At 64.2% G+C, this 57671-nt stretch carries 48 protein-coding genes and 1 tRNA gene (2 of these 49 running past the window's edge); 17 read left to right on the forward strand and 32 right to left on the reverse strand.

Annotated elements, in window-relative coordinates; all coding sequences use genetic code 11:
* The 5 genes from llg_RS02100 to llg_RS02120 form a co-directional block, all read left to right on the forward strand.
* A protein-coding gene (locus tag llg_RS02100; RefSeq protein ID WP_338287870.1) for an HSP90 family protein crosses the window boundary here: on the forward strand, positions 1-815 show its final stretch. 994 nt of this gene lie to the left of the window's left edge; only the last 815 of its 1809 coding nucleotides appear in the window; its start codon lies beyond the left edge, outside the window; the stop codon is at positions 813-815.
* Positions 816-858: 43 nt separating this feature from the next.
* Positions 859-1902, forward strand: coding sequence for a hypothetical protein (locus llg_RS02105; RefSeq protein ID WP_338287871.1), 1044 nt, complete (start codon positions 859-861; stop codon positions 1900-1902).
* 14 nt (positions 1903-1916) lie between these two features.
* A complete protein-coding gene (locus llg_RS02110; RefSeq protein WP_338287872.1) occupies positions 1917-2744 on the forward strand; it encodes a protein phosphatase 2C domain-containing protein in 828 nt (275 codons plus the stop codon).
* Positions 2745-2860: 116 nt separating this feature from the next.
* Positions 2861-4147 (forward strand): diaminopimelate decarboxylase, encoded by a 1287-nt coding sequence (gene lysA, locus llg_RS02115; protein ID WP_338287874.1) that lies wholly within the window; start codon positions 2861-2863, stop codon positions 4145-4147.
* A 78-nt stretch (positions 4148-4225) separates the two neighbouring features.
* Positions 4226-5137: an EamA family transporter gene (locus tag llg_RS02120; protein WP_338287875.1), complete on the forward strand. Its 912-nt coding sequence runs from the start codon at positions 4226-4228 to the stop codon at positions 5135-5137.
* Positions 5138-5146: 9 nt separating this feature from the next.
* On the opposite strand, the gene llg_RS02125 is transcribed toward llg_RS02120, so the two are convergent.
* The 18 genes from llg_RS02125 to llg_RS02210 all read right to left on the reverse strand — a co-directional run bounded on the left by llg_RS02125 (position 5147) and on the right by llg_RS02210 (position 28924).
* Positions 5147-5974, reverse strand: a complete 828-nt coding sequence (locus llg_RS02125; RefSeq protein ID WP_338287876.1) for a hypothetical protein — start codon at positions 5972-5974, stop codon at positions 5147-5149.
* Entirely contained in the window at positions 5974-9759 is a 3786-nt protein-coding gene (locus tag llg_RS02130; protein ID WP_338287877.1) for a hypothetical protein, read from the reverse strand. Before llg_RS02130 ends, llg_RS02125 begins: the two co-directional genes overlap by 1 nt.
* A gap of 167 nt (positions 9760-9926) precedes the next feature.
* Positions 9927-10625 carry a hypothetical protein gene (locus llg_RS02135; protein ID WP_338287878.1) on the reverse strand — a complete coding sequence of 233 codons (699 nt, stop codon included), beginning with the start codon at positions 10623-10625 and terminating at the stop codon, positions 9927-9929.
* Between the two features lie 70 nt (positions 10626-10695).
* Positions 10696-11211 (reverse strand): type II secretion system protein, encoded by a 516-nt coding sequence (locus llg_RS02140; protein ID WP_338287879.1) that lies wholly within the window; start codon positions 11209-11211, stop codon positions 10696-10698.
* A 30-nt stretch (positions 11212-11241) separates the two neighbouring features.
* Complete coding sequence (locus tag llg_RS02145; protein WP_338287880.1) at positions 11242-12534, reverse strand: type II secretion system F family protein; 1293 nt, start codon at positions 12532-12534, stop codon at positions 11242-11244.
* A gap of 115 nt (positions 12535-12649) precedes the next feature.
* Complete coding sequence (locus llg_RS02150) at positions 12650-14323, reverse strand: ATPase, T2SS/T4P/T4SS family (protein ID WP_338287882.1); 1674 nt, start codon at positions 14321-14323, stop codon at positions 12650-12652.
* 34 nt (positions 14324-14357) lie between these two features.
* Positions 14358-16016, reverse strand: coding sequence for an ATPase, T2SS/T4P/T4SS family (locus tag llg_RS02155; protein WP_338287883.1), 1659 nt, complete (start codon positions 16014-16016; stop codon positions 14358-14360).
* A gap of 193 nt (positions 16017-16209) precedes the next feature.
* A complete protein-coding gene (locus tag llg_RS02160) occupies positions 16210-17352 on the reverse strand; it encodes a putative peptidoglycan glycosyltransferase FtsW (protein ID WP_338287884.1) in 1143 nt (380 codons plus the stop codon).
* A 4-nt stretch (positions 17353-17356) separates the two neighbouring features.
* The gene (locus llg_RS02165) at positions 17357-18250 is read right to left on the reverse strand and encodes a LysM peptidoglycan-binding domain-containing protein (protein WP_338287885.1); all 894 of its coding nucleotides are present in this window, start codon (positions 18248-18250) and stop codon (positions 17357-17359) included.
* Between the two features lie 5 nt (positions 18251-18255).
* Entirely contained in the window at positions 18256-19566 is a 1311-nt protein-coding gene (murD, locus tag llg_RS02170; protein WP_338287886.1) for a UDP-N-acetylmuramoyl-L-alanine--D-glutamate ligase, read from the reverse strand.
* Positions 19563-20786, reverse strand: coding sequence for a phospho-N-acetylmuramoyl-pentapeptide-transferase (gene mraY, locus llg_RS02175; RefSeq protein WP_338287887.1), 1224 nt, complete (start codon positions 20784-20786; stop codon positions 19563-19565). Before mraY ends, murD begins: the two co-directional genes overlap by 4 nt.
* Entirely contained in the window at positions 20786-22150 is a 1365-nt protein-coding gene (murF, locus tag llg_RS02180; protein ID WP_338287888.1) for a UDP-N-acetylmuramoyl-tripeptide--D-alanyl-D-alanine ligase, read from the reverse strand. Before murF ends, mraY begins: the two co-directional genes overlap by 1 nt.
* Positions 22147-23643, reverse strand: coding sequence for a UDP-N-acetylmuramoyl-L-alanyl-D-glutamate--2,6-diaminopimelate ligase (locus tag llg_RS02185; RefSeq protein WP_338287889.1), 1497 nt, complete (start codon positions 23641-23643; stop codon positions 22147-22149). The genes murF and llg_RS02185 overlap by 4 nt, the downstream gene beginning before the upstream one ends.
* Positions 23640-25577 carry a penicillin-binding protein 2 gene (locus llg_RS02190; RefSeq protein ID WP_338287890.1) on the reverse strand — a complete coding sequence of 646 codons (1938 nt, stop codon included), beginning with the start codon at positions 25575-25577 and terminating at the stop codon, positions 23640-23642. The genes llg_RS02185 and llg_RS02190 overlap by 4 nt, the downstream gene beginning before the upstream one ends.
* Position 25578: 1 nt before the next feature.
* A complete protein-coding gene (locus llg_RS02195; protein ID WP_338287891.1) occupies positions 25579-25917 on the reverse strand; it encodes a hypothetical protein in 339 nt (112 codons plus the stop codon).
* Complete coding sequence (gene rsmH / locus llg_RS02200) at positions 25914-26873, reverse strand: 16S rRNA (cytosine(1402)-N(4))-methyltransferase RsmH (RefSeq protein WP_338287892.1); 960 nt, start codon at positions 26871-26873, stop codon at positions 25914-25916. Before rsmH ends, llg_RS02195 begins: the two co-directional genes overlap by 4 nt.
* 556 nt (positions 26874-27429) lie before the next feature.
* The gene (locus tag llg_RS02205) at positions 27430-27882 is read right to left on the reverse strand and encodes a division/cell wall cluster transcriptional repressor MraZ (protein ID WP_338287893.1); all 453 of its coding nucleotides are present in this window, start codon (positions 27880-27882) and stop codon (positions 27430-27432) included.
* Positions 27883-28159: 277 nt separating this feature from the next.
* A complete protein-coding gene (locus tag llg_RS02210; protein ID WP_338287894.1) occupies positions 28160-28924 on the reverse strand; it encodes a glycoside hydrolase family 16 protein in 765 nt (254 codons plus the stop codon).
* A 126-nt stretch (positions 28925-29050) separates the two neighbouring features.
* Here llg_RS02210 and llg_RS02215 point away from each other — a divergent pair, with 126 nt between their 5' ends.
* Positions 29051-29350 (forward strand): hypothetical protein, encoded by a 300-nt coding sequence (locus tag llg_RS02215; RefSeq protein WP_338287895.1) that lies wholly within the window; start codon positions 29051-29053, stop codon positions 29348-29350.
* 96 nt (positions 29351-29446) lie between these two features.
* On the opposite strand, the gene llg_RS02220 is transcribed toward llg_RS02215, so the two are convergent.
* The 7 genes from llg_RS02220 to llg_RS02250 form a co-directional block, all read right to left on the reverse strand.
* Complete coding sequence (locus llg_RS02220; RefSeq protein WP_338287896.1) at positions 29447-30220, reverse strand: hypothetical protein; 774 nt, start codon at positions 30218-30220, stop codon at positions 29447-29449.
* Positions 30221-30281: 61 nt separating this feature from the next.
* On the reverse strand, positions 30282-33743 hold the full coding sequence (locus llg_RS02225) for a hypothetical protein (RefSeq protein WP_338287898.1): 3462 nt from the start codon (positions 33741-33743) through the stop codon (positions 30282-30284).
* 437 nt (positions 33744-34180) lie between these two features.
* The gene (locus llg_RS02230) at positions 34181-34954 is read right to left on the reverse strand and encodes a hypothetical protein (protein WP_338287900.1); all 774 of its coding nucleotides are present in this window, start codon (positions 34952-34954) and stop codon (positions 34181-34183) included.
* Positions 34944-38420 (reverse strand): hypothetical protein, encoded by a 3477-nt coding sequence (locus llg_RS02235; protein WP_338287901.1) that lies wholly within the window; start codon positions 38418-38420, stop codon positions 34944-34946. Before llg_RS02235 ends, llg_RS02230 begins: the two co-directional genes overlap by 11 nt.
* 323 nt (positions 38421-38743) lie before the next feature.
* The gene (locus llg_RS02240; RefSeq protein ID WP_338287902.1) at positions 38744-39910 is read right to left on the reverse strand and encodes a pyridoxal phosphate-dependent aminotransferase; all 1167 of its coding nucleotides are present in this window, start codon (positions 39908-39910) and stop codon (positions 38744-38746) included.
* Positions 39911-40261: 351 nt separating this feature from the next.
* Positions 40262-41134, reverse strand: coding sequence for a 50S ribosomal protein L11 methyltransferase (locus llg_RS02245; RefSeq protein ID WP_338287903.1), 873 nt, complete (start codon positions 41132-41134; stop codon positions 40262-40264).
* Positions 41135-41219: 85 nt separating this feature from the next.
* Positions 41220-41294: transfer RNA gene (locus llg_RS02250), tRNA-Gly, on the reverse strand.
* Positions 41295-41476: 182 nt separating this feature from the next.
* Here llg_RS02250 and trpC point away from each other — a divergent pair.
* The 5 genes from trpC to amrB all read left to right on the forward strand — a co-directional run bounded on the left by trpC (position 41477) and on the right by amrB (position 47452).
* Positions 41477-42265, forward strand: coding sequence for an indole-3-glycerol phosphate synthase TrpC (trpC, locus tag llg_RS02255; protein ID WP_345789214.1), 789 nt, complete (start codon positions 41477-41479; stop codon positions 42263-42265).
* Positions 42266-42304: 39 nt separating this feature from the next.
* Positions 42305-42835, forward strand: a complete 531-nt coding sequence (locus llg_RS02260) for a hypothetical protein (RefSeq protein ID WP_338287905.1) — start codon at positions 42305-42307, stop codon at positions 42833-42835.
* A 23-nt stretch (positions 42836-42858) separates the two neighbouring features.
* Positions 42859-43377: a hypothetical protein gene (locus llg_RS02265; protein WP_338287906.1), complete on the forward strand. Its 519-nt coding sequence runs from the start codon at positions 42859-42861 to the stop codon at positions 43375-43377.
* 80 nt (positions 43378-43457) lie between these two features.
* Positions 43458-45809: a DUF3160 domain-containing protein gene (locus tag llg_RS02270; RefSeq protein ID WP_338287907.1), complete on the forward strand. Its 2352-nt coding sequence runs from the start codon at positions 43458-43460 to the stop codon at positions 45807-45809.
* A gap of 26 nt (positions 45810-45835) precedes the next feature.
* The gene (amrB, locus tag llg_RS02275; protein WP_338287909.1) at positions 45836-47452 is read left to right on the forward strand and encodes an AmmeMemoRadiSam system protein B; all 1617 of its coding nucleotides are present in this window, start codon (positions 45836-45838) and stop codon (positions 47450-47452) included.
* Between the two features lie 6 nt (positions 47453-47458).
* On the opposite strand, the gene llg_RS02280 is transcribed toward amrB, so the two are convergent.
* The 7 genes from llg_RS02280 to llg_RS02310 all read right to left on the reverse strand — a co-directional run bounded on the left by llg_RS02280 (position 47459) and on the right by llg_RS02310 (position 52792).
* Complete coding sequence (locus llg_RS02280; protein WP_338287910.1) at positions 47459-47926, reverse strand: hypothetical protein; 468 nt, start codon at positions 47924-47926, stop codon at positions 47459-47461.
* Entirely contained in the window at positions 47923-48345 is a 423-nt protein-coding gene (locus llg_RS02285) for a biopolymer transporter ExbD (RefSeq protein ID WP_338287911.1), read from the reverse strand. The genes llg_RS02280 and llg_RS02285 overlap by 4 nt, the downstream gene beginning before the upstream one ends.
* Positions 48346-48352: 7 nt before the next feature.
* Positions 48353-49018, reverse strand: coding sequence for a MotA/TolQ/ExbB proton channel family protein (locus llg_RS02290; RefSeq protein WP_338287912.1), 666 nt, complete (start codon positions 49016-49018; stop codon positions 48353-48355).
* A gap of 2 nt (positions 49019-49020) precedes the next feature.
* On the reverse strand, positions 49021-49785 hold the full coding sequence (locus llg_RS02295; RefSeq protein ID WP_338287913.1) for an energy transducer TonB: 765 nt from the start codon (positions 49783-49785) through the stop codon (positions 49021-49023).
* A 119-nt stretch (positions 49786-49904) separates the two neighbouring features.
* On the reverse strand, positions 49905-50675 hold the full coding sequence (locus llg_RS02300) for an RDD family protein (protein WP_338287915.1): 771 nt from the start codon (positions 50673-50675) through the stop codon (positions 49905-49907).
* Positions 50676-50679: 4 nt separating this feature from the next.
* Positions 50680-52299, reverse strand: a complete 1620-nt coding sequence (locus tag llg_RS02305) for an ABC transporter permease (protein WP_338287917.1) — start codon at positions 52297-52299, stop codon at positions 50680-50682.
* A gap of 46 nt (positions 52300-52345) precedes the next feature.
* Positions 52346-52792: a universal stress protein gene (locus llg_RS02310; RefSeq protein ID WP_338287918.1), complete on the reverse strand. Its 447-nt coding sequence runs from the start codon at positions 52790-52792 to the stop codon at positions 52346-52348.
* 127 nt (positions 52793-52919) lie between these two features.
* On the opposite strand from llg_RS02310, the gene llg_RS02315 reads away from it, so the two are divergent.
* The 6 genes from llg_RS02315 to llg_RS02340 form a co-directional block, all read left to right on the forward strand.
* Positions 52920-53297: a VOC family protein gene (locus llg_RS02315; protein WP_338287919.1), complete on the forward strand. Its 378-nt coding sequence runs from the start codon at positions 52920-52922 to the stop codon at positions 53295-53297.
* A gap of 178 nt (positions 53298-53475) precedes the next feature.
* Entirely contained in the window at positions 53476-54636 is a 1161-nt protein-coding gene (locus llg_RS02320) for an ABC transporter permease (protein WP_338287920.1), read from the forward strand.
* Entirely contained in the window at positions 54633-55373 is a 741-nt protein-coding gene (locus tag llg_RS02325) for an ABC transporter ATP-binding protein (RefSeq protein WP_338287921.1), read from the forward strand. Before llg_RS02320 ends, llg_RS02325 begins: the two co-directional genes overlap by 4 nt.
* Positions 55374-55380: 7 nt before the next feature.
* Entirely contained in the window at positions 55381-56337 is a 957-nt protein-coding gene (locus llg_RS02330; RefSeq protein ID WP_338287922.1) for an efflux RND transporter periplasmic adaptor subunit, read from the forward strand.
* Positions 56334-56957, forward strand: coding sequence for an NUDIX hydrolase N-terminal domain-containing protein (locus llg_RS02335; RefSeq protein ID WP_338287923.1), 624 nt, complete (start codon positions 56334-56336; stop codon positions 56955-56957). The genes llg_RS02330 and llg_RS02335 overlap by 4 nt, the downstream gene beginning before the upstream one ends.
* A gap of 115 nt (positions 56958-57072) precedes the next feature.
* Positions 57073-57671, forward strand: partial view of an efflux transporter outer membrane subunit gene (locus tag llg_RS02340; RefSeq protein WP_338287924.1) — the start only. 811 nt of this gene lie beyond the right edge of the window; the window shows 599 of its 1410 coding nt (coding positions 1-599); its start codon is at positions 57073-57075; its stop codon lies off the right edge, out of view.

Consider the following 57671-nt stretch of genomic DNA (forward strand, 5'->3'; position numbering starts at 1 on the left):
TGGCCTACCTCCGCCGCCTCGCCGTCAGTGACGAGGCCAAGCTCGCCGTGATCATCCAGACCCATCATCTGGCGCTCAAGTCGCTCGCGCTTGAGGACAGTGATGTCCTGCACTTCTTCGCGCCCTGGTTTCAGTTCGAAACCTCCCAGGGCCGCATGAGCTTCGAGGAAATCCGGCGGCAGGACAGCCCCCGGTATTGCATCTCGGTGGACCGCTATCGACAGCTTGCACCCGTGGCAGCCGCCGAAAACCGCTGCCTCATCAACGCCGGCTACGTCTTCGATGCCGAGCTCATGAGCGCCTTGGCCGCGGAGCTCCCGGATCTCGGCCTGGAGGAAATCAGCGCCATGAGCTTCACCGACCAGCTCGGCGAGCTCGCCACCGGCAAGGCCCACCTCTTCGAGGACCTCGTCGAGGCTGCCGCAGCGGCACTGCGCCCGCACCAGTGCCGTGTGGAGGCACGTCATTTCCAGCCGGCCACCCTGCCCGTGCTCTATGTTCAAAATGACGCGGCCCATTCGAAACGCGCTCTGGAGCAGTCCCAGGAGGATGCCGACGGCTTTTTCAGTTCGCTGCTCGGTGACATCAGCGCCCGCTTCGCGGAGGATGCTTACCATGTCTGCTATCTGAACGCCGCAAATCCACTCATCCAGCGCCTGACGAACGTCAAAGACCGCCAGCGCCTGCTCGTCATCACCGAAGTCCTTTATCTCCAGGCCCTCCTCCTCGGCCAGTATCCCATCACCTCCAAAGAAACCCGCCTCTTGTCCGACGGGCTGCTCCAGCTCATCGAAATGGGGGTCTCGACCCACTGACACCATGACGGAAATCCGGCCTCTCCTCCACCAAGTCAAACAAATGCCCCATGGCTCCGCCAAGGTCGAGGCGGCCCGCGAGCTGTGGAATCTCGCCAGCCGGGACGAGGATCCCTCGCTGCGCTTTGAGGTGCTCGGGGAAATCCTCCAAGCGGCTCTCTTCGGCGGTGCCACGGATTTCTTCCTCGCGTTGATGCCCCAGATGGCCCGCCTCAAACGGGACCATCCCGAGGCCGTCAATCCGTTCACCTATTTGTGGCGCTTCAAGTGGCTCACCCATAATCTTGAAAACTATCCCGAGGTGCCACTCGATCGCATCCGCCAGGCGGAGGCCGAGTATGAACGGGAATTGCGGAATGCCGGTGGCAGCGAACGCACCGCCATTTATATCCGATGGAAGAATGCGATCGCCATGGGGCGGCTTGATGACACGGACCCGCTCCGCGAGCAGTTCCTGAGCATGCAAAGGGATGAGCACGCGGACTGCCTCGCCTGCGAAGCCGACGAGCTCGTCCGGGATGCCGCTCGCCGTGGCGATCACGCGGAAGCGTGCAAGCGGGCCAAGGCCATTTTGGCGGGCTGGATGCGTTGCGCGGAGGTTCCCCACCTGACCCTCCCTCATCTGGCGATCTCCGCCGAATTGAATGGCGAGCCGGACAACGCCCTCTCCCACCACCGGAAAGGCTACCCGCTCATCCGCTCGAACATCCAGTTTGTTGGCGAGGTGGGCATTCACATGGCCTACCTGGCTGCCAGCGGCCAAATCGAACGCGGGACACGGCTCCTCAAGACGCATATCGGCTGGCTGGAGCAAAACCGGAATCCCAAATCGCACTACCACTTTCTGCTCGGCGCGACCGCCGTGTGCCAGGCACTCGCCGGAAAGCAGCAAGGTGCCGTGAAACTGCCCTTGCCCTCCAAATGGCTCGTGGCCTGGGGCGACAAGCCGCTTTCACCTGCGGACCTCGCTGAACGGTTCGAGCAGGAAGGCAGGACCCTCGCCGCGGCCTTCGACCGCCGGAACGGAAATTCGTGGCACAGCGACCATTTCGACCAGACACTTGCCAGGATACGGGAACGGAATTAGCGCCTTCTTCCTCCATGGACTCCGCTCCAGACACCTTACCACCCGCCATCCTCCGTTGGTCCGGCATGACCCATCCCGGCCGGTTCCGGGCGAACAACGAGGATGCCTTCCTCGCCCTGACCTTCGACGCCCGCGAGTTCCACTACCTCGGCAAAAACGGCCACGGCTCGATGGCGCAATCCGACTACGTGTTCGCCGTGAGCGACGGCATGGGCGGCGCGAAATCCGGCGAGTTCGCGAGCAAGATCGCCGTGGAGAAGATCACCCGCCTGCTCCCGAAAAGCTTCGGCATGGCCGCCCAACACCTCGACGCGGGCTTCGAGGACGTGCTCGGCGAGCTATTCGACAGCATCCACGCCGCGATCGTCGATCTCGGCCGCCACTACGAGGAATGCCACGGCATGGGAGCGACCCTCAGCCTCGGCTGGTTCATGCCCGGCTGGCTGTGTTTCTGCCACATCGGCGACAGCCGGATCTACTACCTGCCGAAGGACGGCGAAATGATCCAGATCACCCACGACCACTCCCACGTCGGCTGGCTGCGCCGCGCTGGCAAGATCAACGAGCGCGAGGCCCGCGGCCATCCGCACCGCCATGCCCTGTCCCAGGCTCTCGGCGGCGGCCAGAAAACCATCGATCCCCATATCGGCCGCGTAGCCTACCAGCCCGGCGACCGTTTCCTGATCTGCTCGGACGGGCTGGTGGACGGCCTCTGGGACCGCCGGATGGCGGAAATCGCCCGCGGCGAGCTGGATGCCTCCCGTCTGGTGCTGGACGCGGTGATGGAATCCGGTCGGGACAACACCACGGCTCTCCTGATCGAAGTCGCCGAGACCGAATGACGGTCCGCCCATAGGTCCTATAAGTCCTATAGGACCTATCCCTCCACCCGGCAGCCTGCCACCGCTCGACTCTTCGCGCTTGGCACCCGCTCCCCGGCGTCTAAAACAGCCGTCCCATGCACGGTTTCGCTTACAAGAACGGCTCCCTTTTCTGTGAGAACGTCGACCTCCAGGCGCTCGCGGAGACCCACGGCACCCCGCTCTACGTCTATTCCGCGAACACGATCCTCGATCACTTCCGCCGCCTCGACCAAGCGCTCGCCGGAATCGACCACGAGGTGGCCTACGCGGTGAAAGCGAACTCCAACCTTTCCGTGCTGCGCCTGCTGGCCAAGGAAGGCGCCGGTTTCGACATCGTCTCCGGCGGTGAACTCTACCGCGTGATCAAGGCCGGCGGCGATCCGGCCCACTGCACCTTCGCCGGTGTCGGCAAGACCCGTGCGGAAATCGAATACGCGCTCCAGCAGGGCATCTACTCCTTCAACGTCGAAAGCGAAGCCGAGCTGCGCTACATCGACCAGGTCGCCGGTGAACTCGGCGTGATCGCCCCTGTCGCCGTCCGCGTGAACCCGAACGTCGACGCGAAGACCCACAAGTACATCTCCACCGGCAAGTCCGAGAACAAGTTCGGCGTGGACTTCGGTTTCATCGAGGAGGTCTACGACCGCGCCTCGAAGGAGCTGAAGAACGTCAAGCTGCGTGGCCTGCAAATGCACATCGGCTCCCAGCTCACCTCCGTCGACCCCTTCGTGGAAGCGGTCAAGAAGGTCGCCCCGCTCGCCACCGCGCTGAAGGAAAAGCACGGCATCGAGTTCTGGTCGATCGGCGGTGGCATCGGCATCGTCTACCGTGAGTCGCTGGAGTCCGGCGCGCAGGATTGGTGGGACCACCAGGCCGACGCGGACCGCCCGCTCACCATCGAGCAATACGGTGCCTCCGTCGTCCCGCTGATCAAGGACCTCGGTCTGAAGATCCTCCTTGAGCCCGGCCGCTACATCGTGGGCAACGCCGGAGTGCTGCTCACCCACTGCCTCTACGAGAAGAAGGGCACCGCGAAGACCTTCAAGATCGTGGACGCCGGCATGAACGACCTGATCCGCCCGGCCCTCTATGAAGGCCACCACGAGATCGTGCCGCTGAAGCAGGCCGGTCCGGAGCGCCTCAAGGTCGACGTCGTCGGCCCGATCTGCGAAAGCGGCGACTTCTTCTGCCAGGACCGCGAGCTGCCGGACTTCCAGCCGGGCGAGACCGTCGCCCTGATGAGCGCCGGTGCCTACGGCTTCGTGATGGCCTCGAACTACAACACCCGCCCGCTGCCGGCCGAGATCCTCGTCGATGGCGGCACGGCCACCGTGGTCCGCAAGCGCCAGACACTCGACGACCTCCTCGTCGGCGAACTCTGAACGGTTGCCAGGTTTCCAAACGCGGTGGTCGGCTTCAGGAAAGCCGCCACCGCGTTTTTTGTTTCAACGCCCCGCGCCATGCCTCCCCTGTTCCAACTCCACCTGCTCGTCGTGCTGCTGGCCGCCACCGCCATCCTCGGCCGGCTGATCTCGCTGCCAGCGCCCGCACTGGTGACATGGCGCACGCTGTTGGCGGCGATCGGAGCCGCGCTCCTCGTGAAAATGGTCCGGCGGCGTCCGCTGTTCGTGCCGCGGCGGCAACTGATGGGCCTGCTCGGCATCGGTGCGATCATCGGCCTGCACTGGACCTGCTTCTTCGGAGCCATCCAGCTTTCGAACATCTCGATCTGCCTGGCGGGCATGGCGACGATCTCGCTGTTCACCGCCTTCACCGAGCCGCTGCTGGAGAAACGTCCGATCCGGCCGCTGGAGGTCGGACTCGGCCTGCTGATCGTCGCCGGACTGGCGATGGTCGCGGGTTTCGAGCGCGGCCGCTGGCTGGGCCTGCTGGTCGCTCTCGGTGCCGCTTTCCTGGCCGCGATCTTCCCGGTGCTCAACCGCCGCGTGGTGAACACCAGCGACCTCGACATCCAGACCATGGTCGCGTGGGAAATGCTCGGCGCATGCGCCACCGTGCTGATCCTCCAGCCGGTCCTCACCGGCCACCTCGCCGATCCCGGCACCGCCTATCGCGGGCTCCTCGCCTTCCACGGCCTCGACTGGCTGTGGCTGCTGATCCTCGCCTGGGTGTGCACCGTGTTCGCGCACGGTTTCCACATCCACCTGCTGCGATCGCTCAGCGCCTACACCAGCAACCTCGCGATCAACTTCGAGCCGGTCTACGGCATCCTCGCCGCCGCGCTGCTCTTCGGCGAACACAAGGACCTGCACGCCGGGTTCTACGCAGGCGCGCTCACCATCGTGATGGCGAATCTCCTCCACGCGCTGATTCCGCGGTGGCGAAAAAAGCGCGTGGACCAGGAATCGTGACAACTGCCCTCAATGGGCGGCCACGGAGTTGACCGCGCCATCCTTCTTGCTCTCCGCCACCGGCTTCACCGGGATCGGGAAGGTCGCGGACACCGGCCGGCCATCGCCGCCCTCATACACCACGACCACGTTCCGGGACACCGGATCGGCCTTCAGACCGGAGAACACGATCGGCAGGATCTCGTTGTTCCGGCCCAGGCAATCGATCTTGTAGTTGAGGGTCGGCGCACCCTTCACCGGCGGCACCACCACCCCCGACTTGAACGCCAGCGGGCGGGCCTGGTTCGTCTGCGGAGTCAACAGCCGCACCGAGCGCTGGGTGAAGTTGATGAAGTAGAAACTGCCCGCCGGAACACTGGTTTCGGACAGATCCAGCGGATGGAACAACGGATGGCTCCAGTCGTCCTTCGGATCGTTCCGCCACATCATCACCATCTGGTAATCGACACCCTTCACCGTGGGGATGGTCAACGTCGCCGACGGAGCCTTCTGCTCCTGCTCGGACTTCGCGGCATCCGCACCGAACAACGCGAGTCCCTCGGCCCCGAACGGCACCGGCATGGACGGAATGTTCAGCGTGAAGGGAAACGGCTCGTACTTGGTCGCGCCGTTGTTCACCACCTTCACCTGCAGGCCGGTCGGCGGCATCGTCTGGCGCTGGCTCATCTCGTATTCGACCTCGCCGCCGGTGCCCCACTTGACGACGCTCTTCGGCAGCGAGCCCAGCGCGACGACGGTCACGCGGGCTGCGGGAGGCGGACCTCCGGCGACCGGATCGGCATGCAGGGCCACCGTGAGGAGCGCCCAGGAAACGGAATGGAGAAACGCGGTTTTCATCAGACTTCGGATGCTTTGAGCCAACGGAAGGAAACGATTTGGTAACGACGGCCGAACTGCTTGTTCAAAGCAGACAGCTTGCCATTCTCGCTAAGGAACGGGCTGTTCACCGTGGACGATGCGGGGATCAACGCGCGGGTGGCGGATTCGTTCGCGGGATCGACGTAGTCGGGCGTGCGCTGCACCACGGCCTCGCACCAGGTGCTGGCCACCACCTTGCCTTCACCATCGCGGGCATCGCCGTAGGCACGGACGAGGAAGGTATCGCCGCGGGCGGTGAGCGTGGGCGCGAGCGAGGACAGCAGGTCGCCCTGCGTCAGGTAACCCGGCAGACCGATGGTCTTGTAGTCCGGCTGGGAACCGTAAGGCACGTAGCCCTTCGCGAGATCGTCCGAAGTCACGACCTGCTCGCAGCCGGCCAGACGCCCCTTGAGCGTCCCGCCGCTACCAGGCGTTTCCAGGCTCTTGTTCAGTCCCGCACGGCGGATGGCGGCATCGAGCGCGCCGTAGCGGCCGGTGGCTTCCAAGGTGGCCCTCTCCGGGTCTTCGGTGAGCGACGAGCTCGCGGATGACGGTGCATCGACCAAGCGGCGGTTCACGAAGTCCGAAAGAGAGACGAACGGCCCGCGGAGCTTCACCTCGGTCACGATCGCCGCGGCCAGTTTCCGGATCTCGTCATCGCTGAGGCCACGGGAACTGCTCCATGCCGCCGGATCGATCCAACTGGAAGGCGCGCCGCTGAAGGCAGGAGCCGTCTGGAACCGGGAGTATGGGGAGTCTGTGCCACCCGAGCCCTGGAGCGTGTTCCGCTTCAGGCCGCGCAGCGCGCTGAGGTGAGCCACCCAGGCATCCTCGGAGGTCGAGTTCACGTTGAACGCGCCATAGTTGCCGAGCAACGCCGCGGACTTGTTGAAGGCGGTTTCCAAATTGCCGAGCTGCGCGCGGGATTCGCTCACGGAATTGCTGAACACCGGACGCAGGCGGCCGTTCGGCAGCGCCGTCTGGAGATTCCAGGTCGAACCCGAGGAGCCGTAGGGAATGGTGGAGAGGTAGTAGTTGTCGAACAGCCGCTGGTTCACCTCGAAGGGCATGTCATACAGCAGGATGCCATCCTTCTGGGTCTTGTCCCGCTGGATCAGGCCCGCGTGCCCGGTCGTCCAGCGGCCCGCCTGCGAGATGTCATCCTGGGTCGACACCGTCGCGCTGCCGGCGCGGCCAGGTCGCACGACAGTGGCACCGCGCTCGCTGAGGGTGCTCTGGAACGACCATCCGACCACATTGCCCGGCTGGTAGTTCTGATAGGAAAGCTCGGCATTCTGGAACTGCGCGAGAGACGCAACCGGCGTGTCCTGGCGCGGGATCTCGTAGAAGACGAAGGACTGCACGCCGCCCAAATCCTGCGCGGTGCCGAACGGCGGCATGGTGAACTGGCCGTTGTCGTTCGGCACGGCCTGCACGCGCGGGTCGTCGTTGGAGATGTGGTTGCGGACGTTGATGTAGTTGCCACCCGGGTTCCATTCCCACGCCTTGCCGACATCGCTGTTGTAATTCACGTTCGGCCCCAGCCAGGCGGTATGGACATGGCCGCCGCGCAGGTTGTACTGCGCCCACGCCGAGACGAACGGAGTCGCCCCCATCACCAGCGCGCCATCGTTGGTGCGCACGGACCACTCGTTCGACTCATCGAAGTAACGCACGCGGACGCCCACGCGCCAGGTGCTCTGCTGGTGGCGCTTTGTCCGCAACCCGTATTCCTCGAAGATCTGGCCCTCGCTGTTGGTGCCATCCTTCAGACCCTCGTAGGTCAGGTAACTGGTGCCCTGCGCGTTCGGCACGACGTACTGGAGGGACTGGTAGTTGACCACGTCCTTGATGGTGACAGCCTTCGCGCCCCGGGGCAGCGGCTTGAACTGGTAGAACATGCCGACATCGTTCGTGTAGCTCCACCGGTAGACCGTGTTGTCCCCGGTCTTCGGCACGCCCGCGAAGCGCGAGGTGATTGGCGCGTCGGCGTAGAAGTTCTCCTGCCCGACCGGCTGGCGGCAGGTCAGGACGTTCATTTCCAGATTGCGCGGATCGTATTTTGCCGCGGTGCCGTTCAGGAGCCCGCCCGCGCCTTTCGAGGAATCCGGCGTGAACACCAGCGCCTGGCCCGGTGGGATCACCGCGGGCTCGGTGGAGAAGACCAGGCAGTTGTTGGTGTAGTTCTCGTCCTGCTCCAACATGGAAAGCAGATACGGATAGGCGTAGTGGGAGGAAGAATTCGTGGCGTAGTACGAGGAGGTCAGCGAAGTGCCACGCATGGTGAAGGAAACGCGCGGATCATAGCGCATGACCGCCAGGTAGGCCGGAGCGTTGATCGCCACGTTGTAGGGATTCCAGAGCACCACCCGCGGATAGAGATGCAGGCGCAGGCCGTCCTTGTCCGCGGCGCGACCGGTCTGCGGCGTGCTGAACGGGCTGAAGTCGAAACCCACGGTGAACTCCGTCATCACCGGATGGATGGCCTGGGCGGCGATGCGGGTGATATCCGGCCCCTTGTAGGGGTGCGTGGTGGTAAAAGGCGGCAGGGTGGCGGCGATCTGCGCGTTCGCGCCGGAGCCGTTCACGGTCTTCGCGAGATCCGCCCAGGCCTTGAGCGCCCCGAAGCGCGGGGCCGTCTCGGTGTGGCGCTCTCCATACACGAGCGGAGTGCCGATCGACAGCCCGGGGGTGCCGATGGAACCATCCGCATTGAAGCCGCTGGACGACGCGCTCAGGGACGTGCTGTCGGTGATGGTTTCCGAGCGGGCCAGGAACGCCGAGAGGTCCTGCTGGTATCCACCGGTCTGGGGATTCGTCAGCAAACCCACGCTCGTGGCCGTGAGGTCGTGGGCGTGCTGCTTGACCATCTCCGGCAAATTGCCCGAACCGCCCGAGAGCGGCAGCAGCGCGCTGGTGTTGAGCGTGCCGACCTTCGACACCGGGGAGCCCTGCTTGCGAGCAAGCGCGCCGTGGCCTTGGAAAGCCGCGTCCACCAGATCCGCCTGCGAGGTCTGCGCGACCGCCAGCGAATTCTGCGAGCCTTCGATCTGGGTGCCATCGACCGCGATGTTCGCCTTCTCACTCTCGTCACTGACCCAATAGGCATAGGCACCGTCCTGGTTCAGAGCATCCTTCACCCGGACCAGGGGCGCGGACACCGCTTTCTTTTTCAAAACCGGATCCGACGAGCGAGCCCACTCCGCGCCGAACAGCACTTTGCTTGTCTCCTCGCTGGCGCTGAAGGTCCGCGGATCGGGCGTGGTCCCCGCGGGGCTCGACACCAGCCAGCCAAGCTGGCCCTTCCCGGAGAAATCATTGCGGGTCGCATCGAAGGTCCCGTCGCCGGAAGCCGGCGTGGAGGCATTCCGCACGTCCATCAGGTAGTTTTCCTTGTCCGCGCCCGAGCCGAACCGGCCGACGAGGAAGCCGGTGTTGGTTCCGGCACTCACCGTGGTGGGCCACACTCCCACCCAGTGGGGCTGGACCACGTCCTGGCTCTTGGCCGCGGAGCCCGCCTTGGCATCCAGCTCCAACTGGGCGGCGGACGCAGTCGCCCGGGTATCCTGGCCCGCCAAGGTCTGCAACTGGCCGATCGCCAGAGCCAGAGCCATCCGGGCATTCGCCCGGGCGGTCGCTTGCGCCGCCCCCTTGGTGGACGTCCTCAGGGAAATCGAGGATAACGATAGCAACCCCAACGCGAGGATGCTGAGAAGGATCATCATCAGCAGCGTGATGACGAGGCTGAAGCCCCGCTCATCCACAGCTCTGGATTTAATTGGGAATTTCTGGAGTCTCGGTCTCATGCAATAAGGAATTGCAAGAAACTTCGCCCCAATATCGTACGAAGTAAATACGACGGCCTCCGGGAAATCTGCCGAAGTGGCGTCGGCAGAACTACCGACGCCTTTCACCCAAACCCATCCGAGCCTTAGCGGCAGCGGCGGCCCTGCTCTTCCAGGAAGATCTCCGCCAGCTTGAAGCTACGGCGGCTGATCTCGCGGGCATCCTGATCTCCGATCAGAGCGAGCCCTTCTTCACCCACCTCATTGAGGAAGATCCGCCAAGCCTTCTTGGCCAGGTCGTCCGGATCGACCTGAATCCGCGGTCCCTGCTGGTGCTGGGGCTGCTGCTGGCCTTGTTGCGGCTGCTGGGCCTGCGGACGGGCCTGCCCCTCGGCCGGAGCCGCCTGCTGCGGACGCGGCTGCTGGCCTTCAATCGGCGGGTGACCGCCTTGCTGGGGTGGCTGGCCGCCTTGGCCGCCCTTCTTCTTGCGGCGGCGCTTGCGCTTGCCGGACGACGAACCCTCGGTGCCACCTTGGATCGTCTCGGGCTCCGGCCAACCGGAGTGGGCGGCCGGGCGCTCGTGCGCGGAAATATCATCGAGCCGCGGATCCCGCGGAATCGGCGTGTGCTCCACCTTCACCAATGGCGCTTCGACCGGTGCCGGAGCAGGCTCGGAACGCGGAGCCTCCACCACGGCGGGAGCCTCCGGGGCGCTTTCCGCCTGTTCGGATGCGCCCTTGGCAGCCGCCTTCTTGGCGGTCTTGCGGGGACGGGGAGTGGAAACCCGGCGGGATTTCTTCGGCGCTTCGGAAGCGGAATCGGAGGACAAAGGCTCTTCGCTCATGGACTGGAAACAAGAAGCCCGCCGGAACGGCGGGCGTCGAGTGGAAACGGTGGTTCCGCAGGGCGGAAACTCAGTTGTTGCGGATGTCGTCCAAGCTGTCCTTCGCCTTCAGGTCATCCTCCTTGGTCTTGCCATCCTTGCCCATCGACCAGACATCGAAGTCCGGGTTCAGGGCCGCCTTGCCGGAACGGAAACGGTACTCATTGCCATACGGGTCGGTGATGGTGGCGGAGTCACCCGTGCCGGTGATCCAGTTCTGGCGGGAGGACTCCTCCAGCTCGGGGAGGTAGATCTTCTTCTTCTCGTCGTTCTTGCCGTCGAGGTAGAGGAGCTGGCGCAGATTCTTCGTCTCGCCTTCGCCGCTGGCGTTGGTCGAGGCCGGGAAGCTGCCGTTGTCCGCCTTGTATTCCTCGATCGCCTTGGAGAGCAGGGCGACCTGGATACGGGCTTTCTCACGGTCCTGCTTGTCCTTCGCGAACTTCATGCCACCGACGACGAGTGCCGCCAGGATGACGATGATCGAAATCACGGCCAGCATTTCGACGAGGGTGAAGCCCCTGCGTCCTGCGGGTTTGGAATATTTCATACTGATTCAGGTTTTACCGCGGGCGCCGTCTCAGGACTGCTGGCCCATGGTGGAGATAATCTTGATCAGCGGTAGGAACAATGCAAATACAACCGCACCCACAACCAGCGCGAGAATCACGATCATGATCGGCTCGAGAATCGAGGTCAGGGCGGTCACGGCGTTGTCGACTTCGTCGTCATACACTTCCGCCACCTTCAGGAGCATCTCGGGGAGCTGACCGGTTTCTTCACCGACGTCCACCATCGAGATCACCATCGCCGGGAAGACGCTGGAGGCGGAGAGCGGGGTCACGATCGATTCACCTTCCTTCACCGCCTCGTAAACCTTCTCGATCGCCTGGGACACGACGACGTTGCCGGCCGTGTCACGGGTGATGTTGAGGGCCTGGAGGATCGGCACACCGGAGGTCACCAGGGTGCCGAGGGTGCGGGAGAAGCGGGCGATGGCGCTCTTGCGCTGGATGTCACCGAAGATCGGCGCCTTGAGCTTGAGGTTATCGATGATGTTGCGGCCGTTCTTGGTGCGGCCCCACATGTTGAAGCCCACGGCGATGGCACCGAAGACGAGGAAGATGAAGACGGCGTTCGGCAGCAGGAACGGACGCGCCAGCATGAACTCGGAGAAACCGAAGACGACCTTCGAGATGGTCGGCAGCTCGGCGTCGCCGACTTCCGCGAACATCTCCTTGAACTTCGGCACGATGAACAACATCAGGAAGACAAGGATCGCCACCGCGATGAACATGACGATCACCGGGTACACCATGGCCGAGACGATCTTGTTCTTCAGCTTGTGGGCCTTTTCCTGGTACTCGGCCAGACGCTGGAGAACGATTTCCAGCACACCGCCGAGCTCACCGGCCTTCACCATGTTCACGTAGAGCTTGTTGAAGATCTTCGGGTGCTGGGCGAGCGACTCGGAGAAGGTGGAACCACCCTGCACCGAATCCGCCAGCGCGTTGACCGTGGCCTTCAGGACCGGATTCGGCTCCTGCTTCGCCAGCACGGTGAGGCCGCGCAGCAGCGGCAGACCCGCGTCGATCAGGGTCGCGAGCTGGCGGGTGAAAATCATCAGCACCTTCGGCTTGATGCGGCCACCGACCTTGCCCTTGGCGGCTTTGGGAGTGGCCTTGCCCTTGGCTTTCGGGGCGGCCTTGCCCTTGGTCTGGGCGATCTTGCCCTTGCCTTCTTCCACCACCTGGGTGGGGTACAGACCCTGCCCGCGCAGGATGGAGATGGCTTCGGCATCGTTCGACGCCTGGATCACGCCGATGGTTTCTTCGCCTTTGGCATCAAGGGCTTTGTATTGGAAGTTGGCCATGGAACGGTGGGATTTTTAGAAAACGGAAATAGGAAAGGTCTTAGTCTATGGAACCGAAACGGGGGGCTGGCGACTCGAAAATGCCGCCAGCCTTGAATCCGTGGATCGGTGTATATCAGGTGTATTTCAGCACTTCTTCGATGGTCGTCGCGCCGGTGTAGATGTTGCGCAGGCCGTCCTCGCGCAACGTGTTCATGCCCAGTTCGACAGCCTTCTGCTTGATCACCACGCTGGGTTTGCGTTCGGTGATGAGCTCGCGGATCGGCTCGGTGACGTCGAGAAGCTCGTAAAGACCGCGGCGGCCCTTGTAACCGGTCTGGCCGCAGACGGGGCAACCACGCCCGGTGAAGAACTCCTTGTCGCCAAGCTCGTGCGGGGAGACGCCGAGCTGGGAAAGAATCGCCTCGCTGGGTTCATACGGGGCCTTGCACTCCTTGCAGATGGTGCGGACGAGACGCTGGGCGAGCACCCCTTCGAGCGAGGCGGCGACCAAGAACGGCTCGCAACCCATGTCCACGAGACGGGTCATGGCACCGGCGGCGTCGTTGGTGTGCAGGGTGGAAAGCACCAAGTGACCGGTCAGGGACGCCTGGATGGCGATCTGGGCGGTATCGAGGTCTCGCATTTCCCCCACCATGATGCGGTCCGGGTCCTGGCGCAGGAAGGCGCGGAGGATGCGCGGGAAGGTCAGGCCGATCGCCTCGTTGACCGGGATCTGGACGATGCCGTCCATGTCGTATTCGACCGGGTCCTCGGCGGTGAGGAGCTTGTGGTCGATGGTGTTGATGCGGCGCAGCGCGGCGTAAAGCGTGGTGGTCTTGCCGGCACCGGTCGGACCGGTGACGATGAAGATGCCGTTCGGCTTCTCGATGGTCTCGCCGATGTAGTCGTAGATGTGTGGCGGAAGACCAAGGTTCTCGAGCGAGAGGTTCACCGAGGAACGGTCGAGGATTCGGAGCACGATCGATTCACCGTGCTGGGTCGGCAGCGAGGACACGCGCATGTCGACCTGCTTGTCCCCCACCTGCTTCACGATGCGGCCGTCCTGCGGCACGCGGCGCTCGGCGATGTTCATGTTCGACATCACCTTCACGCGCGAAAGGATCGGCACGGCGAGGTGCTGGGGCGGCGGCGCCATTTCGTAGAGCGCGCCGTCCACGCGGTAGCGGATCTTGAAGTCCTTCTCGAAGGGCTCGAAGTGGATGTCCGAGGCCTTCTCCTTGATGGCCTGGTAGAGCACCAAGTCCACATAGCGGATGATCGGAGCGGAGTTCGCCTCGGCCTCGAGGTCGGCCTGGCTCATGCCGCCTTCGCCGCCAAGCTTGAGCTGGGCGAGCAGATCGTCCATCGCCTTGCCTTCACCGCCGTAGCACTCGTTGAGTTTCTCTTCGACGAGGTAGTCCGGCGCGATCACCAGCAGGATCTCACGACCGAGGGTGAAGCGCAGGTCCTCGACGGTCTGCGGGTTGAGAGGATCGACGAGGGCGACGTGGAGGCCATTCTGGTCGAAATGGACCGGCAGCGCGCCATGGAGGCGGGCCGTGCCGGCTGGCATCAGCGCCAGCAACTCGGCGGGCGGCGTCCAGTTGCGGAGGTCCACCATTTCTGCCCCGAGTTCGGAGGCGATCACCGGCCAGACATCGTCGCGGTGGTTGATGACCTGGTAGTCGGCGAGGATCTCGGCCGGCTCCTTGCCGCTGGTGTCGATTTCAGCGAGGATGTCCTGGGCGAGCGAGCGATCAATGAGACCGCGCGATTGGAAAAGTTCGATAAGCTGGGAATTGTCCATGGGACGAGGGAAAGTCGGTTGCGAGTTGGGTTGATCAATCGAAGTCGGCCATGGTGGCGTGGATCACCTCCTGGGCGGAGGTCAGACCCGCGAGCACCTTGCGGATGCCGTCTTCGCGGAGGGTTCGCATGCCGAGTTCCCGCGCGCGGCGGCGAAGCTGCATGGTGGTCAGTTCAGCGTTGATCATATGACGGGCCTCGTCATCGATCTGGAAGATTTCGAAGATGCCCATGCGGCCCTTGTGACCGCCGCCACGGCACTTGTCGCAGCCCACCGGTCCAAAGATGGTGGCAGCAGCGGTGCGGGAGGCATCGAGGTTGAGCGCGCGCAGCTCCTTTTCCGTGAGATCGGTGGGAGTTTTGCAGTTCGGGCAGAGCTTGCGGACGAGGCGCTGGGCCATCACCGCGCGGACCGCGGAGGCAATAAGGAAGCGCTTCACGCCGATGTCGGCGAGACGGGCCACCGCGCCGGGGGCGTCGTTGGTGTGGAGGGTGGAGAACACCAAGTGACCGGTGAGGGACGCGTTGATCGCGATGTTCGCGGTCTCGGCGTCACGAATTTCCCCGATCATGACGATGTTCGGCGCCTGGCGGAGCATGGCGCGGAGGGCAGCGGCGAAGGTCATGCCGATGTCCGCCTTCACCATCACCTGGTTGATACCGGCGAGCTCGTATTCGACCGGGTCCTCCACGGTGATGATCTTCTTGTCCGGCTTGTTGATGACGTTCAGGCAGCCGTAGAGCGTGGTGGTCTTGCCGGAACCGGTCGGGCCGGTCACCAGGATGATGCCGTCCGGCAGGCCGATGAGTTTCTCGAAGGTCGCCTGGTCGTCCGAGAAGAACCCGAGCTGCGGCAGGCCGAGCACGAGGGCGGACTTGTCGAGAATACGCATGACGATCGATTCGCCATGGTTCGAGGGCACCGAGGAAACGCGGAGGTCGACCTCCTTGTCGCCCGCCTTGATCTGGATGCGGCCGTCCTGCGGCAGGCGCTTTTCCGCGATGCTCATGGTGCCGCTCATCACCTTCAGACGGGCGATGATGGCGGGCAGAAGCTTCTTGGGATGGTTGTCCACCTCCACCAGCTTGCCGTCCATGCGGTAGCGGATGCGCACCGAAGTCTCCATCGGCTCGATGTGGATGTCGGACACCTTGAGGCGCATGGCCTCGGTGAGGATCTGGTAAACCAGCTTGATGATCGGGGCATCCGCGCTGTTCACCTCGTCGTCCGGCGTGGCCAGGTCACTGGTCGCGGAGGAAGTGTCCACGCCATAGAACTGGCGCAGGCAGTTGGTGATCGCGTGCGGCGTGCCGCAGACAAAGTTAAGTTCGCGTCCCAACACGTGTGGCAAGCTGTCCATCACCTCGAAATTGAGGGGATCGGCCACCGCCAGGGTCAGGTAGTAGCCGTCATCCTGGACCGGAATCACGTTGTAACGGCGGGCCACGTCCTCGGGCATCGATTCGGTGATCGTCGGCTCGAAGGAGAACGATTCCAGGTCCACGTAAGGGAGCCCGGCATTGGATGCCAGCACCTGCGCGACCGTCTCCTGGGTCAGGGTGCCTTGGCTCAACAGCTTCTCGATGAGGGTTTCGCGGCCTGAAAGCGCGAGGCGGGCATTCGCCACATCCTCATCGCTCACCATGCCGGATTCGATCAGCAATTGGGCGAGATATTCTTCGTTGGAAAACACGGGTTTTTGAGATCCAGGGATGGAAAAAGCCTTCCCGCGAATCGTTTCACGGGCTGCTGCTTGTCGCAGATTGGTCAACCCCGCCCGGTGTTGTCAACCAACCACGGCGCGATTTTCCGCATACGCGGATTCCCGTAACAACCCCGTCATTACAAGGCCCGGCGCGCCTCGGAGGCACTTCCCTGGCCCTCTATCAGAGGCGGAGGTCGTGGCCGCGTTGACGATCCAATACCAGCCCGCCCGCATCCTCTTGGATGCCCCGGCGGTGGATTCCCACCAGCATCCCCACCGCCGCGAGGGCGAAAACGATGCTCGATCCCCCGTACGAAATGAACGGCAGCGGCAGGCCGTCGTTCGGCAGGCAACCGGTGGTCACGGCAATGTTCTGCATGGCCGGAACGACGATCATGCAGGTCAGACCGATGGCCGCCAGCCGGGCGAAGACCGTTTTCGCCTGCGCCGCGATCCCGATCCCGCAGACGGCGATCATCACGTAGCAGAGCACCACCCCGAGGGTGGCCGGGAGCCCCAGTTCCTCGCCGATTTCCGGGAAAATGAAGTCGATGTGGGCGAAAGTCAGGTTTCCGAACTTCTCGTTGCCGTTGCCCAGGCCCACGCCGGTCGGTCCGCCATTGCCGAAGGCGATGAGCGCCCGCCATTGTTGCATCCCGTTGTCCTTCTGATGGTTCTCGGGATCGAGCCACGACTCGATGCGCGACCAGCGGACCGGATCGTGGCGGACGTAGGTGTAGGCCGCGGTCATCCCGAGGATGGCGATCGGGATCAGATAGCGGAGGCGGGTGCCGGCGCAGAAAAACACCGTGGCGCAGGCCATGGACATCGAAAGAGCGGAGCCGACGTCCGTTTCGATCGCGATCAGACCGATCGGCAGGCCGATGATCATCCCGGGCAGGATGAACCCGCGCCAGAAGGTGCGGGTCTCCGTCTGCCAGCGGGCAAACCAGCCCGCCAGCGCGATCACGCCCACCACACGGGCCAGCTCGGAGGGCTGGAACGCCCCCATCACCGGCATCTTCACCCAGCGTTTCGATCCGTAGATTTCGATCCCCACCCCGGGGATCAGGCACATCACCAGCAGCACGCAGACCGCCGCCAACGCCCACGGCCACAGCTTCCGCAGCGGGGCATCCGGCACCCGGGCGGCGAAAATGGCGAGCACCGCACCCACGACCACCATCAGGGCCTGTTTCTTGACGAAGGAGTAGGGCTCCCCCCCCTCCAGCACCCAGGCGCTCGTGCTCGCCAGCATCACCAGCCCGAGGCACACCAGGAGGGCCACGGCGATGCACAGGACGATGGCGGCGTAGCGGATCACCGGGTCAGTTGGGAATCGAAAGGGTCATGCCGGGCATCAGCTTGCGGGCATCGCTGATGCCGTTCGCCTTCATGAGCTGGTCCGGGCCGATCTTGTAGCGGCCGGCGATGCGGTAGAGGGTGTCACCGTTCTGCACCACGTAGCTGCGGCCCGAGGCAGCCTTCGGGGTCGAGGCCTCCTTTTCCTTCTCCTTGGTTTTCTCCTTGGTGACCGAGACCACCTTGGTGGAGGTGGCTTCCTTCTCCGAGGCGGTGGACTTGACCGGCTTTTCGGACGCACGGGTGGTGGCGGTGAAATCCGCGGTCGACCGCTTCGATTTCACGACCACGGCGTCCGGCACGACGGTGGCCTTCGGCACCTCGACCTCGTTGCCGCGCATGTCCGGCTGGTTGCCCAGACGGAGCGCCGCCAGCTCCGGCGATTCGGCCGGGGCGATGGTCTTCGGCGGGATCTTCAGAATCCGGCCCGCGCTGAGCGGGGTATTCAGGTTCGCCTCGCGGAGGGCACTTTCGTCGACCTTGTGCTGGGCCGCGATCGCCGCATAGGTCTCGCCGCTCCGCACCGGGTGCAGCTCGTCGGACTTGGAAACGGTCGGCAGCGTGGCGTTCGCCTGGGACGCGAGCGCGAGCGGGGCGGATTTCCCGGACGCGGAATCACCGCCGCGACCTTCCAGGCGCCAGTGGTGGAAAAACACCAGACCCGCGGCCACCACGTGCACGCCCACGATCACGGCGAGGGCCATGCCGATCTTGCGACCTGGCAATTCGGTATCGAAGTCACCCGCCATCGCGGTGGCGGCCACACGCTGCTTGCGGTTCTTCGTGACGGCGTGGAGACGCTTGATGATGCCCTTTTTGACGGGCTCCCGTTTGGTGGGAAGGGTCGGGTGATGTTTCATCGGGTTCAGCGCAGTTGATGGACGATGTCGCGGAAGACATTTCCGCGGTTTTCATAACCGGAGAACTGGTCGAACGACGACGTCCCCGGGGACAACAGGACCGTCGAACCCCGCGGCGCCAGGCGGCGGGCGGTGTGGACGGCTTCTTCGAGCGTGAAAACGGTTTCGACCGGCACGGCGTCCGCCAGCACCTTGCCCAGCGGCACGGCGATCTGGCCGAAGGTGACGGCGGCGAGGCCCTTGCGTTTCAGCAGCGGCACCACCGGGGCGTAATCGAGCCCCTTCTCCTTGCCGCCGGCGATCAGCACCACCGGGCGGGTCTGGGAGCGCAGCGCGCTTTCCAGCGCGTGCAGGTTGGTGGCCTTGGAATCGTTGAGGTACTCCACGCCATCAAGCGTGCGGATCAGCTCGCAGCGGTGCGGCGGCGGCGCGTAGCCATGCAGGGACTCCCGCATGGTGGCGAAGGGAATCCCCAGCGCGTGGCCAGCGGCGAGCGCGGCCATGGCGTTCTCCGCGTTGTGGAGGCCGCGCAGGCTGGTGTCGTGCTGGAGATCCAGCACCACCTCGCCGCGGTGGCGGACGACGAGACCGTCCGAGAACCAATCAGCGGACTCGTCCTCGGTGGAAAAGCGCTCGGTGCGGGCCACCAGCGCGGGCAAGGTCTCCCCGGCCCGGACCACCGCGGTGTCGGCGGTGGTCTGGTTTTCGAAAATCCGCAGCTTGGCGGCGTAGTAGGCCTCCACCGTCGGATAGCGGTCCATGTGGTCCGGCGCGAAATTCAGCCAGATGGCCACCACCGGATGCAGGGTGCGGATGGTTTCCAACTGGAACGAGCTGAGCTCCAGCGAAACCGCCGCGGGCTGTTCCTTCTGCAGGACCACCTCGGCCAGCGGCACGCCGTAGTTGCCGCAGGGTGTGCCACCGAGACCCGCGCCCGCCAAGATGCGGGCCACCAGCTCGGTGGTGGTGGTCTTGCCATTGGTGCCGGTGATGCCGACGATCCGGCCGGTGAAATAGCGCGCGGCAAACTCGGTTTCCCCGATCACCTCGCCCGCCTGTTCGGAGAACGCGGCGACGTAGGGACCGTAGGTGTCGATCCCCGGGCTCACGACCAGCAGGTCCGAGGTCACGGTGCTGCCGATGCCCGCGGTGGCGTGCGGCACGACACCCGCGCCTTCCGGCATGCCCTTGAAGACTTCCGCTCCCGCCGCGTCATACACGGTCACGGCCGCCCCTTCGCGCAGGGCGAGCGCGGCGGCGGCCCGGCCGCTGTGGCCGGCGCCAAGGACGGCGACATGTTTACCAGAAAGCGTCATGCGATTTTCAAAAGGGCGAGACCGAAGAGGGCGAGCATGATGGAGAGCAGCCAGAACCGGATGATCACCTGGTTCTCGTGCCAGCCGAGCAACTCGAAGTGGTGGTGGATGGGCGACATCTTGAAGATGCGCTTCTTCCGCAGCTTGAAGCTGCCGACCTGCAGGATCACCGAAAGCGCCTCCATCACGAACACGCCGCCGATGATGACGAGCAGCAGTTCCTGCTTGGTGCAGATTGCCGCCGTGGCGAGCGCGCCGCCGATGCCGAGCGAACCGGTGTCGCCCATGAAGACCTTCGCCGGATGGCAATTGAACCACAGGAACCCGAAGCCCGCGCCCACCAAGGCCATCAGGAACACCGCCAGTTCACCGACGTAGCGGTTGTGCGGGATCACCAGGTAATCGGTGGCCATGTAAAAATGCCCGGCCAAGTAGGCCAGCAGCGAGTAGGCGAGCGCGGTGGTGATCGTGCAACCGGTGGCCAAGCCATCGAGGCCATCGGTGAGGTTCACCGCGTTCGAGGTGCCGATGATGATCGCTACGAAGAACGGGATCGCCAGCCAGCCGAGATTGATCAGCGGGGCTTTCCACAGTGGGAAGCAAATCGCGCCGATGCCGATCGGCTCCTTGCCGAGCCGGAACCCGGCGACGCCCAGCGCGCGCTCGGCCTCGGTGGCACCGAAGCCGGAGATCTCCTTCTTGTAGTAAATGAAGCAGGCTGCCACCACCGCGATCACCAGTTGCCAGAACAGCTTGGTGCGGGCGCTGACGCCGTCCGACTTCTTTTCCTTCACCTTCTTGAAGTCATCACAGAAGCCCAACAGGCCACAGGCCCCCATGGTGCAGGCGCAGACCGCCACGAAGGGATTGAACACGCGCGCGCAGACCAGCGTCGAAACCAACACCACGCCGAGAATCAGGACGCCGCCCATGGTGGGCGTGCCGATCTTGCCACCATGCAGCTCCGCGAGCTTGTGGACCTCGGCGGCGGTGCGGATCGGCTGACCGACCTTCAACGAGATCAGCTTGCGGATCACCCGCGGCCCGATCAGCAGGCTGAGGATGAAGGACAGCAAGCAAGCCACCGCGGCACGGAAGGTGATGTAGCCGAGGAGGTTGAAAAACGAGTAGGTGTGGGCCCATCCCTCGGGATGGCGCGGGTTGGCGAGGATTTCCGCCTCATAGGCGGCTTTCCAGAAATCGTAGATCGCGGTGAGCATCAGGGACGGGGAAAGGCGGAGTTCATGACACGCTCGATGGCGGCGGAGCGGCTGCCCTTGAAGAGGACGACGTCCCCGGCATGGCAACCGGACGAGAGCCAGCCGGCGGCGGATTCGACATCGGGGAAATGGCGGCCGTTCTCGGCGGCCCCGGCGATTTCCTCGGCTCCATCGCCCACGGCGACCACGGTGATGCCGCGGCGGGCGGCGAGCTCACCAGTGCGGCGGTGGGCGGCGGGGGCGTGCTCGCCCTGCTCGGCCATCCGGCCCAGCACGGCGATGCGGCGGGAACCGGCGGCCACCGGCACATCGGCCAGGGTTTCCAAGGCGGCGGCCATGGATTCCGGGTTCGCGTTGTAGGTGTCGTCGAAAAGGGTGATGCCGTTCCACTCGATGCGGCGCAGGCGACCGCCGGTGAGGACGGTGGCGGAAAGACCGGCGGCGATTTCCTCCGGAGAAAGGCCCAGCTTCCAGGCGGCACCTGCGGCAAGCAGGGCGTTCGTGACCATGTGGCGGCCCGCCACCGGCAGCAGGACATCGGCTGGAGCCTCGCCCTCGATCACCAGCGTGAACCGCGAGAATCCGTCGCCGATTTCCAAGTTCTCCGCGCGCACCAGGCCGCGGCCATTGCCGACCGGCACCACGTGCGCCTTCGTGCGCTGGCGGAAGTATTCGTAGAAATCGCAGCCCGCGGGCAGAAACAGCGTGCCATCGGACGGCAGCGCGCGCGCGAGCATCCCCTTCTCTTCCGCGATGCCCTCGCGGGAGCCGAGATACTCGATGTGGGCGGTGCCGACATTGGTGATGATGCCGAACTTCGGACGCGCGATCTCGCACAGCGGCGCGATCTCGCCGCTGTGGTTCATGCCCATTTCCCACACCGCCGCGCCCGTGTCCTCGTCCGTGCCCAGCACGGTCAGCGGCACGCCGATGTGGTTGTTGAGGTTGCCCTTGGTCGCGCTGACCTTGAACCGGCGGGACAGCACCGAGGCCATGAAGTCCTTGGTGCTGGTCTTGCCGTTCGAACCGGTGATGCCGATCACCGGGATATCGAGCTGGCCGCGCCACCAGAACGCCAGGCGCTGCAGGGCGGCCAGCGTGTCCGGCACGACCACCACACCCGCGTTCTCCGGGGCTTCGCCTTCCCAGCCGACCACCACCAGCGCGGTGGCACCGGAATTCAGCGCCACCTCGGTGAAGCGGTGGCCGTCGAAATTCTCGCCGCGCAGGGCGAAGAACGCCGAGCCCGCGGGCAGCGTCCGGGTGTCCGTGGAAACCCCGGCGGACACACGCGCCTCCCCGGATCCCGCGGCGACCGTGGTGCCGAGGATTTCCGCGAGTTCGTGGACGGTGATGGTTCTCACGGGCGTTCCTCGGTTTCGCTGCGTTCGCGCAGCGCCTTCCAAGCGTGTTTGCGGTCGTCGAAGTCGATGGTCCGGTCGGCGAACTGCTGGTAGGTCTCGTGGCCCTTGCCGGCGATGAGGACGATGTCCCCCGCACGGGCGGCCTTCACCACCGAGGAGATGGCCTCCTCGCGGTCGGCGATGACCTTGTAATTCGCGCTGCCAATGCCTTTTTCGATTTCCTGAATGATCGCCATCGGATCCTCGCTGCGCGGATTGTCCGAGGTGATGATGCAGATGTCGCTGTTCTGGGCGGCGGCGGCCCCCATCAGCGGGCGCTTGGTGCGGTCGCGATCACCCCCGCAGCCGAAGACGGTGATCAGGCGGCGCGGGTTCAGCTCGCGCAAGGTGCGGCAGGCGTTTTCGAGGGCGTCCGGCGTGTGCGCGTAATCCACGAACACGGTGGCGCCACCCGCCTGGCCAATGTTTTCCATGCGGCCCGGGACCTGAGGGGCCTCGGCGATGGCGGCGACGGATTCGCGCGGGCGGATGCCACAGGCGCTGGCCGCGGCGATCGCGCCAAGGAGGTTGTAAACGTTGAAGCGGCCGATGAGCGGCGCGCGGACCAGGAACGATTTACCCTTCGCGGTGAGCTCGAACTCCATACCGCGAGCGCTCTGCTTCAGGTTGTTCGCGCGGAAATCGGTGTGGACGCCGAAACCGAAGCGGTAGACCGGCAGCTTGCCTTCCAGCGACTCGGCGATCTCCAAACCGTGGGCGTCGTCGACGTTGATCACGGCCACCGGCTTCTTGCCGAGCGGATTGTCCGCCAGCTTGTCGAACCACGACTTCTTCGCCTCGAAGTAGCGCTCCATCGTGCCGTGGTAGTCGAGATGGTCCTGCGTGAGATTCGTGAAAATCGCGGCGTCGAAGCCGAGCGAGGCGATCCGCTGCTGATCGATCCCGTGCGAGGACACCTCCATCGAGACACCGCGGCAACCGTGGTCCCGCATGCGGCCGAGCAGGCCCTGGAGCTCCAGCGAACCCGGGGTGGTGGAGGTGGCGGGCACCGCCTTTTCGCCATCGTCCACGGTCACCGTGCCGAGCAAACCGGCTCGGTGCCAAGTGGTCTTCATCAGGTGATGAACCAGGAAGGCGGTGGTGGTCTTGCCATTGGTGCCGGTCACCCCGGCGATGGCCATGTCCTTCCAAGCGTCGCCATTGAAGGCGCTGGCGAATACCGCGAGCACGTAGCGGCTGTCCGGCACATGCAGCCAGGTGACGGCGGTGGAGAAATTCCGCGGCTGGGCGGTTTCCGCCACGATCACGGTCGATCCGGCCTCGATCGCCTTGTCGATGTAGTCATGCCCGTCGGCGGCTTCCCCGCGGACGGCGACAAAGAGAACTCCGGGCCCGGCCTGGCGGGAGTCATCGGTGACGGAGGTGAGTTCCTGATCGAGGGATCCGGCGACCGTCGAGCGGGTGAGTTTGGCAGCAAGGTCGCGGAGGATCATCGGTTGGCAGTCCGGGAAGACGGGGTTTCGACGGGTTCGGTCGGTTGCAAATTCATGGCGTTGGCGATCCGGGCCGCCATTTTGCCAAACACCGGGGCGGCGATGGTGCCGCCGTAGAGGGTCACCTTGGTCGTACGCGGATCGTCGATCACGACCACCGCCACGAACTTGGGATCCTCGGCGGGAAGCATGCCCGCGAAGGACACCGTGTAGTGCCCCTCGAGGTACCCCCGCCCGTTCGGATTGTGCATTTTGGCCGTGCCGGTTTTGCCGGCGACATGGTGGCCCGGGACGGCAGCGAGGGGTGCGGTGCCCTGTTTATCAACCACTTTTTGAAGCGCGGCGCGCATTTTCCGGGCAACCTCGGGTTTCAGCACCTGGGAGACGGTTTCCGGATCGAAACGCTCGACCACGCTGCCGTCGTTGGCGATCAGCCCCTTGACGATGTGGGGCTTCAGCAGCCTGCCATCGTTGGCGATCGCGCAGTAGGCCGTCGCCACCTGCAAGGGCGTGACGTTCAAGGCGTAACCGTAGGACGCACGGGAGAAATCGACCGGATTCCCGGAATTCTTCGCCCGGCCGGAGCTTTCGCCCGCGAGCAGCACCCCGGTCTTCTTGCCGAAGCCGAATTGGTTCACGTAGCGGTAGAAACGGTCGTTGCCGAGCTGGCGGGCCAGCTTGTAGGCACCGATGTTGCTGGATTTCTGGAGGATACCCTCGACCGTCAGCATGCCGTAGCTGCCGTGGTCCGGCACCTTGATCGGGCCTTCCTGATAGAGGCCGTTGTGGCAGAAAATCGAGGTCTGCGGGGTGACCAGTCCCTCGTTCAAGGCCGCTGCGGAGGCCACGATCTTGAAGGTCGAACCGGGCTCGTAGACCGCCTGCATGGCGAAGTTGAACCCGTTCGTGGAGATGTTCTCACGGCGGTTCAGGTCGAAATTCGGGCGGCTGACCATGGCGAGGATGCCACCGGTCTTCGGGTCCATCACGACGACGGCCGCGCGCTTCGACTGATATTCGATCATCGCCGCGTCCAGCTCCTCCTCCACGATCGTCTGGATGCCCATGTCGAGCGTGAGCTGGACATTGAGCCCCGCCTTCGGCGGACACAGGCTGCCCGCATCGCCGGGCATCGGCAGCCCGCGGTTGTTGCTCTTGTATTGGCGCCAGCCGTCGCGGCCGCAGAGATACTCCTCCATCGAGGCCTCGATGCCGGCTTTTCCAACGGTGCGGTACAGGACATCCCCGTCCTCGTCGGTCTCCTCTTTCTCGCCGGTGTAGCCGGTGACGTGCGTGGCGAGGGTCGGCGAGGTGTACCAGCGCTTCAGCGAGTTCACCAGCTTGATGCCGCGCACGCCGCTGTCCTCGAGGGCATCGCGCAGCGGCTCGGCGAGATCACCGGGCAGGTCCTTCGCGATCGGGAAAGTCCCCTTGCCGCCGGTCGAGCGCTTCTCCTCGATCTTGGCGCGCAGCTCCTCCCGGCGCATCCCGAGCGGGCGCGCCAGCACGCCGATGGCGTAGGCGAGGTGTTTCTCGACGATCGCGTCCTCCGTTTCACTGGAAAGGATCTTGCCGCGGATCTGGCTGAGCACCTTGTCCCGGTCCCGGCCATCGAGCGCGCTCCAGTCCGGGCGGGCGTGGGCCTCGGCGTAGGCCAGGCCGTAAGCCGCGATCTTCGGATCGGTGAGGTGCATCAGGTCCACGACCACCGAGGACATCGGCAGGCTCTTCGCCAGCACCTCCTCGTTGCAATCGACGATCATGCCCCGCATCGCGGGCAGTTTCTCCGAGCGCTGGTAGGTCCTGTTCGAGCTCCGGGCGTACCGCTGCCGATCCACGAGCTGGATCTGGATCAGGCGGGCCGAGAGGCCGCTCATCCCGGTCACGAGGACCGCGCAGACGACCAATGACCGGCTCTGGAACGTGCGGAGCATGCTAGGGAACGGCGGAAACCACCGCACGCGGCTGGGCGGGACGCACGTCCTCCACCACCCCGCGCCCGATCGGCTTCAGGGAAGAATGCTGGTGCGCGAGTTCCTCGCGGACCGTGTAGCGGTTGAGCAGCTCACCCACCCGCATCTGCGTGGTGAGAATCTCGAGCTCGTGCTCCTTCGTCTCCACCTCGATGCGGTGCACCTCCCGGCGGGCCTCGACCTGCCGGTTCATGTAGTAGGCATGCGTCACGCCACCGAACGCCGCGACCACCGCCCCGGCGATGACCGAAAGGTAGGTGGTGAAGTGGCTGCGCGGGATATCTGTGCGACGGCGGTTCATGTTGGGGCTAGAAGCTCGGCGACCCGCAGTTTCGCACTGCGGGCCCGAGGGTTCTGGGAGATTTCCTTCGTGGTGGGTGCCACGGCTTTCCGCACCAGGAGGCGGAATTGGTAGTCCGGATTCGGCCGTGGATCGGGCCAGCCGGGTTCGTCCAGCCAAGCGGTGGAGCGGTAGCGCAGGAAGCGCTTCACCATCCGGTCCTCCAGGCTGTGGAAAGTGATGATCAGGAGCCGCCCGCCGGGCTTCAGCACGCGGGTGGAGGCTTCGAGCGCCTTGGCAAGGGATTCGAGTTCCTCGTTCACCGCCATCCGGATCGCCTGGAAGGCGCGGGTGGCGGGGTGGGTCTTGCCGTGGCGGCCGATGGCCTTTTCGATGCAGGTGGCGAGAGCGGTGGTGGTGTCGAACGGGCGGCGGGCGCGGTGCTCGACGATGGCGGCGGCGATGCGGCGGGCCTTCGGCTCCTCGCCGTATTCAAAGAGGAGCTTGGAAATCTCCGCCTCCGGCCAGGTGTTCACGATCTCCGCCGCGGTGCGCGGGCTGGACGGCCCCATGCGCATGTCGAGCGGGCCTTCCCGCATGAAAGAGAACCCGCGCCCTGCGGCGTCGAGTTGATGCGAAGATACCCCGAGGTCCAAGAGCAGGCCATCGGCCTGTTCCCCCCCTCGGACCTCGGGGGTCTCTTCAAAATCGGCGAAATTGCCTTCCCAGGTGGAAAACCGGTCACCGTATTGCGCCAGCCGCTTGCGGGCGTAGGCCAGCGCCTCCGGATCGCGGTCGATCCCGAGCACGCGGGCTCCCGTGGCGAGCAGCGCGCCGCTGTGGCCGCCACCGCCGAGGGTGCCATCGATGATGAACTTGCCCGGGCCGGCTGCCATCCACTCGTTCACCTCGTCCGGCAGGACCGAAAGGTGGTAGTGCGGCAGCTCGCCACCGGCGGCTTGTTCCGGAGCTTCCATGTGGAAAGAAGGGGTCGCCCGCGCCGACAACCAGCCAGAAGCGGCACGGACGACCTTGTTGAGGAGCGAAAGAGGGGCTGTCCCGAGAACCCTCTCACGCCCAGCCAGGAAAGTGTCCGACCGCCGTTCCGGAAACCAGCCAGGAACCGGAACGACAGTCGGCATTTGAGTGGCGGAAAGAAGCGCTGTCCCGAGTGCTTCTGCCCGCCCAGCCAGGAAAATCCGGGACGCCCGCGCCGACAACCAGCCAGAAGCGGAGCGGACGGCCCATTTGAACGGCGAAAGAGGTACTGTCCCGAGAAACCTCCTCCGCCCAGCCAGGAAAATTTCCGGTCCCCGCTCCGCCAACCAGCCAGGAGTGGAGCGGACGACCGGTGCAAGGGATGCCGGAGCCGCTGTCCCGAGCGTGCTCCGCAATCCCGCCATGGAAATCAGTCCCAACCCCGGCGCCTGGGCGTCGGAGACCGGAGTCGCCGCAGGGTGCGTCGCTCCAAGTGCCGAAGTTGGTGGGGTGAACAGCATGTCTGCCGTTGGGTGTGGGTGAGTGTCTGTGAAATCAAAGGACTCCGAGTTCGTCCTCGTCGTCCTGGTTCATCTCGATCTCGAGCACGCGGTCGTGGTTCGCCTTGCTCCAGATCTCGAAATGTTTTCCGCGTCCGGCCAGGACCACTTCGGCTTCCGCCTCGATCCCGGCTTTCTCGCTCAAATCCTTTGGAACGAGCAGCTTTCCCTGGTCGTTCAGCGATGCCTCGCGGCAAAGCATGTACAGGCTGTCCAGCGTCGCCCGCTTTTTGGCGGGAGTCAGGTCGCTGGCCTCCACGACCGCCACCCGCTCGTCAAAGGACTCCTGCGTCAGGACCTTGATGACCGGCATGCCGTGCGTTTTGGAAAACAGCAGCCGAAGCACCTCACCAGGAGCTGGGCGCCAACCGGGCTGAATGGAGACCCGGAACTTGGGGTCCATCTTGTATGGCGAGAAGCCAAAGTAGCGCTGACCGGTGGTGCTCAACTCGGGGGAGAGGTTCGCTTCAGTGCCCCGAAGTACACCAGAGAACACCGAAAGGGTCAACGAGAAACTAGACCTCTCTTAATAAAATTTTAATCCATTCATTATCAATGAATTGAATCGTAAAAATTGATCTTTAAAACACTCGATTCAAGGGGTTTTTATTTCAAAAAAGCCCCTTGAGGCCGATTTTAAGGCTTAAAAATCCCAAAAAGAACCCCATTTTGGGCTTCTGGTGTACCTCGACCCGGAAAAGTGGACCCCGGTGTACGTGAGCGCCTCAATCGCGCTGGTACACCCGCACGTAGTCCACCGTCATCCGCTGCGGGAACACGGTGGCCGAGTCCGGCGGGCCCGGCCACGCCCCGCCCACGGCCACATTCAGCACCAGGTGGAACGGCTGGTCGAAGGGCGCGGGAAACGCGCCGCCAGTGCTGCTCCACTTCGTCTGGGTCTGATAGAGCGCGCCATCCACGTACCAGCGGAACACGCCCTTTTCCCATTCCAGCGCGAAGACGTGGAAATCATCGGCGAAGGCGCCCTTGGCCAAGCTGAACTGCTCTCCGGTGTGGACGTTCTTCGGCCACGAGGCCCCGTGATGGAGGGTGCCGTGGACCTTCGCCGGCTCGTGGCCGACGAGTTCCATGATGTCGATCTCGCCGCTGGCCGCCCAGCCGCCGTAGGCCTCCTTCTCCGGCAGCATCCAGATCGCGGGCCAGATCCCCTTCCCCGTCGGCAGCTTCGCCCGGACCTCGAACTTCCCGTAGGTCCAGCTCGCGTGGCGCTTGGTGCGGACGCGGCCGGAACTGTAGTCCTTCTCCACCCCCGCGGACGCGAAACGCTCCTTCCGCGCCTCCAGCACCAGGCAGCCGTTTTCCAAGCGCACGTTCTCGCTACGATCCACGTAGTACTGGAGCTCGCCGTTGCCACCGCCGTGGCCGTTCTCCTCCACGGACCATTTGGTGAAATCGAGTTCGTTGCCCTCGAACTCATCGGACCACACCAGCTTCCAGCCCGCGGGCTCGGCGGCGTGGAGGGTTCCCATCCAACAAGCCGCGGCGAATCCAATTCGGGAGATCATGTCTGACACGCTCTCCAACCGGAGGGCGGGCCGTCAATCCGCATCGACGGAGCCCTTGCCTCCGGGCCCACTTTCCCCGAAAACGCCTGCATGACCGCCGCCGACCTCGCCCGCTCCGCCGCCACCGACAGCCGCCCGCCGGAAGGCATCGACGACACCGCGCGCTCGCTGTGGCTCGCCAAGGCCGGGAAATGGCACGAGGCCCACGACCTGTGCCAGACCCTCTCCGACGAACGCGCGGGCGCGTGGATCCACGCCTGGCTGCACCGCGAGGAAGGCGACTTCGGCAACGCCGCCTACTGGTACGCCCGCGCCGGGAAACCCGCCCCGGCCAACCGCGCCGACCTCGCCGCGGAGTGGCAGCAGATCGCCACCGCCCTGCTCGGCTGATCGAAGCCCGGAAACCGAAATGCCGCCCCGGTTTCCCGGGACGGCGTGGTTTCTGGGTTATGCAATGAAGAATCGGTCAGAGCTCTTTGTAGCCGCTCACGGCTTGGAAGGCGCGGTCGGAGCCGCGGCAGGAGACGGAGCGGTCAGGTTGGGCTTCTTCCACGGGGGAATGTCCTGATAGAGGCGGATCACCGGCTGGCGGCTGTTCGGATCCATCGAGGTGATCACCCAGTCCCGTTTGCGGTCGACCGCCTTCCACGATTGGTTCGCCACGGCCACCCACGCCTCCTTCACGAAGAAGTCCACGCGGGCGTTGTACATGTTCCATTCGTCCACGGCTTTCACCTGGGGATAGAGCTGGGCTCCCTCCGGTTTGATCGGCGGAAGATCGGCGCCCGCGAGGTTCAGGCGGATGGGAAACGGCGACAGGTTGATCACCCGGGTGCCCCCCATCGGAAACGAATCCCCGCTGTCATCGAAGCAGAGGGCACGGTACGTCATCGGGTCTCCGGCCGGGGCCGGCAACAGGACGATGGCCTGGCGGGCCACCTTCAGCAGCGGGGCTTCCGCCACCACCCTCCGCACCGGTTTTCCAGCGGGGCCATCCTCCTCGGTGAAGAAGAAGGCCTTGTCTCCCGGAAAGGTGGTGTCGATCAGGTCCGAGAAATCGTTGGTATACAGCGGCACCTCGGTTTTGCCCTCCTTGCCTCCCGCCAGCGGGACATACACCTTGGTCATACCCTTGTTGTGGTCGAAGCAAAGGACACGGAAGGAGACGTTGGTGCCCGGGTTCTGGGCGGCGGCGATGAAGGGAAACAAGGCGCAGGCCCAGGCAAGCAACAGCCGGGGCATCGGTACACGGAAAGGCATGATCTTGATAAAGCGGGTTTGAATGAATTGAGCTGCCGGATGGCTTCTTGTCGACTTCCGATCAGACTTCATCAGGTGACAGCCAGCGGAAGCTGATGACCTCGAAACGGCGCCCGAACTTCTGGTTGAGGAGCCCCGAGGATGCGAAGGCCGTCGTGGAAGGCACGGAGGAATCCACGAAGTCGGGGGTGCGCTGCACCACCGCCTCGCACCACGCGCGGCTGACGATCTCCTTGCCGGTGGAGTCCCGGACTTCCCCGTAGGAGCGGATCCGGAAGGTGTCCGACCTCACGGTGATGCGGGAACCGATCGCCGAGAGCACGTCGCCCTGGCTGACCTGCCCCGGGCCGCCGGCGGCGCTGTTGCCGATACCGGCCTCCACGGAAGCATAGCCGTTCAGACCGACCGAGCTGGTGGTGAGTTCGATGCCGTCGGAACTGGAGTTCATGGCGTTGATCGTGGTCTTGTCGATCGCCGCCTGCACGGCCCCCTTGACCGCGGTATCGTCGGCACCGGGGTTGCGGTTGACGAAATCGGCGAGGGAAAGGAACGGACCGCGCTTGCGGACCTCCGCCACGATCTGGGTGGCCAGCGAGCGGATCTCGTCATCCCGCAAGGAGCGGTAACCCTGCCAGCTCAACTGGTGGGATCCCAGCGGGGCACGGTCGATGTTCTTCTCCGAGGGACGGCGCACCCGCGGCATCACCGAGGTGGCATCCATGCCCGAATCCATTCCGGCACTCGTTTCCATCGAGGCCTTGCGGAGGCCGGCGAGCACCGCCACCCAAGCATCCACCGAGGTCGAGTTCACGTTGAAGCCACCATCCAGCGCCAGATAAGCGGCATCCTTCAGGTAACCATCCACGGCGCTGAGGCTGACCGGAACGGTGGTCAAGCCCGGGTTGAAGAGCCCGACCCGCTGGTTCGGCAGCCGGACCTTGCCCGCGAAGAAGTCAGTCATCAGGGTCTTGGCCGTCTTGGTGCTGCCCGAGTACATGGGGCCCATCTGGTCGGCGATGGTGGAGAGGAAGCACGAATCCCACAACGCCTCGTTGGCGAGCCAGGTATGGTCGATCATCGGGGTGCCATCCGTCCAGCCGCGGGTGATGCCGGCGGTGCCGATCGAAGGATGGGCTCTCGATTCACCGACCGTGTAGGTGACGCGGGGCATGAAGCCGGAGCCCGCCAGGTTCGCGTGGCGGAACTGGGCCAGAGACTGGAGCGGAGCGATCGGAATCTCGTAGAAGGTGGCACGGGGAGTCCCGTTCCGGGCACCGTTGCCACCGAAGAAGTAGGCTTCCTCGTTGGTGCGGTTTTCCTCGATCGCCGCATTGCCGTTCCGGATCGGCATCATCACGATCTCCAGCGGCACGGCTCCGATCGGGTCCTTGTTGGCGTTGAGATCGATGTCGGCCACGTTCGCCAGCGGGCTGCTGTCGGCGATGGTGCGGCTCGGCACGAACGATTCCATCGTGGTCTTGGCCGCGATGCTGAAGATCAGGAAGGGCTTCGGGTTGACGTAAGCGCTCACCGCAGTGGTTCCCGCCTCATAGAGGTCGGCACCCTTGATGGGCTTGTCCGCGGGCAGCTTCGGATAGGTCTCCGGGAAGGTGCGGGCAGACGGGAAGCGCAGCGAGGTGCCCGATTGGACGAGCTTGGTGAGCTGGGGAATGTCCCCGTACTTGAGCAGCATCGCACCACACTGCAGGTTGCCGGTCCCTTTCACCAACGAGACGTCGACAGCGAAGGACTTCGTGGAAGTGTTCGGAGCCGTGGGGCCGAACTCGACGCTGAGGCTGTCGGACGGGGCAACTCCGATCAACCCCTCGCTCCAAAGGCGCAGGGCTCCCAAGGTTGCCTCACTGGCAGTATCGCGCTGCGCCTTGGGTGCCAGCCAGTCGACGTCGAATCCCGCGCCCGAGGTCGGGGGGGCCATGAGCTTCGGCCCCATGTTGAAATCCTGGGTGAATTTATTCCGCCAATCGAAAAGGTTGTTGCCGTCCGCGGTGCCGCCTGCCTGCTCGTCATTCCATGTCCAAGAGGAAGGCACCCGCGGAGTGCCGAAGATTTTGGTCTGACCCGGCTCCAGCATCATCGATCCGCCGCCGCTGACGGTTTTCATCAGGGTGAAACTGAAGGTTTTGCTGGCAGACGTGGAGTTCTCGGTGGAAGTGAACATCTGACAAAACGGGACCAAACTCTTGGTCACCGGACTGCCATTGACCCAAAATCTCATGCCTATCGGCAAATCTTTGAACGTAACCTTCAACCCCTCGAACGAAACGGGAACATTGTAAGGATTGTGAAGCGTCACCACTGGCAAATACTGCATGTGGAGGAGCTTGTTGCCTGCTGCACGAGCATTGTCTCGACCGCTGCCCTTACCGCCGCCGTGGATGTCCCGGGTGATCAGCGAGAAGATGATGTCCGCGCGCACGAGGGTCGGCACCAGAACCGGATCCTGTGGAAGCACCGGCGTGACCGCCGTAGCACCGGCGGCCGCCTTCAAATTGTAGCTGGTCGGCACGTCCGCCGCCACGCCCATCCCGGAGAGATCGGATGCCCCCGTTTTGACGTTGGTGAGCTTCTTGTAGAGATTGTGGTAACCGTAGAGCAGCGACCAGTAAGGGTCCGAGGAGTACTGGTTGCTCGTGACATTGGAGCTCTTGTAGAGCGGCGTGGTGCCGAAGGGGTTGGTGGTCTGGCTGAACGCCAGGCTGAGGTCCTTCTTGAAGCCACCGTTGACCGGGTCGGTGAACAGCGAGCGCGAATACACCGTGAGGTCCGGGCTGAATGGAGTCATCGCCTCCTTCGGAACGGTCGTGAGCAATTGCAGGCTCTTCGTCGTCGCCCATTTCACGGACTCGCTTTCCGTGGGCGAGGTCATCTTGTCGAGGCCCTCGATCGCCGCGATCCCGTCGGTGGGAGGGGCTCCGGCCCGCAGGATGTTGTCAGCCACGACGGAGGTGCCGGCTTTCGAGAAGCTGTTCACCTTCGATTTGACGCTTTCGTCCAAGACAGCCCATGCGTAGGAGGCCTTCGTCGTTCCGATGTTCACCGGAGTCGACATCACGGAAATCCGCTGGTCGTCCTTCTTCAACTGCTGGCGCTGTCCCAGGGAACCGTCTCCCAGCAACTGAACCGAATTGTTGGTGCCAGCCTTCACGAGGGGTGGAGCCTTCATCACGGAGGCGGGAAGACCATCCGGCGAAGACAGCAGCCACTCCTTGAACCGCTTGTCCCGCTCCGCGCGGGTGCGCGAGGTGGGAGTCAACACGGTGGTGGTGTCCCACGAACTCCAGACCCCGGTCACACCACTGGGATTGGTCGCGGCGACGATCGATGCCGGAGCGGTGATCGCCTTGTCGGTACCTGCCGTTTTTTGAAGTTCGCCGATCGCCAGCATGAGGGCCAAACGCGCATTCGCACGGGCTTGTTGGCGGGCTTCCGTGCGAGTCGAACTTCGCAGGCTGATCGCGGACATGCTCAACAGACCCAACGCGAGGCCCGCGAGCAACACCATGACCGTTAATGTGATTACAAGCGCGAAGCCGCGTTTGCGAACCGACCGTTTGGGTTGTGACGGAGTTCTCATACCAATTTTCTGAAAATCAAAGCGCAATGAACAAGTACAGGGTAATGCACCTCCAACCTATTCGCCCCGCCGAGCCCCATCGTCAATACATTTGATATTCACCCACTCAAACGGATTGGGTGCCTCACCGTGAATTCCAGTCCACTTGCGGCGGGAGCAAAATGCATCTCACTCATTTCCAAAACTTTTCCAGGAAACTTTGTTTCCCTTTAGGACTCCCCTCCCACCCAAAATAAAAAGAGCGGTTTTTGAATTCTCCATGCCACAACGCTCCCCACCCAACATGGCTATTTTTGCATTCAATAACGCATGCAACAAAAAAGCCGCGTGGAGAACCACGCGGCTCTGGAAAACGGAATCTCTGCCTAGGGAGCCGGCGCTTCCTTTTGGCGACGGAGGACGACCGCTTGCAAGAACCCCGAGCGAGTGCCGTTGGTGCCGGTGAAGTAGCCGGAATCACTCTTGAGAATGATCATCTGGGCCTGCTCGTCGTCTCCCACGCGCAGGATGTTGTTCTCCTGCATCTTCCACTGCCCTTGGTCTTGGTATGCGAGCTCGTAGATCACCTGGTGGTTGTTCGGCGCGGTCACCATCGATTCCCGGCCCTTCAACTCCTTGGGAGGCGCGCCATTGCAGCGCAGGGCGACAGGAACCGGGCTGTAGTTGTGAATGCGCAGCTTGCCGGGAGGCAGTTTCGACGGATCGTCGTCAATCACCACCGCGCGGAAGGTGTGGTCTTGGGCCGGAGCCAGCAGGATCGTCACGCGTTTCGAATCCGCTGGCAACTGGGCCAGGGCGACCAGATCCGGCTTCTCCTTCCGCAATGCGAGCAGTTCGGGCGGGATCGCATCCTTGATCACCGCCTCCTTGCTGTCCGCGGGAACCGTCTGCACCCCCGCCCGCTGGTAGATCTCCAGGACGTTCGATCCGGAGTAGGCGATGTCCTTGGAATACTGGAAGGCGAGCGCGGTGACTTCGTCGTTCTTGCTGCCAGCCTTGATCGAGAGGCCGGGGATGTCATTTCCCCAGGCGACGAGATCGATCTTGAGGGAGACGGTGTTGTTCTGGGCAGAAGCGCGGGAGGCGAGAAGGAATAGCGCCGCCATCATGGTGGCGCGGAAGAGGGATTCAGATTTCATCGGATTTGAGCCAGCGGAAGGAGACGACGGAGAATTGGCGGCCGAACGAGCGGTTCACGGCGGTAAGGGACGGGCCACGGTCGGAAGGGGCATTCGCTCCGTCCACGTAGGATGGCAGGCGCTGGACGATCGCCTCGCACCACGCGCGGGCGGTGGTCGTGCCGGACTGGGCATCCACGGCTTCGCCGTAGGCACGGATCCGGAAGGTGTCCGAGCGGGCGGAGATAGAGGATCCAATCACCTGCAGGACATCCGCCTGGGTCACCCAGCCGGGAATGCCGGTAGAGCGGAAACCCTGTTCGCCCTTCAGGGCTGGATCGGTGAGCAGACCACGGTCCGCAACGATGCTGGCCACGGTGCCGGGATTCAAATCCTGGGAGCTGGTGGACCAATCGTAGGCCGTATTGGGCAACCCGGTCGGCCTGCCGCCCGCCATGTCGGCCCGCGGGGCAGGGCCTTCCGCCTGGAGCGCCAGAGCATCCGTCGACACGGTGCCGACGCCCGAACCGGTCGTGCGGATGTCGCTGAACGCGGAAGCGGATCCGTCCGGCTTGATGTTCGCGCCGCCTTCATCGAGGGCCCGCTGGAGCGCGCCGCTGCGGCCCATGACGTTTTTGTCCGAGGCGATCCCGCCGCTCAGATCAACCAGCGCTCGGTTCACGAACTGGGACACGGAGACGAACGGACCACGCAGGCGCACCTGTTTGACGATCTCCTCTGCGATCGTGTCGATCTGTGCGTCGGTGAGACGGCGGAACCCGGAATAGGAGTCATCGCCCGAACCGGTGGGCGGTGTGACACCCGCGGTGATCTGCTCGAGGCTGCGCGGATAAAGGGCATCCGTGGAACCGCCGCCAGCCGCATGGTTCCGGAACTTGCTGCCCGCAAGCAATGCCTTCCACGCCGCTTTCTCGGTGCAGTTGATGTTGAAGGATCCGCTCACCAGCAGATGTCCGGCGGAGCGGAGGCCGGTGAGGAGTTCCGGCGATTGATCGCTCCCGGCGACCTTCACCAGCGTCTTGTTCAAGGGCTCAGTGCCGCCGGTGCGGGGGATGGTCGAGAAGTAATAGCCATCCCACAGCGCCGTGTTCAGCAGGTAGGAGAGGTCGTAGTAGTTCTGCGTGGTGGTGGAGGTGCTGGTATATCCGTTCGGCACGATCACGTAATCGGTCCGCGACTGGACGGTGGCGGAGCGCTTCACGAATGGCGTGGCGTAGGAATTCCCCACCGCGTTGCCGGGCTGGTGGCCGACGGAGACAAACAGGTCATCCGCGGTCAGGTCCGCGTGCTGGAACTGGGAGAGCGACACGAGCGTCTGCTGCGGGCTGAACAGCACCGTCTTCCGGGACTTGAACGGCGAGCCACCCCATCCGATCGGAGTCACCGCGAGGTTTCGCGCGAAGGCGGTTCCAGCATCGCCACCGGGTGGAGACCAAGGCAGCATGCTCTTTGCATCCGTGCTTTCCATGAAATACGGAGGGGGATTGTAGGAGGTGATCGGCTTGCGGAAACGGGTGGCCTGGACATTGAAGTCGGCGAAGGTCCGCAGGGTGGATCCGCGCAGGCCCAGGTAGTTCGAAGGCAAGAGCGGCAGCACCGATTCGTAATCCGCGCCTGGCTGGCTGAGCTGGAAGCTGTACTGCATCAGCGGGAACGCCTTGGTCATCGCGCTGGTGCCGCCCGGCGCGCGGGTGGCGTCGATCGTACGCTGGTAGGCACTGAAATTGGCGTTATCCAACTCGAAGCGCTCGAGCCGCCGCAGCACCTCCGTGGTGGAACCCGCGGGCCGCAATTCGACGCAGAGCGGCGAGGTGATCGTGCTCTCCCGCACATCCAGGCGGACCCCCGGACCGTTCGAGCTGCCATGCTCGAGTTGGATGGAGTTTTCGAAATTCAAGGGATCACTCGTTTCGAAGGGCCCCATGCCGACGGTGAACGTGCCGGTGCCGGTGGCGCGTGGGGCCGGGGCGGTCATGGTGTAGGCCTTGGCCTCTCCTGGAGCCAATTCACCCGCAGGGATCTGGAACAACGCCCCATTGAACACGGCGGAGTGCCCGGAATTCATCGGGAGGAACGCGGGCTGGCCGGCGGCCTCCCAAATGCAGCTCGGGTGGTAGCTGGTGGAGTAGCCGGCGGGCATCTCGCACTTCAGCTCCACATCCAGCTTGGTGTTCCATTTCAGAGGGAACGGATAGGGATTGGCCAAGGCGATCGCGATCTTGCCGCAGGGGTAGATCTTGAAGTTCGGGGCGGTGATGGGCACCAGCTTCGCACCCATCAGTATCCGCAGGTCGCTGATCACGGGCGCAACGGCGTAGTCAGTGTCTCTGGCGGCGGCCTTACACGCGATGCCGCTGCTGGACGACGCGTAGGCGTCCTTGAAGTCTTTCAGCCGGTCCCACTTCGGCCCCTTGATCGAGGGCGCAATGGACTGGGGAATGATGTTCCGGTTCGCCACCGGGGAATTGGTGACGTTCGCCTCGGCCGCGGAAGGCAGGGAACCGGCGAGGTAGGCGGTGAGATCGAGTTTCAGGCCGCCGCCCACCGTGTTGGAAAGCACGCCGAAGCTGTCACTGGTGGCCGCATGGAACACCTGACCCAACGGTCCGCCCGCGATATTGTTCAGAGTGGGTGCCAGGAGCTCACCCTGGGTGACGGTCACCAGCTTGGTGAGGGACATGTCCGCCCCGCCCGCGGGAACCGGATAGCCGGTCAAGCCCGCGACCTCCCAACCGCGCCGCATCGAACTGAGATTGGCATACGAGGCCACCGCGCTGGCCGCATCTCCCGCTGGCTGGTTGATCCGGACTTTGACACCCTCGTCCCCCACCCACCAGCCGTAACGGCCGTTCGGTTGCGAGATTCCCTTCCCGTCGGTGCTGATCGGCACCAGCGGCGCGCTGACGAAATGGGGCAGGTTGGCGGCATTCGCCTGGCCGACGGTGGCCGCGCCCACCAGTACGACCGCTTTCCGGGCATCGGAAACCGCGCCGCTGCCTCCAACCGCCGCCACGGCGGAGGCCGGAGTGACCATCGAGGCGGGATTAGCGGCCTCGTTGCCACTGACCAGCCACTGCACGAACGAGGGCGACGGGGTCTTGGTGTAGATCTCGACCTCCGGGTTGGTGGTGTTGCTGTTCTTCCAAACGCCGGTCCAGTAACGGGTCCCCTGCTGCACGGAGCTCAATCCCTTGGCTTGGCCGGTCACCGAGGTGTTGTTCTGCGGGCTGGCACCAACTCCGAGGGAGGAACCGTTGGCGGCCCCGGCGATGTCCGCGGTGGCGGTCACCCGCTGATCCGGGCCGACCTGCTTCTGGAGCTCCGCCAGCGCCAGCATCATCGCCAGACGCGCATTCTGGCGGGCGGTGGCCATCGCGGTGGTGGCTCCGCTCTGACGCAGCGTGATGGAGGAAAGCGATAGCAGACCGAGCGCGAGCGTGGCCAGCAGCACCATGATCAGGAGCACGACGATCAGAGCAAATCCACCCGATTTCCCCGATTGAAGCCGCTTGGATTTACTTGGATTTGAACCAAGTCCTTTCTCCACTTTCAGCCACCGAACAACAAATGAACCACTCATAACCACACAAATCCACATAAACGCAGATTAGGTCAATCATTTAGTGGCCAAAGTATTTACATGGATTCTGCAGAGGCTGGACAATCCTTGAAATGCCAAGGATTCACTTGGGTTTTGTCGGCATTACTCCCGACGCAAAAAACGCCACCCTGAAGACCCAGGGTGGCGTTTTTTTCGAGAATCCTTTCCGGGCAAGCCGGAGGAAGAAATCAATGCTCGCGGCAGAACTGCTCGAAGCGGGTCAGACCCTCGTTGAGCACGTCCAGCGTGGTGCAGTAGCTGAGGCGGATGCCATCGTCGTAGCCGAAGGCGATGCCCGGCACGGCGGCGACCTTGTAGCGGGACAGCAGCTTGTCGCAGAGGTTCTGGGACTTCAGGCCGAGGTTGCCGGTGTAGACGAAGAAGTAGAAGGCACCCTTCGGCTCGATCACGCGGATGTTGTTGATCGCCTTGAGGCGGTTGAACATGAACTGGCGGCTCACGTCGTATTCGCCGCGGAGGTCTTCGATGAAGGTCTGGTCGCCGGTGAGGGCCGCCACCGCCGCGTACTGGGCGAAGGAGGTGACGTTGGAAACCGTGTGGTTCTGGATCTTGTCGATCGCGTCGGCGAAGTGCTTCGGCGCGGCGGTGTAGCCGAGGCGCCAGCCGGTCATCGAATAAGCCTTGGAGAAGCCGTTGACGGTGATCGTGAGGTTGTAGAGCTCGTCGCTGAGGGAGGCGATGGAGACGTGCTTGGCCTCGCCGTAGACGAGCTTTTCGTAGATCTCGTCGGACAGAATGACGATGTCCTCGCCGAGGGCGATGTCACCGATGTCGCGGAGTTCCTGCTCGGTGTAAACGGCACCGGTCGGGTTGGAGGGCGAGTTCAGGATCACCATCTTGGTGGCCGGGGTCATCGCGTCCTCGAACTGCTCGGCGGTCATCTTCCAGCCGGTCGATTCCTTGGTCTCGACGAGCACCGGGATACCACCGGCGAGGCGGACCATCTCCGGGTAGGACACCCAGTAGGGGGTCGGGATGATGACTTCGTCACCTTCCTCGACGACGGCGAGGATGGCGAGGTAGCAGGCCATCTTGGCGCCGGCGGTGACGCAGATCTGGTTCGGGGCGTAGGTCAGGCCGTTGTCCTTGAGCAACTTGTCGGACAGCGCCTGGCGCAGTTCCGGGATGCCGGCGGAGGCGGTATACTTGGTCTTGCCGCTCTGAAGGGCCGCGATGGCGGCTTCCTTGATGAAATCCGGAGTGTCGGAGTGGGGCTCGCCACCGGCGAGGCCGTAGACTTCCTCGCCCTTGGCCTGCATGGCCTTGGCCTGATTCGTGACGGCCAGGGTGAGCGACGGTAGAACCTGTGCGATGCGGGATGAAATGCTGTCCATGGAAGCGCGCGGATGAAGGTTGACCGTCCTCCGGGGCGGTCAACGGCGTTGGACAGCCCGGAAGGCGGGGCGCTGTTTTCACCGCTGGCCCCCGGGGGTGGCAAGTGAAATGGGACCCTGCGGGTAGATTCCAGAATCAAGAGTCCAGAATCCAGAGAAGATAGGGAAGATGGCCGGGCCACCAAAACTGGGCCGTCAGGGGCGTGAAGTGGATATCGCCCGCCTGACTCGATGAAATCCGCGAACTGAAGTCCGCGGTCCAATTGGAAGAGACGTTCCCGATCCAGATTTCTTCTCTGGGTTCTGGGTTCTGGGTTCTGGGTTCTGGAGTCTCGCCGCAGGCGCCCGTGACTATTCTTTCACCAAGTCCTCCATCCGGCCGCCGCGGGCGGTGACCCACTTGCCCTTCCGGATGACCTGAGTGAAACCGAGGCCATTGGCGGCGGCGGCGGTGAAGACATCCCACGCCTGGGAGGCGAGGATGCCGGAGACGATCAGGTCGCCGCCGGGAGCGACCGATTTCGCGATCACCGGCCAGGCCTGGATGAGCACGGTGGAGAAAATGTTGGCGAGGACCACGTCGTAGCCCTTCTTGCGGGGCTTCCACTTGAGGATGTCCTGCTCCTTCACGTCCACGCCGTCGACGCCATTTCGCTCCAGGTTCTCGATGGCGACCTTCACGGCGAAGGGGTCGAAGTCACAGGCGTAGGCCTCGCCGGAGCCCAGCTTGCGGGCGGCGATGGCGAGCAGGCCGGTGCCGGTACCGAGGTCGGCCACGGTCCAATCGGCGCCCTTGCGCTCGCGGGCGATGTCCACCAGCAGGCGCAGGCAGGTGGAGGTGGTGGCGTGATCGCCGGTGCCGAAGGCCATTTCCGGCGGGATCGAGATGATTTCGCGGCCGGCGTGCTCCTTGCGGATCTTCGCCAGCTCCTTTGGCTTGCTCTCACCGGTCACGAGGAAGACGTCGCGGACCTTGATCGGGCGTGGCAGCGGGACTTCCTTCTTGTGCCAGTCGCTGGCCAGCGGGCGGACCGAGCCGCCCCATTGCTCGACGATGGCGTCGGCCTCCTTGCGCGTATTGCAATAGACCTGCACGCGCACGGACTTGCCGCCCTTGATGATCTCAATGGCGAGGTTGGGATTGCCGGCGAAGCGTTCTTCCCAAGCATCCATCCACTGCGCGGCGGAGAGTTTCGACCAAACGAACATGCGGGCACGTTGCACGGCGGGCGCGTGTTTGGGAAGCAGGAGCTTGGCGTTTCGATGGGAGACAACCCCTTGAAACGCAAAAACCTCCCGAGAGGGAGGTTGGAGCGGGCGATGAGATTCGAACTCACGACATCCACCTTGGCAAGGTGGCGCTCTACCACTGAGCTACGCCCGCGACGCTGAATTGCGTGCGCGCTTTCTACGCATCCGCGGCCCGCGCGCAAGAGAAAACCGTAAAGTTTTTTGCCATCGGGAGAAAGAGCATTGGCAGCCAGTGGTTTGACGAATGGCATGATCCCGGACGCGGTCCGCACTTGGGACTTGGAACTTGTCGCCACTGCCTCCAAAAACCGCCGCGTGTCCGACAAGCTCGCCCAGATCATCGCCACCAAGCACCAGGAAGTCGAAGCGCTGATTCCCCGCGCCGCCCATTTGCGCGCCGCCGCGCTCCAGCGGAACGACTTCGGCGGTTTCCGCGCCGCCCTCGACCGCGGCCCGGGCAAGCTGGGTGTGATCGCGGAGGTGAAGAAGGCGTCGCCCTCGGTGGGTCTGATCGATCCGTCCTTCGACCCGGTGCGCCAGGCGAAGCGCTATCTGGATGGCGGCGCGTCCTGCCTCTCCATCCTCACCGATGAGAAGTATTTCCAGGGCTCGCTGAGCTACCTGACGCAGATCTCGCGTTTCTCGACCGCTCCCCTGCTCCGCAAGGATTTCACGATCCATCCGCTGCAGATCCACGAAGCGGTGGTGTCCGGCGCGGACGCGATCCTGCTCATCGTGGCGGCGCTGGATGACGACCTTCTCCGCAAGCTCTACGACGAGGCCAAGGCTTTCCAGCTCGACGTGCTGGTGGAAGTCCACGACCTGCCGGAAATGGAGCGCGCGCTGGAACTCGGCGCGGACCTGATCGGCATCAACAACCGGAACCTGAAGACCTTCGAAATCGACCTGGCGACCACCGAGGCGCTGGCCGACGAAGTGCCGGACGAGGTGCTGCTGGTGTCCGAAAGCGGGATCAAGACGCTCAGCGACGCCCAGCGGGCGCTGGATGCGGGCGCGAACGCGGTGCTGATCGGCGAGAGCCTGATGCGCGCGCACAATCCGTCCGAGGAGATCGAGGCGTATCTGGCGCTGGAGGCGAGCTGAGCGCCTCCTCCGTCCAATAGGCGGGGCAGAACCCCTACCGTGAAACCGTCCTATCTCGGGCAAAACTTCCAAGAGACCTTGGCGGGCATCCGCGGGCACCTGCATGCCATCGGGGCGGACGTCGCGGTGCCTGTCAGAGCCAGCGGAGTCCTGCGGGCCGAACTTCGCAGGTCCTCCCGAATCGCCGTATTTGAAGGGCTGCCCAGTCAAAGACGGCACGATGCCCTGCTTGCAGAAAGCGAGCGGGTGGATGTGTTCCAGGTCTCCGGTTTCCCTTTCTACCAAGCGGAACTCGAAGCCGACCCCACTTCCCCGATCGTCAAAACACTCGCCAATTCGGAGAACCTCGGGGAGTTCAGCGGCGAGAAACGTTGTGGAGGATTCCATCCCGATTACACCATCTGTTGGGAAAGCCCCTACGGCCCCTTCCAAGCCCTCCTCTGCTTCGGATGCCATGAGGTTCTCTTTGCTGGTGGTGGCAGCCACCTGCGATACGACCTAGCCCCCTGGTCCGTGCATTGCTTGAAAGAAGAGCTCGCAAAACTTTTGCCAAAGCGGGCAAATGCATAAGCCTGCCTCCGGAGTATCTCACAATGATCGCGCTCGACAGTCCGCGTTGGTCCGCTCTCGAACACGCCTACGGTGAAGCAGGCGATATTCCAAGCCTGCTACGAGAGCTGGACTCGTTCCCAACGCGCATCAACCATCAATGTGAACCTTGGCACACCCTGTGGAGCTCCCTTTGCCACCAGGGAGACGTTTTCTCCGCCTCGTTCGCGGCGGTTCCTCATATTCTGCGCGCCGCTGCCTCCGCCCCGGACCGCATCGGCATGGATTACCTGCTGCTCCCGGCCGCCATCGAGATCGCCCGGCTTGCGCACGGAGGGGAAATCCCAGCCGGAAAGGATATTTGCGACAGCTACCAGTCTGCTTGGAAACAAGTGCCGGATTTGATCTCCCGATGCCTCCATCGGAAATGGGACGACGATTTCTGCCGCGTCGCCACTGCCGCCCTATGTATCGCCATGGGCCATGCAGAGGTTGGCAGCGCCGTGTTGGAACTGGATCCCGACGTTCTTGAAGATTTTTTCCCTTGGCTGGAAAACCGATGATCTCGATTGCCGAAGTCACAGTTGCGTCATTGATAGTCTAGCAACTTGCCCCAACTTGGATTCCATGCTTCCCTGCGGTCATGATGAAAACCCGGCAAATGCTTCTCGGGGCTTGGTTGTGTAGTGCCACCGCTTTCGCGCAGGTCACCCTTCCGGAGGCCAATCCCGGGCCGTTCGCGCCGGTGCCGGCGAAGCTTTCCAACGGGCCCGAGCTGCCGGCCCAGCCGATGGAGCCAAAACCGGCTTCGCTGAAGGACTGCGCGAACGCGAACGCGGTTTACAAGCAGCTCGGCATCAAGCTCAGCGAGGAGCAGAAGAAGGCGCTCGAAAAGGACCGCTTCATCCTGCTCCCGATCGAGTCCACGCATCTGGCGGAAGACCTCCCGACCACCGATGAAGAGAAGGAGTGGTCATTCACGCAGGATGAGATGCTGGCCGCGTTCACGCAGACGGGCGGAACCGATCCGGAGGACCGGAAGCCCTGGCAAACTCGGCTGATCACACCGGACGTGGTGCTGCACGCATGGCACGCGGGCTTTTCCCGCACGCTGGAATACATCGAGCAGCGGAGGCTCCACGAGCTTCTCACGACTTTCCTCGAAGGCTCCCTCGACAACGTCCGCGAACTGCGCGCGAAGGCCAGCGGCCCGGCGGCAGATCGGCTCGGCTGGACCGAGGCCCGGTTCGCGGCACCGTGGATCCTGCTAGGCCCGGCCGCGCCGCCCGATCCCGATCCGGCGAAGGACATGGATGAAGAGGGCAAGTTGAAACCGGCTCCGCCCCGCCCGTCCTATGAACAATCGGCGAAGGATCGGCTCGCGAAGGCGAAGGCCGGCCTGCCCGCGGAAGCGGCGGCGGCGTTGGAGAAGGAGATCTCGCTGGTGCTGGCCGCGGAGGGAATGACGGCCTCGCCGCTGTTCGGCAAATACGCGCCGGACAAGCCCGCCGACTACACGCAGTACAAGGTGCGCTCGCACTACACGAAGAGCGACACGCTCGGCGGCTATTTCCGCGCGATGATGTTCCTCGGCCGCAACGGCTACGAGCTGAAGAACAGCGATGCGATCGGCGACGCCCAGCTCGCCACGCTGGCGATGGCCCGCACCACCGCGAAGGGCGCGACGCCGCTGACCGCGTGGAAGGACGTGATGGAGATCACCGGTTTCTTCGCGGGCCAGAGCGATGACATCACCTATCCGGAATTCCGCGAGTGGATCGGCTCGACGCTCGGCAAGCCGGCGCTGGAAACGGACACCGCGCTTTCCTCCGAGACCGGCGCGAAGCTCAGCGCCGCGCTCGGCAAGCTGCGCGCGCCGATGATCGTGTCCTCCGGCCATCTCGATCAGAACACCTCGCCGGATGCCGATCCGAAGGCGTTCCGTGTGTTCGGCCAGCGCTTCACCTGGGACGCGCGGGTGCTGGACCGCCTGACCCGCGGGTCCCCGGAGGAAATGCCCACGCTGCCCAGTGCGGTGATGATTCCCGCGGCCTTCGGCGACGAGAAGGCGGAGGCACTTTCCAAGGATTTCCTCAAGGCGCTTCCGGACAAGGGCGCGGCCTACGCGGCGGAGTTCGACAAGCGGTTGCCGGAGATCCGCAAGGAGCTGGCCGGGGTGGGCGACAAGGATTGGTTCGCCTCGATGGCGGCCAAGCAGCTCCACGTGATCTCGATGCTGGCGAAAAAGCGCAACACCAACTTCCCGGCCTACATGCAGGCGCCCGGTTTCCCGGCGAAGAACGTGATTTCGATGCTGGGGTCCTACACCGAGCTGAAGCACGACACCGTGCTCTACGCGAAACAGAACTACGCAGAGATGGGCGATGGCGCGGAGGAAGGCAAGATCCCGCCCGCGCCGCACGGTCTGGTGCAGCCGGACGTGCCGTTCTGGCGCGAGCTGGAACGCCTGGCCGCGTTCGCCAATGACGGCTTCACCCGCCACAAGCTGCTGCCGGACGCGGGCGAGGAGTTCAACCGCTTCCGGATGTTCGCGGACTCGATCAAGAAGTTCCGCGAAATCGCGGAGAAGGACGTGGCCGGACAGCCGCTCACCGACAAGGACTGGGAGGCGATCCGCACCGCGGACTTCTCGCAGATGGCGCGGCCGATCCTGCCCTATGACGAACCGAAGCCGGGCGAGGGCAAGACCGCGCTGGTGACCGACGTGCTCACGGATGCCGCCACCGGCAAGGTGCTGCACCAGGCGCTGGGACGCCCGCAGGTGATGATCGCGATCGGCGGTGGGCGCCACGGCAGTCGCCTGCTGGTGGGGCTGGCTTACAACTACTATGAGTTTGCGAGATCCTTGGACAAGGGCCGCCTGACCGACGAGGAGTGGCAGTCCCACATCTACATCCCGAAACCCGAGCTCCCGGAACGCTCCACCTGGCAGCCACCGGTGGTCAAGCCGGTGACCCTACCGCGCGGGGAATGAGGTCGCGGAGCCTGATGGTTCTGGCCATGTGCCTCGTCCTGCGGGCCGGGGCGGCGGAGCCTTATCCGCTGTTCTACGATTCCTCCTCCCTGTTCCTGCCCGCCATCGCGGCGGCGGAGAAGAACGTCCGGCCGCTGGTGCAGCCGGTGAGCGGGGTAACCGTGCCGCACCACCTGCTGGCGGTGGACATGATCGCGGACACGCTGCGGCTCGCGGCGGGCCATCGTTACGAGCGGATCCTGCTGCTGAGCCCGGATCATTTCCGTCGCGGCACGACGCTGTGCTCGACGACCACGCGGCCGTTCAAAACCGCGCTCGGGGACGTGGCGGTGGACGCAGAGGCGGTGCGGACGCTGTTGGGAGATCCCGCGGTTTCGGAGTCCTCGCTGTTTTCCCACGAGCATGGCGTGCAGGCGATCCTGCCGTTCCTGGCACGCTGGTTTCCGGGGACACCGGTGGTGCCAATGGCGCTCGACATCCGCTCGAAGCCGGAGGAGTGGCCGGCGCTCGCGAACCGGCTCAAGCCGCTGGTGACAGCGGACACGCTGATCGTCCAATCGACCGATTTCTCGCACTACCTCTCGCAGCCCGAGGCCGCGAGGCGGGACCAGGAAACGCTGCGGCTGCTGGCGTGCGGCGACAGCGCGAGGATTCCGGCGCTCGGGCAACCGCAGAACCTCGACTCGAAAGCCTGCCAGTGGCTGCACATGACGCTGGAGCGGGAGGTGAATGGCATCGCCGCACCGGCGGTGGTGGATAACCGGAATGCCATCCGCTACGGCGGTCGCCAGGACGAGCCGCGCACCACCTCCTACATCACGCAGGTCTATTCGCCACGGTTCATCCCGGCAGCGGCGTTGCCGGGCGAGGCATGGTTTTTCGGTGGCGACACCCAGTTCGGCCGCAACATCGCCGCCCTGCCGAAGGAACAGATGGACGCCATCACGGGGAAGATCCTCGCGGCGACCGGATCGCGACCGCTGATCGTGAACCTCGAAGGGGTGGTGCTCGATCCACTTCCGCCCGGCCCGCAACATCCGATGCGGATCGGCATGGCGGCGAGGCCGACCCTGGAACAGCTCGCAAGGCTCCATGTGGCCGCCGTTTCGGTGGCGAACAACCACAGCCTCGATTACGGCCCGGACGCGCGCGAGCGGATGAAGGCCATTCTAACGGAACGGGGAATCGCGGTGCTCGATGAGGGAACCCCGAAAGAATCCGGGCCGTTCCGGATCGCGGTCGCGACCGACGTGATCAACCGCCCCTCCCCTGCGAACGCGGTGCTGCCGGCGGACGCTTTCGCCGCATGGCGGCAACCGCAGGCCAACAAGCCGCTGTTCGCCTTCCTGCACGCGGGCACCGAATACCGGGATATTCCCGGCGCGCGGGAACGGCAGCTCGCGGACCGGGCGGAACAAGCGGGAGCCGCTTTGGTGATCGGCTGCCATCCGCACCGCCCGTCGCCCGGCTGGGAGCGCTCGGAGCGATCGCTGCGTTTTTACTCGATGGGCAACCTGATCTTCGACCAGAGCGAACCGGCGAACGGCGGCGGACTGGTGGAGGTGAGATTCTTCGAGCAGGGCACCTGGGCCGCGCGCTGGATTCCCCTCGGGAACCTCTACGCGCGGCCTCAAAATCATTGAGCCGATTTACTGCGGCTTCGCCGCGGCCTGCTTGAGCTTGGCGATGGCCTCGTCGAGACGCTTGCGGGTGGCGGCGAGCGTCTCGTTGGTTTCACGGAGACGGTCGTCGCGCTGCTTGATCGCCTCATCGCGGGCCTTGATCGCCTCATCCTGCACCTTCACCTGCTCCTGGGCCTGGGTCAGGCCGGTGTTGAGGGCTTCGGACTGGCCGATCTGCTCTTTCAAGCTGCGGGTTTTCTCTTCCGCATCGGAGCGGATCGAGTCGATCGAAGTCTTCAACCCCACCACATCGGACTCCAGGGCGTCGGCCCGTTTCTCGGCCTCGATACGGGCGTTGTGCTCGTTGATCGTCGCGGTCTTCGCGTCGCGCAACTCATGCTCCATGCCGGTGCCGATCTTCCACTGCACCAGGATGAACACGACCAGCAGGAAACACCCCACGGCGTTGACGATGGAAAAAATACGGGCGCTCACTTGCTCGGTGTTTTCGTTTCGAAGCCGACTTTCTCGACTTTCGCGGCCTTCACCGCATCGAGCGCGGACACCACGATCTTGTGGCGGGACTCCTCGTCCGCGGCGATCAGCACGCGGGTGTCATCGGTCACCGGCAGGGCCTTGAGCTTGGCGGTGATTTCAGACGGCGTCACGATGGCCGAATCCCAGGTGATGACGCCATGGGCATCGATCGCCAGGTGGACCGTGGGGGGCTTCGCGTCGTGCACGCCGCTGGAGGCCTGCGGGATCTTCACGCCGATGCGGTGGATCTGGGTCATGCTCAGGCTCACCAGCATGAAGCTGGCGAGCAGGAAGAACATGATGTCGATGAGCGGAACGATCTCGATCCGGGCTTCCTCCTCGTGATCGTCGCCACCGCCTGAGAGTTTGACGGGCATCGGAGGATCAGCGGTTGATGTGGCGCGAGGCGGCGAAGGCTTCGAGGTCGTGGCCGTGGGCCTTCGCGTTCTGCACAAGCAGCTCGGAGTGGTTGATCCAGCGCTCGAGGTCGCCGCGCAACACGGCCACCCGCTTGCGGAAATAGTTGTAGGGCAGCAGGCAACTGATCGCGATGCCAAGGCCGGCCGCGGTGGCGATCAGGGCCTCGCCGATGCCGCCGGAAACCTTCGACACGGCGAGCGCGTCGTCACCGATCGAGCTGAAGGAGCCCATGATGCCGACCACCGTGCCGAGCAGGCCGAGCAGCGGCGCGAGGGTGATGATGGTGCCGAGCACCCACTGGCGGGCCTCCGCCTTCTCGATCAAGTCGGACGCGTGGAGCTGCATCGCGGCGAGCATCGAGGTGTGGGCGTGGGTCATGCCATCGCGGAGGTTCACCAGGAACGGATCGGAGGAGTTTCCGACCAGTTGCCAGGTGGCATCAAACTGGCCGGTGCCGAGCGTTTCACGCGCCTGCTCGTGGAGTGACCGGCGGATGGTGCGTTTCAGGGAGGTCCACCACAGGCTGCGCTCCAGGAGGACACAGAGGGCGAGGAAGAAGGTGACCAGAATGGGCCACATGACCCAGCCACCGTGCTGGAACTTTTCGACGACGATATTGGCGAACAACATGATCAATGGAGCTGGAAGACGATGGCTTTGGTCGCGGTGACACGCGTTCCGGGGGGGAATTTCCAGCGATACACGCCGTTGAGCGCGGCTTGGTTCATTTCCGGATAGGGAGTGGCCGAGCTGACGCGGGCCGAGACGACGTTCCCCTGTTCATCCACCGTGAAGGTGATGCCGACGCGGCCTTCCTGGTTCGCCCGCTGGCATGTTGACGGATAGGGCGGCTTCGGCGTGCGCCCCTTGGACAGGCGCTCGGCCCCGGCGATGGCGGAACCATTGCCGCTGGACGGGCCATTGCCCGTGCCACCTCCGGTACCCGTCGTACCATTCGCGCCACCGGTCTTGCCGGGCTGGGCAGCGGGCGGCCCCTGCTTGCGGCGGGGCTTGGGAGCTTCCTCCGTGCGGGTCATTTCCTTCGGTCGCTCGGTCTGCAGGGAGTCCGGCTTCGGCTGCGGGAGATCGGGAACTTCCGGCAGCGGCTCCAGCGGGCTGATTTCCGGAATCTCCGGCACCGGCTCGACCGGCGTCGGTTCCGCCAGTTGTGGCTCGGCGGAAGGTTCGTCCGGGGCAGCGGAACCAGCCGCAGGCTCGCCGGCGATCTGGGTGTCCATGTCGAACACGTCCGCGAGCGCGATCTTGAGATCGGAGCGGTCGTTCTTGGCAGGGAGGATGTAATCCACCTTCACCAGACAGGCGACCGTACTCGCACCGGAAACCGTCAGCCACGCGGCCATCGTTCCGACGTTGAGAGCTTGAAGAAAGGGAGTCATGGCCAAGAAGGAAGTTCCTTATTGAGACTGCGTCTCACTTTCGAAAGAAAAGAAGAACGCGCCCCGGGTGTCAACCACTTTTAATGCACCTTATATACAACAACAATCCAGCCGCTTTTTCAGCGATGCTGGCTTTTTTCGTAAGCCTCGCGGAACCAAGGCGGCATCATTTCCAAGGTCACCGGAGTAAGGATCAGCGCCTGCACTTGAAGGGCCGCAATAAAGAGCACCACAAACGCCACGATGCGGAAGGCCTTCGGCTCGGAAACCACCGTCTGGTGATCGCCCGCGAAATCCCACAGCGAGGCCCCGATGCGGCGGACGCTGACCCAGCTCACCGCCATGCAGAGTGGAAACAGCAGGCTGAAGCCCATTCCCACCCCAGCCGTCAGGACCAGGGCGGCACGCCGGAAACTCTGGCGGAAGGACAGGCGGGAGCCGTCGCGGTTCAAGACCCGCAGCCCCATCAAGGCCTTGCCCGGGGTGGTGGCGAACCAATGGATCAAGCCCGCCTCGAGCGCGAACCAAGGCACGAGATGGAACAAGGCCACGGCCACGCTCTCGATCGCGGCCTTCAGGTCCACCTTGGCGAAAGCGAGCGCGCTCCACAGGACCGCCAGATAGAGGGCGAGGTCGAACATGCGGGCGAGAAACCGCCGCCACACCGGCGGGGCCGGGATCGCATGGGCGGGCAACGGGGGTGGCAGCACGGGCGGACGCTCCAGCGTGACGCGGAACATCTCCACCTCGCCAACCGGGGTCCAGGCGGCCATACCCTCGCTCCACACCGGATCCGCGGGGCTCAGCTCGCCGGATTCAATTTTACGGCGGATCTCGTAGTCCGGAAACGGACCTGCCTTTTCGCCCTCGCGGATGATCCAGAAATCCATGGTCTCAGAGGTTGCGGAGGGATTTCGCGGCGTCGCTGCGGGCGGCGAAGAAGGCCGGCACCAGCGCGGCGAAGGCGCACAAAAGGAAAGCCATGAAGGCGAAGGCTGCCTGCTCGCCGGGATTGTTGTAGGCCGGCAGGATCGTGAAACCGGTGAAGGCGGCGCTGAACGGGTCGAACCCGATCGTCCGCATGAACGCCTGCACCCCTCCGCGGTAGTGGATGACCAGGCGGCCGAGTCCCACGCCCAGCACCGCGCCGAAGAACCCGAGGATCATGCCCTGATAGACGAAGACCCGCACGATCTGGCCGGAGGTAGCGCCCAGCGCCTTCATTACGCCGATCTCGCGGCGCTTCTGGATGGTGACAGTGAACATCACCGCCATCATCGAGAACGCGGAGACCAGCACGATGAAGGACAGCGCGAAGTACATCATCATGCGCTGCTGGTTGATGAGGGAGAAGAAGGCCTCATACTGCTGCATCCAGGTGGTCGTCTGCCATTCCGGCCCTAGCTTGGCGGACAGGGCAGCGGCGACTTCCGCGGCCTGATAAGGATCGTCCAAGCGGACGGAAAGCCCCTGCACCGTATCGCTGAGCCCGGCCACGGTCTGGGCAAGCGGCAGCGGCATGAAGATGTCCGGGGTGAGCGCCATCTGGGACGATTGATAGACGCCGACCACCAGCGCCTCCTTCGGCAGGACGACCTCCTTCAAGCCTTTCAAAATCTCGCCGTCCATCTTGTCGGCATCGGTTCCGGCGAGTTCGGCGAGTCCCTTGTCCACCGCCTCGCGCTGCTCCTTGGTGAACACGTGGATGCCCGCGGCGGTATCGGGTTCGGCCTCGCCCATCGCGTCCATCACGTTCTGGATCAGGACCCTTTCCGGCTCGCGGATGCGTGCCTGCCAGAGTTCGTGGAGAAGGTCGTAGGCCTCCTTGAGCGAGGTGGTCGCGATCGCCTCGTTGTCGCCGTGCTTTTTCCACCCCTGGGTCAGGAGGTCGTTCACCTTCTTCCATTTGTCAGCGAAGGCCTCGCGCACCGGCGGCTTCTCGGTGGCCTTGTAGGCGGACATGACCTGCTCGAAATTGCGGGTCGAATAGAGGCGGATCGTCTGACCCACCCCGATGCCGAACTGCTCGGCCAGCGTGGAGGAGATCACCACCCGGTCGTCCAAGCCCATGTCGGAGGTGGAGTCCGGATAATGATCGCGATCGAGCATGCGGGTGATGCCGGCCACCTGCGACGGGTCCTCGGTATCGACCGCGCGGAACATCACCGGCTTCTGCATCGAATCGACGTCGAGGATGACGTTGTCCGACACGAAGGGCGCGGTCGACTCGACGCCCGGAAAGCCCTTCAGCGGAGCGGAATCGCGACGCCAATCATCGACCCCGGGCGTGGTGCCCGCCATCGGACGGTGGGACACCAGAATGTGCGGGGTGAAACCGAGCAGGCGCCCCTTCACGTCCCGCTCCAGGCCCGCGTAAACGGCCATCACCACCACGAGAACCAGCACGCCGAGCAGCACTCCGATCAGGGAAATGATGCTGAACGAGGACAGCATCGAGCGCCGGGGATTGAGATACCGCCGGGCGAGCAGAAGGCTGAAGGAGCGTCGGGCCATGCGGCATCCCTAGCCGCACCCCGCCGGTCCCGCAAGGCCAACGCCATCAAGAACGTTTGACCGGAATCACCAGAGTGGGCACCGCCGCTTTCCGGATCAACCCCTCGGCGACGCTGCCGAGCAGCAGGGACGCGACCACCCCATGGCCGTGGGTGCCCAGGATCACCAGCTCGGCGGAATGTTCCGCCACGTATTCGAGGATGGCGTGAAGCGGGCTGCCATCGGCCAGCTTGGTGCGGGCCTCGACGTCGCTCGGCACCGTGGCGAGGAGCTCATCCAGCTTCGCCACCGCGCGCTTCCGGGCTTCCTCCTGGAACGAATGGATCGCGGGAAACTCGTCCGGGGTGAACCCGTAGGCGGTGTAGGCCGGCTCCGCCTCGAGCACGTGCAGGAGGTGGAGGGTGCCCTTGAAGGCACGGGCATGTTCCACGGCGGATTCCAGCACCGCGGCGGTGGAGTCCGAGAAATCGAGGGCGGCGACGATCGTTTTCATGGCACCCGATACACTACCCCGGCTCCACGGTGGATGCCATGACGATCGTGTCCGTGGCCGTTTTTGCGGGGCTTTCGCCACAAACCGGGTTTTGCCAAACCGCCGGTGCGCCCCCACACTGCCGCCGATGATCAAATTTCTCCACACCCGCATCCGCGTGAAGGACATCGATGCCTCCGTGGCGTTCTACGAAAAGCTCGGCTACGAGCTGACCGATCGCAAGGACTCGCCGCAGGGCAACAAGCTCGCGTTCCTCGGCCTGGAGGGCAACGACGTGTTCCTGGAACTCTGCCACTCCCCCGAATACACCGCCACCTGCCCGGAGGACCTCATGCACACCTGCCTCGGCGTGCCGGACATCGTCGACTACTGCGACAGCCTTGAACAGGGCGGCATCGAGATCTGGCCCTCCGGCTGGCGCGAGAAGTTCACGACCGGCGGCCGCAAGATGGCCTTCGTGACCGATCCGGACGGCTACGAGGTCGAAATTCTGGAACGCGCCTGACAGGGGATTTCCCTATGTGGCCAGCGGATGGCCTAACTTCCACCGGGTCGCGGCGTTTGAAACGCCGCGCTCGTAAAATCACGAGAATGCGCGTCGCCGGTTGCGTCGCCGCCTCCGGCTGCTAGGGTCGCGGCACGCAAGCGGATGCTTGCGGGGTTATTATCATCCCTATCCGCGCATGTTCGGCCTCGCGCTCAAAATGCTCTTCGGCGACACCGCCAAGTATCTGATGCTGGTGGCCGGATTGTTTTTCGCGACCTTCCTCATTGTCCAACAGGCTTCGGTGTTCTGTGGCCTGATGCGCTGGACGACGGCCACCTTGAAGAACGTCGGCGCGCCGATCTACGTGGTGGAGGAACGCGTGGAGCAGATCAACGAGGTGAACCCGATGCGCGACACCGATCTCTCGCGGGTGCGCTCGGTTTCCGCAGTGCGGTGGGCGATGCCGCTCTACTCCGGCATCCAGCGCGTGAAGCGGGACGACGGCAGCTTCAAGACGATCCAGCTCGTGGGTATCGATCCCGCCTCGCTCGCCGGTGCACCGACGCGCATGGTCGCGGGCAATATCGAGGATCTGCGGCTGCCGAACACCGTCATCATCGACGAACTCGCGATCGAACAGCTTTCCAAGGACAAGGACCACCCGATCGGCATCGGCGACCGTTTCGAGATCAACGACGTCGAAGCCCGGGTGGTGGGCATCTGCAAGGCGATGCGCTCGTTCATCGGCGGCCCCTATATCTGGACCACCTATGAGCGCGCGCTGCAATACACGCCGCCGCAGCGGAAGATGCTCTCCGCGGTGATCGCCGCGCCAGTGGACGGTATGAGCCCGGACGAGGCGGCCGCCGCGATCACCCGGGAAACCGGCCTGCGCGCCTACGTGAACCGTGAGTTCAGCAAAGACCCGAATGATTTCAACACCTCCACCATCTGGTGGTACGTGCGGAACACCGGCATCCCCTTTTCCTTCGGCACCACGGTGGTCATCGGCTTCATCGTGGGCATCGCGATCGCCTGCCAGACGTTCTACGCCTTCGTCCTGGACAACCTGAAACACCTCGGCGCGCTCAAGGCGATGGGCATGTCCAATTTCCGGCTCAGCCTGATGCTCATCATCCAGGCGATGACGGTGGGCATCATCGGCTTCGGCCTCGGACTGCTGGCCACCTCCGGTTTCGCGATGGGCGCGATCAAGCACGACCAGCCGCCATTCTACATGCCGTGGATCATCCCGGTGGTCGCCTTCGGCGTGATCCAGGTGATCTGCATGGTCGCTGCCCTGATGGGCATCATCCGCCTCAGCCTTTACGAACCCGCCATGGTCTTCCGCGCATGAGCGAAACGTCCCGCATCGTCGTCGATGTCCGCGCCGTGGAGAAAAGTTTCGGCGAAGGCCAGAACCGCATCCATGTGCTCAAGCACGTGAACCTGGAGGCCCGCACCGGCGAGATCCTGATGCTGGTGGGCCCCTCCGGCTGCGGCAAGACCACGCTGCTCAGCGCGATCGCCGGCACGCTCAAGATCGACGGCGGCGAGGTGAACGTCTTCGGCCAGCCTCTGCACAACCTGTCCGGCGGCGCGCTGACCCGCTTCCGTTCAAAGCACATCGGCTTCATTTTCCAACAGTTCAACCTGATACCCACGCTCAGCATCGCGGAAAACGTGAGCGTGCCCCTGCTGATCCAAGGCGTCTCGAATGGCGCCGCGATCAAGAAGGCGCGCGCGGCGCTGGAAGCGGTGGGGCTTGGCAACCGCTGGAAGGAACGCCCCAACAAGCTCTCCGGCGGCCAGCAGCAGCGCGTGGCCATCGCCCGGGCGCTGGTCCACGAGCCGCCTCTGGTGATCTGCGACGAGCCCACCGCCGCGCTCGACGCCCAGAACGGCGAGATCGTGCTGGAGCTGTTCCGCGGCGTCGCCCGCTCGCCGGACCGCGCCGTGATCATCGTCACCCACGACAACCGCATCTTCTCCTACGCCGACCGCATCGCGAAAATGGACGACGGCGAGATCGTCGAGGTCCACGAGCAATCGCACGAGGTGAAGCCCCATTTCGAACACGAGGTCGCGCATTGATACTCCCATGAACTTTCTCTCCAAACTCATCCGCTACGGCACGCTGGCCGGGGCCGCATTCGGCGTCTGGATGATCGTGATGGTTTCCAAGACCCAGGCGGCGAAGGAAATGCCGCCCGCAGGGGATCCGCCGATCGCGCCGCCCAACAAGCCCTTCACCCATGCGGTGGCCGCCACCGGCATCCTGGAAGCACTCAGCGAGAACGTCGCCATCGGCGTGCCGGTGCCGGGACTGGTCACCAAAGTCCACGTGAAGGTCAACGATGCGGTGAAGAAGGACCAGCCGCTGTTCATGATCGACGACCGCGACCTGCGCGCGGAGGAGCTTTCCACCAAGGCCCAGCGCGAGATCGCCCGCGCCCAGATCGACGTTTCCGAAGCCCAGCTCAAGAAGACCGAAAGCCAGCTCGCCCGGCTGGAGGCGGTCAGCGATCCGCGGGCCGTCAGCAAGGATGACCTGGAGAACCGCCGCCAGGACGTGCTCGTCGCCCGCGCGCAAGTGGCCGCGGCGCAGGCTCAGCTCGCCTCGAACGACACCGCGCTGCAGAGGATCGCCCTGCTCATCGAACGCCTCACCGTGCGCTCGCCACGCGATGGCAATGTCCTCCAGGTGAACGTGCGCTCCGGCGAATACGCCGCCACTTCGCCCAAGTCCGCGGCGATGATCATCGGCGACATCGACCGCCTCCAGATCCGCGCCGACGTGGACGAGCAGAACGCCATCCGCATCCGCCCCGGCCAGAAGGCCATCGGCTACCTCAAGGGCGACCCGAGCGTGACCTTCCCGCTCGAATACCTGCGGGTGGAGCCCTATGTGATCCCAAAAGTGTCGCTCACCGGTGCCAGCACCGAACGGGTGGACACCCGCGTGCTGCAGGTGATCTATTCGCTCAAGCGCCCGGAAAACCCGCCGCTCTATGTCGGCCAGCAAGTCGACGTCTTCATCGAAGCCCCGGAAAAATGACCACGCCTGTTTCCACACCCGCGCCGCTCGATTGGATCGCGCTGAGCCGCGAGCTGAAATCAATCGCGGAGGCGGGCCTGCGTTATGGCGAGAACGCCTACGACCGTGAGCGCTACGCGCGCATCCTGGAACTCGCCGCCGCGCCCATCGCCGCGGTGGCCCCGGAATTTGCGTGGCCGCATGAGTTCGGCTACGCCACGCCGAAGGTCGACGTGCGCGCGGTGGTGTTCGATGGCGACCGGGTGCTGCTCGTCCGCGAGGCGTCCAACGGCCTGTGGACCCTGCCTGGCGGCTGGGCCGATCTCAACCTGAGCCCGGCCGAAAACGCCGCGAAGGAGGTGAAGGAGGAGGCCGGTCTCGACGTGGCGGTGGAGAAACTCATCGCCTGCTGGGACAAGGACAAGCAGGGTCACCCGAAGCAGCCGGAGCACGTTTACAAACTCGTGTTCCTGTGCCGGAAGACCGGCGGCGAGCTGGCGACCAGCCACGAGACCGACGCGGTGGAATTCTTCCCGCTCGACCAGCTCCCGGACCTCTGCCCGCACCGTGCCGCCCGCCACTACATCGACCTCGCCCGCCAGCACGTGGCCACACCGGGTCTCCCCACCGCCTTCGATTGACCGCCAAGCCAAGAGTTATTCGTTATGGGTTATTTGGAAGAGCCCCGAACTGCGCCAAGGCATCCATCCGCCTCTCCCAATCACTTCTAACTCATAACCTCCGCCACCCTTCCCGATGAAACCCGCCCTGCTCCTGCCGCTCACCGCCACGCTCGCCCTCACGGCCTGCAAGGTCGGCCCGAACTTCCAGTTTTCGAACCTCTCCGGTGGCAGCAAGTGGAAGGAGTCATCGGTTTCCCAACATGCCCGCTTGCCGGACGATTGGTGGCGGCTCTTCGGTGATGCGGAGCTCACGCGCCTGATCAACCGCGCGCTGTCGGCGAACAACGACCTCGCCGCGGCCAAGTCCCGCATGGACACCGCGCGGGCCCTGGTGGGGCTCGATCGCGCGCGGTTGTTCCCCACGCTCGACCTCACCGGTTCAGCGGGCATTTCCCGGCAGTCCTCGGACTCGGTGACCTCCAACGTCCCCTCGGCCTTCGCCTCGGCGATCCCGCTGGAGAACCAGCGCTACCGCAGCACCTTCAACCTCGCCTACGATCCGGACCTGTGGGGCCGCAACAAGCGCGCGCTGGAAGCCTCGTCCGCCGAGGCGGAAGCCAGCGCGGCCCTCGTGGACGCCCAGCGTCTCGGCATCGCCGCCGAGGTGGCGCGCCAGTATTTCCTGCTGCGCGGACTCGATGCCCAGGAAAGCATCCTCCAGGCCACGCTCAA

Origin of the sequence: Luteolibacter sp. LG18 (genome assembly GCF_036322585.1) — a bacterium.
Classification (GTDB): domain Bacteria; phylum Verrucomicrobiota; class Verrucomicrobiia; order Verrucomicrobiales; family Akkermansiaceae; genus Luteolibacter.

What these genes read in the sequence shown, in the direction of transcription:
- llg_RS02190 (WP_338287890.1), bottom strand. Translation starts at nt 25,577, where the DNA reads ATGCTCCGCACGTTCCAGAGCCGGTCATTGGTCGTCTGCGCGGTCCTC.
- llg_RS02310 (WP_338287918.1), bottom strand. Translation starts at nt 52,792, where the DNA reads ATGAAAACGATCGTCGCCGCCCTCGATTTCTCGGACTCCACCGCCGCG.
- llg_RS02320 (WP_338287920.1), top strand. Translation starts at nt 53,476, where the DNA reads ATGTTCGGCCTCGCGCTCAAAATGCTCTTCGGCGACACCGCCAAGTAT.
- rsmH (WP_338287892.1), bottom strand. Translation starts at nt 26,873, where the DNA reads ATGGAAGCTCCGGAACAAGCCGCCGGTGGCGAGCTGCCGCACTACCAC.
- murD (WP_338287886.1), bottom strand. Translation starts at nt 19,566, where the DNA reads ATGACGCTTTCTGGTAAACATGTCGCCGTCCTTGGCGCCGGCCACAGC.
- llg_RS02270 (WP_338287907.1), top strand. Translation starts at nt 43,458, where the DNA reads ATGATGAAAACCCGGCAAATGCTTCTCGGGGCTTGGTTGTGTAGTGCC.
- llg_RS02125 (WP_338287876.1), bottom strand. Translation starts at nt 5,974, where the DNA reads ATGAAAACCGCGTTTCTCCATTCCGTTTCCTGGGCGCTCCTCACGGTG.
- llg_RS02230 (WP_338287900.1), bottom strand. Translation starts at nt 34,954, where the DNA reads ATGAAATCTGAATCCCTCTTCCGCGCCACCATGATGGCGGCGCTATTC.
- llg_RS02165 (WP_338287885.1), bottom strand. Translation starts at nt 18,250, where the DNA reads ATGAAACATCACCCGACCCTTCCCACCAAACGGGAGCCCGTCAAAAAG.
- llg_RS02110 (WP_338287872.1), top strand. Translation starts at nt 1,917, where the DNA reads ATGGACTCCGCTCCAGACACCTTACCACCCGCCATCCTCCGTTGGTCC.
- llg_RS02240 (WP_338287902.1), bottom strand. Translation starts at nt 39,910, where the DNA reads ATGGACAGCATTTCATCCCGCATCGCACAGGTTCTACCGTCGCTCACC.
- llg_RS02225 (WP_338287898.1), bottom strand. Translation starts at nt 33,743, where the DNA reads ATGGTGTTGCTCGCGGGCCTCGCGTTGGGTCTGTTGAGCATGTCCGCG.
- llg_RS02150 (WP_338287882.1), bottom strand. Translation starts at nt 14,323, where the DNA reads ATGGACAATTCCCAGCTTATCGAACTTTTCCAATCGCGCGGTCTCATT.
- llg_RS02145 (WP_338287880.1), bottom strand. Translation starts at nt 12,534, where the DNA reads ATGGCCAACTTCCAATACAAAGCCCTTGATGCCAAAGGCGAAGAAACC.
- llg_RS02120 (WP_338287875.1), top strand. Translation starts at nt 4,226, where the DNA reads ATGCCTCCCCTGTTCCAACTCCACCTGCTCGTCGTGCTGCTGGCCGCC.
- llg_RS02290 (WP_338287912.1), bottom strand. Translation starts at nt 49,018, where the DNA reads ATGTTGTTCGCCAATATCGTCGTCGAAAAGTTCCAGCACGGTGGCTGG.
- llg_RS02315 (WP_338287919.1), top strand. Translation starts at nt 52,920, where the DNA reads ATGATCAAATTTCTCCACACCCGCATCCGCGTGAAGGACATCGATGCC.
- llg_RS02300 (WP_338287915.1), bottom strand. Translation starts at nt 50,675, where the DNA reads ATGGATTTCTGGATCATCCGCGAGGGCGAAAAGGCAGGTCCGTTTCCG.
- llg_RS02325 (WP_338287921.1), top strand. Translation starts at nt 54,633, where the DNA reads ATGAGCGAAACGTCCCGCATCGTCGTCGATGTCCGCGCCGTGGAGAAA.
- mraY (WP_338287887.1), bottom strand. Translation starts at nt 20,786, where the DNA reads ATGCTCACCGCGATCTACGATTTCTGGAAAGCCGCCTATGAGGCGGAA.
- llg_RS02140 (WP_338287879.1), bottom strand. Translation starts at nt 11,211, where the DNA reads ATGAAATATTCCAAACCCGCAGGACGCAGGGGCTTCACCCTCGTCGAA.
- llg_RS02295 (WP_338287913.1), bottom strand. Translation starts at nt 49,785, where the DNA reads ATGACTCCCTTTCTTCAAGCTCTCAACGTCGGAACGATGGCCGCGTGG.
- lysA (WP_338287874.1), top strand. Translation starts at nt 2,861, where the DNA reads ATGCACGGTTTCGCTTACAAGAACGGCTCCCTTTTCTGTGAGAACGTC.
- llg_RS02185 (WP_338287889.1), bottom strand. Translation starts at nt 23,643, where the DNA reads ATGATCCTCCGCGACCTTGCTGCCAAACTCACCCGCTCGACGGTCGCC.
- llg_RS02195 (WP_338287891.1), bottom strand. Translation starts at nt 25,917, where the DNA reads ATGAACCGCCGTCGCACAGATATCCCGCGCAGCCACTTCACCACCTAC.
- llg_RS02210 (WP_338287894.1), bottom strand. Translation starts at nt 28,924, where the DNA reads ATGGGAACCCTCCACGCCGCCGAGCCCGCGGGCTGGAAGCTGGTGTGG.
- llg_RS02335 (WP_338287923.1), top strand. Translation starts at nt 56,334, where the DNA reads ATGACCACGCCTGTTTCCACACCCGCGCCGCTCGATTGGATCGCGCTG.
- llg_RS02285 (WP_338287911.1), bottom strand. Translation starts at nt 48,345, where the DNA reads ATGCCCGTCAAACTCTCAGGCGGTGGCGACGATCACGAGGAGGAAGCC.
- llg_RS02265 (WP_338287906.1), top strand. Translation starts at nt 42,859, where the DNA reads ATGATCGCGCTCGACAGTCCGCGTTGGTCCGCTCTCGAACACGCCTAC.
- amrB (WP_338287909.1), top strand. Translation starts at nt 45,836, where the DNA reads ATGTGCCTCGTCCTGCGGGCCGGGGCGGCGGAGCCTTATCCGCTGTTC.
- llg_RS02135 (WP_338287878.1), bottom strand. Translation starts at nt 10,625, where the DNA reads ATGAGCGAAGAGCCTTTGTCCTCCGATTCCGCTTCCGAAGCGCCGAAG.
- llg_RS02105 (WP_338287871.1), top strand. Translation starts at nt 859, where the DNA reads ATGCCCCATGGCTCCGCCAAGGTCGAGGCGGCCCGCGAGCTGTGGAAT.
- llg_RS02220 (WP_338287896.1), bottom strand. Translation starts at nt 30,220, where the DNA reads ATGCCTTTCCGTGTACCGATGCCCCGGCTGTTGCTTGCCTGGGCCTGC.
- llg_RS02305 (WP_338287917.1), bottom strand. Translation starts at nt 52,299, where the DNA reads ATGGCCCGACGCTCCTTCAGCCTTCTGCTCGCCCGGCGGTATCTCAAT.
- llg_RS02215 (WP_338287895.1), top strand. Translation starts at nt 29,051, where the DNA reads ATGACCGCCGCCGACCTCGCCCGCTCCGCCGCCACCGACAGCCGCCCG.
- llg_RS02330 (WP_338287922.1), top strand. Translation starts at nt 55,381, where the DNA reads ATGAACTTTCTCTCCAAACTCATCCGCTACGGCACGCTGGCCGGGGCC.